The sequence below is a fragment of the Bartonella florencae genome (assembly GCF_000312525.1).
Classification (GTDB): Bacteria; Pseudomonadota; Alphaproteobacteria; order Rhizobiales; family Rhizobiaceae; genus Bartonella; species Bartonella florencae.
In genome coordinates this window covers 402,178-459,848 of the sequence record NZ_HE997451.1, presented here as the reverse complement: position 1 = coordinate 459,848, position 57,671 = coordinate 402,178, and the positions used below count along the sequence as shown (strand labels likewise).

Genomic DNA, 57,671 nt, shown 5'->3' with positions numbered 1-57,671 from the left:
ATCATATTTGAGAGATTAGTTAATAACATTTATAAAAAAGTGAAGGCTTCTGTTGCCAGGTGCCTCCGAACCCCGCTTAAACCTGCGACGGTTTAAGAGTTAATTTGAAACATTCACACTGCTTCAAGCAGCGAGACGTGCTTCCGCATAGTTGTCATTTGCAACTACTCATTTAGTCCGATAACGGTGGTACTATGCCGAGTAAAAGAGCAATCTTTACACTCTTGTCGATCCTGTTTCGCCCCCACCAAAATATAATTTCTGTTCCTTATACTTTGGTGGAGGCGCCGGGTACCGCCCCCGGGTCCAATGAGTTTATTTCATTGTCCATTTATTACCATAGCTGATAAGTCAGCCCTTTAAGTATAGATGAAGAACGGTCTTTGGAAAAGGGGGGCTTGTTAATATTTTTAATCCTCTAATTATTTATGCAGCTATTATGATGTGGTTGTAAAATGCAGCCGCTCATTCTTGGAGAGGAGATGATGCAGAATGACAAATGATCTAGCAGATATTAAAGTATATGACTCAAACCCCGATAAAGCAGCAGTAGAACGGCTTGGGCATCGTTTAGCTTTGGTGATGAAAAAGCAAGATGCATCGCTTGTTGCTACATCAGATCCAAAAGAAGTTGAACGTGTTGAAAAATGGGTTCAGGATGTTTTAGGGGCTGATGAGAAAAGTGCTAAAATGGCTGTTGCAAAAGTTGCAGAGATGATGTCTGGAGATCGTAGAAAAAGTCGTATGACTTTTTATTATTTAATTGCTAAGCAACTCAATGCACTTCATAAAATTTAAACAATATTAAATTTGTGATAATGATAAAAAAAGCCCAATATTTTTGGGCTTTTTTATTTTATTAGAGAGAGTTAACGTTTTTCATCGTCTTGGAGGTATCCTCCTTTACGCATACTTGGTACAAAGAGAAGTGCTATAAATGCCATAATCATTACAGCGGTTATGTAAAAATAAAAGAGAGATTCATATCCAACCTTTTTTAATCCAAGTGCTACGTATTCAGCGGAACCACCAAATAAGGCATTACCAATGGCGTGAGAGAGGCTAACACCTATTGCCCTGACTGAAGCGGGAAACATTGCTGATTTTACGACACCAGAGATCGATGTATACATGCTCATAACACAGAGCATTCCAATAATAACTGATGAAGCAACCCATATACTGTCTGTGTTACCGATTATCCAGAGTCCAGGAAATGTAGAGATGACAGAGAGGATACTCCAAATGATGAGTAAAGTTTTTGTTCCAATTTTATCGGCTATGATACCAGCTATGGGTTGGAAGAGTATAAAAATAAACAATACAGCAGTCATGATCGTTGTTGCAATTTGTTTATCAAAACCAGTAGTTGTTATCAGATATTTCTGCATATAAGTCGTACAGGTGTAAAATGTGAGAGATCCTCCCGATGCAAAGCAAGCAATTACCACAAAAGCTTTTGTGTGTTTGGTGAGAAGTTCCTTAAGGCTACCAGCCTGTTTTTGAGAGCGACTTTCTTTTGTGGTTGTTTCATGGAGTGAACGGCGCAGATAAATCGCAACTAATGCTCCACATCCACCAATCACAAAAGGAATACGCCATCCCCACGCTTTTAACTGATCTTCAGTGAGATAAATTGCTAAAATAAATATAGTAAAACTGGCAAGAAGTTGACCTGTGATAAGGGTACCAGATTGAAAAGAAGCAAAAAGCCCACGATGCTTTTTGAGGGAAACTTCGCTTATATAAGTGGCTGCTGTACCATATTCACCACCAGCTGAAAGTCCTTGCACCATTCGGGCTAAAAGTAGAAGGATTGCTGATGTCACTCCCAAAGTTTCATAAGTAGGAAGTATGGCGATGAAAAAAGAGCCACCGCACATCATAAAAATGGATACCAGCATCGAGCGTTTACGTCCATAACGGTCGGCAACAAAACCGAGCAACCATGCTCCAATAGGGCGCATAAGAAAGCCAATAAAAAAGACTCCCGCAGTTTTTAAGAGTGGCGTAATAGTGTCGCCATCTGAAGGAAAAAATTGTGAGGCAAAGTAAATCGAGGCAAATGAGTAAATGTAAAAATCATACCATTCTACGAGGTTTCCTGTTGCACTCGCTATAATAGCAAAAATACGTTTTCTTGCATCCTGTGATGCTGAATCTGTTTCATTTTTCATGAAGTGTTCCCCTTTTAGAACTATAATTTTTTTCTTTTTTAATTTTTACGGTGTGTTTCATTAAAATTCAATTGCATAATGGCAATTTTTATGAAAATTGTGTTTTAAGATCTTTGTTTTGCTTTTCTAGTAAGATAAAAGTTATTGCATTGGATCTAGAGGGGGGGAAAGTATGTTAAGAAATAGGTTCTCAATTACTCGTAAAAGAAGCACTAAAATAGTTCTTTTGGCGATGATAAATACGATATCTAGAGAGCTTACAATCTGTTATAGGATTTCATGCTGTCGGTTGATTAAATAATTGAATATAGTGCATAAAGCTAAAAAATATCAAAAGGATATTTTTGTATCTCCCTTACAAAAAGCCCAATTTCTTGGGCTTTTTGCTCTTTGTGGGAAATTTAATAAGCTTTATCGTCTTTATCGAGATATCCTCCTTTATTGATATCTGGCATAAGAAGAATAGAGATGAGTGCAATGATCATCATACCAACGATGTAAAAAGCAAAGACAGATTCATATCCCATATTTTTTAATCCAAGCGCTATATATTCAGCAGAACCGCCAAACAGTGCATTGCCAATGGCAAAGGCAAATCCGACTCCGATTGCTCGGATTGAAGCGGGGAACAATTCTGCTTTTATGATACCAGCGATGGATGTATAAAAACTCATAATACAGAGCATTCCAATAATGATTAATAGTGCATTCCATGCATTATGGGTATTCCCAATCATTTTAAGAACAGGAATTGTGCAGATAATAGATAAGCCTGCCCAACTGATAAGCGAAGCTCTTGATCCAATTTTATCGGCAAGCGAACCAAAGAGTGGTTGGAGTAAAACAAAAATAAAGAGTGCAGCAGTCATGATCGTTGTCGCGGTGGGCTTATCAAAACCGGTTGTTGTGATCAGGTACTTTTGCATATAAGTGGTATAGGTATAAAATGTGAGGGATCCTCCCGCTGTAAAGCCAATAATGAGAAAGAAAGCTTTTTTGTGATTGCGTAAAAGCTCTTTAATACTCCCAGCGTGTTGTGTAGAGCGGCTTTCTTTAGTGGTTGTTTCATGGAGTGAACTGCGCAGGTAAATTGCAATTATTGCTCCAAAACCACCAATTATAAAAGGAATACGCCAGCCCCATGCTTTTAACTGGTCTTCAGAGAGATAAATTGCTAAAATGAATATAGTAAAACTAGCGAGAAGCTGACCTGAGATCGTTGTAGCATATTGAAAAGAAGCAAAAAGCCCGCGCTTATTTTTGAGAGCTACTTCACTCATATAAGTTGCTGCTGTACCATATTCACCGCCAACTGAGAGACCTTGAAACATACGGACTAATAGGAGAAGGAATGCTGCTGTTATTCCCAAAGTTTCATAGGTGGGAAGTATGGCGATGAGGAATGAACCACCACACATCATAAAAACAGAAATAAGCATGGAGCGTTTGCGTCCATAACGGTCGGCAATGTATCCAAATAGCCATGCACCAATTGGACGCATAAGAAAGCCAATAAAAAAGATCCCTGCGGTTTTTAACAGTTGTGTAACCGTATCATCATCTGAGGGAAAAAATTGCGAAGCAAAATAAATTGACGTAAATGAATAGGCGTAAAAATCATACCATTCTACGAGATTTCCTGATGCACTAGATATGATGGCAAAGATACGTTTTCTTGTATCATGTGGTTCTAAAGTGGTTGCACTTTTCATGAATTTTCCCCTTTTAGATTTATTGTTTATTTTTTTATTGAAAGTTGATTAAGGTTTTTATCATCAAAATTCAATTCTCCAATAGTTATTTTTTATGAAAACTCTTTGAGAAGGTTTACTGAAATTATGTTTTCTTGTTTTTAAAAAGCCCTTATTTATGTCGTAAGGCAGAAAACTATAATACTATAATATTGATCTGTCTTTTGATTTTGTAATTTATTTAGAGGCAACAAATTTTTATGATTCAGTAAAGAATCTTTTTTCACTATGAAGTCTTCAATATCAAGGCCTATAGAGTATATTACTGCCAAGCTGATATAATTGCTGTTATTATATAAAATGGTATCATTGAGTATATTGAGTGCTCGTTCTCATATCTAAATTTGTAATATTTAAACGCATTGATTTGTAATGTTTTTATTAGAGGAAACGATTTTTTTGTTTTTGGGGTGTTGTTTGCTATGTGTTTCCATGTTGTAATCATTTGAAATCCACGCATTTATAGCTGAAAGCGCTGTTGTTGTTTATTTTTTACGCTTACACTGTTGCAAAAAAGATTTTTTCAAAATGGGGTAAATGTAGTTTTTGTCATGGAAAGAAGTTATTTTCAATAGTATTTGATGTTATCAATAAAACCTTTTTTTCTTTGCTTTTGGTAAAAAGTAGACTCTTGTTAAAATAAATCAAAGACTTTTTGATCTTAAATAAACTGAATTTAGTAGAAAAAAGAACATAATAATATGGTAAGAAAATTTACCTCCCACAGTTTATCTTCAAGAAGAATATATTATACCAATTATAGTAAGAGAGATGGGTATATATAAAAAATTAAAAATATTGAATTTATATGATTTCCACAATCAAAAGCCCTCTAAGGGCTTTTGATTTCGCATAGTAAAGTTTTTAATGGATGCCATCACCTTGAAGATATCCCTTTTTCCGAGCATCTGGCAGTAAGATAGCTGAGATAAATGCAATGATCATCATGCCGGTTATATAAAAATAGAAGAGTGATTCATATCCATAATCTTTTAATCCAAGTGCGACAGCTTCGGCTGATCCTCCAAAGATCGCATTGGCAATAGCGTAAGAGAGCCCCACGCCCATTGCGCGCACTGAAGCGGGGAACATTTCCGCTTTTACAATGCCAGAAATGGACGTATAAAAGCTCATAATGCATAGCATTCCGATAATGATGCATAGAGCAGTCCACACATTATCCGTATTAGCAATCATTCTAAGTCCAGGAATCGTGAAGATAATAGATAAAGTGCTCCACATGAGGAGTGAAACTTTTGTGCCAATTTTATCAGCTAGAAAGCCAAAAGCAGGTTGGAGTAACATGAAAACAAAAAGTGCAGCCGTCATTATAGTTGTGGCTGTATGTTTATCAAATCCGGTGGTTGTGATCAGATATTTTTGCATATAAGTGGTGCATGTATAAAATGTGAGCGATCCTCCTGCTGTAAAGCCTATAACGAGAAAGAAAGCCTTTCTGTGAGTGTAGAGAAGTTCCCTAAGGCTCCCAGCCTGTTTTTGAGAGCGACTTTCTTTTGTTGTTGTCTCATGAAGCGAACGACGCAAATAAATCGCAACTATTGCTCCTAATCCACCAATTGCAAAAGGAATACGCCAGCCCCATGCTTTTAACTGATCTTCAGTGAGATAAAGTGCTAGAATGAATATAACAAGGCTGGCTAAAAGTTGCCCTCCAATGAGCGTCGTGTATTGGAAAGAGCTAAAGAATCCACGATGATTTTTAAGAGCAATTTCACTCATATAAGTTGCTGTAGTGCCGTATTCACCGCCAACAGAAAGTCCTTGGAGCATTCGAAGTAAAAGTAAAAGAACTGCTGCAGCCATTCCAATCGTTTCATAGGTAGGAAGTAGAGCAATGAGGAACGAACCACCACACATCATAAAAACAGAAATAAGCATGGAGCGTTTACGTCCATAACGGTCTGCAATGTATCCAAAGAGCCATCCACCAATTGGGCGCATAAGAAAACCAATAAAAAAGATCCCTGCGGTTTTTAACAGTTGTGTAACCGTATCATCATCTGAGGGAAAAAATTGTGATGCAAAGTAAATCGATGTAAAGGAATAAACATAAAAGTCGTACCATTCCACTAGATTACCTGATGCACTGGATACTATAGCAAAGATACGTTTTCTTGTATCATGCGGTGCTAGAGTTGTTTCATTCTCCATGAAGTCTATCCCTTTATTGTTTGTGTTTGTTGATTTATTCCCCCTATAGTTATTCCCCTTAAAACCTGTCTACAGTATTTTATCTTTTGCGTCAAAAACTTAATCAAATCATACTTATTTCTTGTTCAAGATCGTTAGAGGAGAGAAGTTTAAATTATATTTTTATTAATTCTAAAGTTTCTATTTTCTATAATTAATAGAATCGGCCATAATATCCATATGAAAGCCTATCTCGATCTTTTATCTCATGTTTTAAATCATGGCGTTGATCGCACAGACCGAACCGGTGTTGGCACGCGGTCGGTTTTTGGTTATCAAATGCGGTTTGATTTACAGGCTGGATTCCCATTGTTGACAACGAAAAAACTGCACTTACGTTCAATCATCTATGAGCTTTTGTGGTTTCTTAAAGGTGATACGAATATTGCATGGTTGAAAGAACGTGGTGTATCAATTTGGGATGAATGGGTTGATAAAAATGGAGATCTTGGTCCTATCTATGGTTATCAGTGGCGTTCTTGGCCAGCTCCTGATGGGCAACATATTGATCAAATCAGTAATCTGTTGACTATGATTAGGGAAAAGCCAGATTCTCGTCGCTTGATTGTATCAGCTTGGAACCCCGCATTAATAGAAGAAATGGCTTTGCCTCCGTGTCATTGTCTTTTTCAATTTTACATTGCTGATGGAAAGTTGTCTTGCCAACTTTATCAACGTTCAGCGGATATTTTCTTAGGTGTTCCATTTAATATTGCGTCCTATGCATTGCTAACAATGATGATTGCGCAGGTGAGTGGGCTTAAGGTGGGTGATTTTATTCATACGTTGGGTGATGCGCATCTTTATTCTAATCATTTTGAACAGGCAAAATGTCAATTGTCTCGTGTCCCTAATGCTTTGCCATTTATGCGTATAAATCCAACCGTAACGGATCTTTTTTCTTTTCAATTTGAGGATTTTGAATTGCTTAATTATGAAGCACAGCCACATATCAAGGCACCGGTAGCAGTATGACTTTGCCCATTTGTTTAATTGCAGCGGTTGCAGAAAATGGTGTTATTGGTCATGAAGGTGACATGCCTTGGCGTTTGTCGACAGATTTGCAACGCTTTAAAGCTTTGACTTTCGGTAAGCCGGTTATTATGGGAAGAAAAACTTGGGATTCTCTTGAGAAACCTTTACTAGGGCGTACAAATATTGTCATTACCCGTAATTGTAAATTTAAAGCTGAAGGCGCTATTATTGTTTATTCTGTGTCTCAAGCTTGTTCTGTTGCAAAAAGAGTGGCATCTCAGAATGATGCAGATGCGATTTTTATTATTGGTGGTGGTGAAATTTTTCAACAAGGGTTGTGTATTGCTGATAAGATATTCCTTACAGAAGTTCTCGCTTCTATAGAAGGTGATAGTTTTTTTCCTGTTTTCGATAAAGAAAAGTGGACTATTGTGCAAACACAATATATTCCAGAAGGGGATAAAGACAATTATCCAACACGTTTTGTAGTTTATGAACGGAAATAATCTTTTGTAATGGAGTGGAAAGAGCCTGTCAGTTACATTGTAATCAGGTAAGAGCTGCTCTATAAGATTAAGTGAATGGTTGGTATTTGATTAATGGTAGTCAGTTGAAGAGGTGATGATGCCCTGGACAAATCAAAATGGTGGCGGCCCGTGGAGCAGCGATAAAAATAAACTCGGTGGTGATAACAAACCACCTGCTAAGAACATCTTTGGTTCTGGTGGTGGTAATGGTGGTGATAATGGTCCCAATTTTGATGATCTGTTACGTAAAGGACATGATCAGTTTCAACAAGTTGGTGGAAGTGGGTTTTTGGCTCTTTTGTTTCTTCTTGGCGTATTTTTTTGTTTGTATCAGTCGGTTTATATTGTTCAACAAAATGAACAAGCAGTGGAGTTGCGTTTTGGTGTGCCTAAGGCAGAAATTATTGGTGATGGTTTGCATTTTCACTTTTGGCCAATCGAAACTTATATGAAAGTCCCTTTAACGGAAAAAACAATTGCAATTGGTGGATATTCCGGTCAGGCACAACAAAGTGAAGGTTTAATGCTTTCGAGTGATCAGAATATTGTTAATGTCAATTTTTCTATTTACTATCGAATTTCACACCCAGGGCAGTTTTTATTCAATGTGAGTGATCAAGAAGGGACAGTTCGTCAAGTTGCTGAGAGTGCAATGCGTGAGGTTATTGGTTCCAGACCCGTTGATGATGTTTTGCGCGACAAGAAAGAAGAAGTTGCCAGTGACGTTAGAAAAATTATTCAGTTGACTGTAGATAAATATCAACTTGGTGTTGAAATAAGCCGTGTGTCGATTAGTGAGGCTGCTCCTCCTACCAAGGTTGCTGCTGCGTTTAATTCTGTCCAGCAGGCTGAACAAGAACGTGGGCGGATGATTGAAGAAGGAAATCGTGTGCGTTTTACTAAAATTGGTTTAGCAAATGGTGAAGCTTCACGCACACGGGAAATCGCAAAGGGTGAAAAAGCACAAATGGTTGAAGAGGCAAGAGGACGTGCTGAACGTTTTCAGGCTATAGCACGTGAGGCTGCAATTTCACCAGAGGCTACACGTTATCGTCTTTATATGGAGACGGTAGGGCGTATTCTTTCTTCACCTAATAAGCTAGTTCTTGATCAAATAAATTCTCCGGCGGTGCCTTATCTTCCTCTGAATGAATTGCTACGCAGCAATTCATCGGAAAACGCGAAAAAAACATCGGCGCGTTCTGCACCACTTTTAGATGCTCGTATTTCTGGAGGTCGCTAATTATGCCGCAGTCTCGTTTCTTGTTTATATGTAGTGCTATAGTTCTTCTTTTGATGGTTTCGTGGATGTCACTTTTTGTTGTTTATCCTCGTCAACAGGTGGCAATTAAGCGTTTTGGGCAAATTGTTAAGGTAGAGTCTCATCCTGGTATTTATTTTAAAGTGCCCTTTGTGGATAAGATGGTTGTTGTTGATAATCGGTTATTGCGTTACGATGTTCCTACACAATCTGTGCAGGTTCGTGGTGGTGCCTATTATGAAGTGGATGCGTTCTTTATTTATCGCATTACAGATCCTAAATTGTTTTTACAGCGTATTGCTTCTGGGCGTCCACAAATTGCTGCGCGTGAAAATCTTGCACCGCGTTTTATTGACGCTTTGCGCGCTGTTTATGGTAAACGGGAATTTAAGGCGGCTTTATCCGATGAACGGGGAGCCATGATGGCCGAAGTGCAGAGGCAATTTTCTGTAGATGCAGGCTCGTTGGGAATTACTATTGTCGATGTGCGTATTCGTAAAACTGATTTAACCGATGCTGTTTCAGAAGATGTTTATCGGCAAATGGCAGCTGAACGTGAGGCGGTAGCAGAGAATATTCGTGCGCGGGGACAGCAGGAGAGAGATCGTATTGTGGCGGAGGCTAATCGTGAATATGAAGAAATTGTAGCAGCTGCAAGGCGTGATGCTGAAATTACTCGCGGTGAAGGGCAGGCGGAAAGTATTCGCCTTTTATTGAATGCGAGAGAGGCGAATGCGTCCTTTTATGATTTTTGGTTGGCTATGGAACAATACAAAAATTTGGAGCGTGTTCCGATGGTGATTTCACCAAATGAGAGTTTCTTTTTCTATTTCCACAATCCACTACAGGAAAAGAAAAAATTACCATCAACGATGAATACTGGTTTTAGTAAAATTGAACAGAAAATCGGCGGAGAGTAAAAGCAACAATGAATTGTGAACATCACTTTTGCATGAGAGACGGTATCTGTTGTTGCTTTCTTTTATGATGCAAATGGTAAAGTGATTGCACAATCATGGTTTTGCGTAGATAAATTTAATGGAAGCTCTTTGCAGTATTTTGTTAAAGGCATGTTATGGGTAGAAATGTCGTAGGTAAAAATACGTCTTTGATGTTTTTTGTTATAAGAGTTGTTTGTGCAGTTTTGTTTTTAACTGGATCAATGAGCTTTTCTTGGGGGGAAGAAACAAAAAACACGCTCCTTTCTGTTCCTGATTTGGCTTCTGAGCTTTTGGAAACCGTTGTAAATATTTCTACAGCACAGACTGTTGATGGGACTGAACAAGATGATAATTTTTCGGTTCCAATTATTCCTCCAGATTCATTGTTGCAAGAGTATTTTAGTGATTTTTTCACACCTAAAGATGGTCAAAAAGATAGTCAGTTTCAAAAGGTGCGTTCTTTGGGGTCTGGTTTTGTGATTGATGCGCAAAAAGGGCTTATTGTTACAAATTATCACGTTATTGTTGATGCTGATGATATTGAAGTGAATTTTACCGATGGTACAAAGTTAAAAGCAAAATTGCTTGGAAAAGATAGCAAGACTGATTTGGCGCTGCTTCAGGTTGATACGGGAAGTAAAAAATTAAAAGCGGTACGTTTTGGTGACTCAGAAAAAGCACGTATTGGTGATTGGGTTATGGCTATCGGTAACCCATACGGGTTTGGTGGAAGTGTAACGGTTGGTATTATTTCTGCACGCAACCGTGATCTTAATGCTGGTCCTTATGATAATTTTATTCAGACAGATGCAGCGATTAATCGAGGCAATTCTGGTGGGCCGTTATTTGATAGAAATGGTGAGGTCATTGGTATCAATACAGCAATTATTTCGCCTTCTGGAGGATCTATTGGTATTGGTTTTGCTATACCATCAGATATGGCTCTTTCGGTGATTAATCAGTTGCGTGATTTTGGAGAAGTAAGGCGCGGTTGGTTAGCGATTCGTATTCAGCCGGTAACAGAAGATATTGCAAAAAAATTAAAACTCGGCAAAGCTATGGGGGCGTTGGTCGCTGGTAAAATAGAACAGGAGGATGTGGATAATAGCCAGTTACAGACTGGGGATGTTATTCTTTCCCTTGGAGATACAAAAATTAAGCATGCGCGTGATTTGCCACGTTTGGTAGCCGAAAGTTCTCAAGGAAAAGTGATTGATGTTATTGTTTTGCGAAACGGGCAGGAAAAAACAGTACAAGTTAAGCTTGGGCGTTTGATTGAGACAGATGTAAATGAAAATTCTGAAGATACAAATGTAAAAGAAGATACAGCAGAAAAGCCTGATGATGAAAAAAATAGTGCGCTATCAAAAAGTGTGACAATGGAATTTATGGGAATGACGTTGTCTGAGCTTGCAGAAGATTTGCGTCATCGTTACTCCATTACGGATAAACTTCACGGATTGGTAGTGATATCTGTTGCACAAAATAGTGCAGCAGATAAAAAGCGTATTCGTGTTGGTGAAGTGATTGTTGATATTAATCAAAGTTCTGTCACAACAATTCATGCAGCAAAAAAACGTATTTATAAATTACGCGAAGCGGGACGCAAAAACGCTCTTTTCATTGTAGCGCGTCCAGATGGAGAGTTACGGTTGGTAACAATTCCAATGGATTGATATTCTTTAATACCTGTTAAGTTTTTATTTTTTGAAGGTGCTGGAACCATCATAGGTGCCTTCTTTGTGCTCGCTGTGAAAGTTCTAGGTGTATTTTGGTTTGAAATGTTCAGTTTATGTCAATGGAGATGAAATACAGTTGTGGGGGTTGCTATGCGTGTTACAATAAGTTGTTGATTGATGGTGTAGGAATTTCCATTCATGGCACAAAGGACAATTACATTAATAGCAGGGCCAACTGCAAGTGGGAAATCTGCACTTGCCTTACAAATGGCTCAAGAAAAAAATGCTCTGATTATTAATACGGATTCAATGCAGGTTTATGATGTTTTAAATATCTTAACGGCTCGGCCGACGGAGGCTGATACTGCGATTGTTCCACACTATCTTTATGCTCATGTGAGTCCTAGCGTGAATTATTCTGTGGGGAAATGGTTGTGTGATGTTGAAAAACTATTGGATATTTTTACGTCGAAATCACTGATTTTTGTGGGTGGAACAGGACTTTATTTTCGTGCTCTTTTAGAAGGGATATCAAAAATCCCTTATATTCCACAAGTCGTGCGACAAAAATGGCGATTTCGGCTTGAGAAAGAGGGAGTTGAGAGTCTTTATTGTCAGTTGTTACAGGTTGATGCTGTTCTTGCTGAAAAAATCTCTTCCCAAGATGGACAGCGTATTGTCCGTGCTTTGGAAGTTTATGATGCAACAGGTAAGAGGCTAAGTTGGTGGCAGAAGCAAAAAACCATACCTCTTATTGCAGCACATTGTGCAGAAAAAATTCTTCTCATTCCACCACGTCAATTGCTTTATGAACGCATTCATAAGCGTTTGGATATCATGATTGAAAGAGGCGCGCTAGAAGAGGTGGTTGCTATGAAGAAGCTTGGGCTTTCTCCTTTGTTACCGGCGATGAAGGCTATTGGTATTGCTGAATTTATAGCTTATTTGAATGGAGACAGAAGTTTTGAGAACGCTCTTGAAATGGTGAAAACACAAACGAGACAGTATGCAAAAAGGCAAATAACATGGTTTCGTAACCAATTTGATGAAGAATGGATGCTTATGTCTTGATAAAAGAGCTGAAAAGCAGTTGAAAAAAGTCAATTGCCAATGAATTTTTTTAGCAAGTATAATTTTTTATTGACGGATGCTCTCAATGTTATTAAAAATCTCTTTATAGGAAGGCTTTTCCTTGTAGATTTTGTGCGCTGGAATAAGGGGGGTAATCATACAATATATGTTTTTTGTGTGTAGTAGGCTCTCTCAGAGCCTTCTTTGTAGGCTCCTTCGGGAGCTTTTTTATTGTGCTATCAAATAGGCGAGTGGGAAAATGATACATCATCCAAGAATGCTAGAGAATGCAGACGGAAAAAGAATGTCGGGTGCTGAAATCGTGGTTCAAGCTCTTATTGATCAAGGCGTTAAACATCTCTTCGGTTATCCTGGTGGGGCTGTTCTTCCTATTTTTGATGTACTTTATCAACAAAATTCACTGCAGCATATTTTGGTGCGTCATGAACAGGCAGCAGGTCATGCTGCTGAAGGTTATGCACGCAGCACAGGAAAGGTAGGTGTGATGCTTGTGACTTCTGGTCCAGGGGCAACGAATGCTGTCACACCTTTGCAAGATGCATTCATGGATTCTATACCTCTTGTTTGTTTTTCTGGGCAGGTGTCTACAACGGTGATTGGAACAAATGCTTTTCAAGAGGCCGATACAGTTGGGATTACAAAGCCCTGTACAAAACAGAATTGGTTGGTTAAAAATGTCAATGATCTTGCTGTCATTATTCATGAAGCTTTCGCTTTTGCTCAATCAGGGCGTCCAGGACCGGTTTTGATTGATATTCCTAAGGATATCCAATTTGCTTCAGGATTTTATAGAACGCCTCAAGTTTTGGCATCTCAACATTCTTCTCCACAAGCAAAAGTGGATATTAAGGCACTTGAATATGCTGTTTCTTTGTTAGCAGAAGCAAAACGTCCCATTATTTATTCTGGTGGTGGTGTTATTTCATCGGGGACACAAGCCGTACAGCTGTTGCGTGACTTGGTTCAATGGGGAGACTTTCCCATTACTTCAACACTGATGGGACTTGGTGCTTATCCAGCTTCTTATAAAAATTGGCTTGGAATGCTTGGAATGCATGGCACCTATGAGGCTAATATGGCCATGCATGATTGTGACGTTATGTTGGCTGTTGGGGCACGGTTTGATGATCGTATCACTGGGCGGCTTGATGCATTTGCACCTCATGCACGCATTATTCATATTGATATTGATCCTTCTTCTATCAATAAGATCGTAAAAGCAGAAGTTTCTCTTATTGGCGATGTGGCTGATATTTTAGGAGATATCAATCAACATCTACAGATGCGACAAGCAATATTCGATAGAGAATCTCGTGATGCGTGGTGGAGGCAAATCAATCTTTGGAAATCGCGTAATTCATTGGCATATATGGAGAAAAAAGATGTCATTATGCCACAATATGCTCTTGAACGGCTTTATGCACTTACCAAAGATGCGAATGCTTATATCACAACAGATGTTGGACAGCATCAGATGTGGGCGGCACAGTATTATCGTTTTGATGAGCCAAAACATTGGATGACTTCTGGTGGTCTTGGAACGATGGGATATGGTCTTCCTGCGGCGATCGGTGCTCAAATAGCACATCCTGATGCACTTGTTGTGTGTATTTCTGGTGATGCTTCAATTCAGATGAATATTCAGGAGCTTGCAACGGCAATTCAGCATAATACGCCAGTGAAAATTTTTGTTTTAAATAATCAATATATGGGAATGGTTCGACAGTGGCAGCAATTGTTGCATGATAATCGCCTTTCGCATTCTTATACGGAATCAATGCCTGACTTTGTAAAATTGGCAGAAGCTTACGGCGCAGTTGGTATTCGTTGCTCACAACCGGATGAACTTGATGGTAAAATTCAGCAAATGCTTGATTCTGACAAACCAGTTCTCTTCGATTGTCGTGTTGATAATTTAGAAAATTGTTTTCCCATGATCCCATCGGGTTGTGCCCATAATGAAATGTTATTACCCGATGAGGCAAGCGAGGAAGCTGTTGCAAATGCTGTTTCTTCCGAGGGAAAGATTCTTGTATAAAATGAATATATTAACCAAATAGTGAAGGATGGTGATGATGAAGTCTTTTTGGAGTCTTCATCTCTGTCTCTTCTTTGTAGAGGAGTTCCTATTATCCTTAGAGCCCAAGTGAGAAAGCCATGCAGGGTTCCTGAGGATTTCAGCAAAACACCTAGCCACAAAGCCTCCCAAAGCAAGATTTATCAATATAAAGACATGAGGTGTATTATTATTTGTTCATTTAAAAAATGTTATAAGTCGTGTGCCCAATTATGTTTGAATTCATTTGTATGCGATGTTTGTTTTTTAATTCATATGTTCACATTAATAGCTATTTCGTTGCATTTTTTAGATAATACATTGAATTATCTATTATAAATTAATTATATTATCTCATATATGAAAGATTCCATCGTGTAAGAAAAAAGCCACTGTGCTTGAAGGGTGCAACCATGAAAACTGGCATACTTGGGAAAACAATAGAAAAGTTTGTCACTCTGTTTTGGTTTCGCATTATGAAATTAATCCAAATCGCTTTTTCAAGGGCTTGATAGGAGAATCTTCCTAGCGGCTTGAAAGGAAGGGAAAAAATAACAAAGATCAAATGCAGCCATAGAAAATCAATAGGCCACCATAGCTTATAATCAGGTAGTAATCTCACTTGATTATGCGGGAGAAAGCTATACATATGAGATGGGTAGTCAATCTATATAAACCAGAATAATACTCAATATCATATCATTATCAGGACATTAACATTGAAAATCAAATACTCTTTCTTTTATTTGCTTTACATATCTATGGTTCCATAAATCTGCAGATACAAACACTCTTTGAATCCACCACATTGGATTTTTATAACGATCAAATGATCCAGAAAATTTATCTCTAGAGTGTAGAGCCATTCTGTTATCAATGTATAATAATCTTCTTGGTTGTACATCAATTCCAAAAGATACAGCTTTAATAGCTTCATAAAAATGATCTAAAGCGTCCTTGGCTTTTTTTGACTGCGGTTCTAACATGCCCAGATAAAAAACAGCGCTGATATCTGGGAATTCACCGTCCCCTTGAACGAGGGGCACTTTACTTGTAGAGATTACCCCATTTTTTCTCCATCTATAGGGAACATTAATTATATATAAATTATCCCTTAAGCTCCTCAAATTCTCCTCGTTTAAACGTTTTAAAGCTAGACGTGCATCAGATATTCTCGTTAACGGGCCATTAACATCATTGCGAACACCATTAAAAGTATCCCTTTAGGAGATAAATTTAAACCAGTTATAAATTTTAGGGCAGCATTTTCTATATGAAAATCTAACTCAACTTCAGATCCTAATCCTGTATAATCTTTTTTATTATCTTTTAAAGGAACCAAGTTATTATGTTCGCCTTCAAACTTAATTGAATAAGACTCTCCAATTAATAAAGAAAACATCATAATTAAATTTTCGCTTATATAGCCACTTTTACAAGACGCATCTAAATTATAAGGATTTGGTGACGTATTAATTTGTCTATCAATTGGAAGGTTTTCAAAGATTAAATATGCTCTAGGGGTAATAGACCTCTTTTGCTTCATAAGAATTGTCAATATTCTGTGGGGTAGCAGCGAAAATGCTATTTTTTTAGCTCAACCGAATATTCAATACCACCGTATGGATCATAAATAATATGGTCTAAAGCCTCCCAAAGATTGTCTCTTTCGACATTGCTCAACTCAAAAGTATTTTCATTTATCATTATAATTTCCTCCCCAATTATATTCCCCTACTTTTTTATTAAGAAAAGTGAAAAAACAATCATTAAAATTAAAATCAGCCATGTTAGTAAATAAGTGTCTGTAAAATCTTGGATTAAGCCAAATAATGGTGGAGCAGCAATAATTGCGATTTGATTGACAGACATTGCTAACCCCAGAGAAAAGCCAACGCTTTCTTTCGGCGAGGAGTCTACAATATAAGCAACCCAAGGGCCATACCATCCTAATCCAAAAAAACCTAACCAAGCAGATAAAAGAGTTAAATAAATTATGGATCCACTCAAGCTCAAAATTAATATTAAAAATCCAAAAACTAATGCAATCATGCAAAACAAGACAGGAAAAAATCGTCCTTTTTTACAATGATCACTCCACGCTGCTAAAATAATTCTTCCTAAGGCACCAGAAGTTTGGGAAACAAAAAACAAATAAGCACTTTTATCTAGAGAAAGGTGATAGATTCTATAAAAATAAACAGTTATAAAAATGGTTAAAACATATTGAACGATCACAAGTGAAACGCCTGAAAAAATAATATTCTTCATATGCGGCGCAGCTAACATCGCAAGACGAGACCTTACATTTGCATAGAACGAAACTTTTGCCTTGCTTTTTGGAACGATAGCGACAACTTTTGCTGGTGCGTGATAAAAAATAATAAAGATACATCCACCTAAAAAAGAAACGATGGCACCGACCAAAAATGCACCTTGTATGCCATAGACAAGCGCACTAGCAGGAAGAACCATCCCAGCTAATGCTCCACCTAATGGTAGTCCCGCCTGCCTTATTCCCATTGCAAATCCGCGCTGTGATTGTGGAAACCATGAAGAAACAGATTTAGCACCACCGGGTTGAGCAGAGCTATAAAATCCCCCTACAATGAGCAAACAAACCAAAAGGGAAATATAGTTATCTGCGATTGCTCCCAACAAAAGAGCGACAGAAACGCCGAGTGCGCCAACGCCAACAATATAGCGCTCGTTAAACTTGTCTAGTAATTCGCCAGCTACAAGTAAGCCAATAATAGGTAGGAATTGCGCTGCTGAAGACAGCAAACCTATTTGAGTGTCACTCAGCGAGAAATCCCTCTTAAAAAATTCAGCTAAAGGACCAATCCCTTGAACAAAGAAGCAAGCTGATGCTTGAGCGATAGTAGCAACAAACAACACAATCCATCGATAATAATTTTTTGCTATAAATTGATGATTGTTCACTCAGCCCCCTCCAATGAAAGTGTGCTTGTAGCCTTTTTTAATAATAATTCCAACTTTAATAATAATGGCAACAATAAATGAGGTATTTTATGTGGATGACATAAAAATCTGTCAATACGATTGGTATTAATATGCAAGCCAAGGAATATGCTTCATTTAAGGAAATAAGCTATTATGTGTCGTGCAAATTTGATACGCTAGCGATATAAGATAAATTTTACAAACATTGGTTCATCCGGCATTAAGCGCTCTTGATAAAAGACGCTATATTTTGGTAAACTTTTTAAATATAATCCTCAAAGCTTTCTCCAGTCACATAGCTCATATACTGGCTCGCTGTCATAAACATCCAGTGCAAAGTAAGTTGATTTTCAAACTTAGCAACCAAAGCTGAACGTGCTGTGTTGACAAAAATAGCATGAGGTTTCATGCTTAATAGATTATCTCATTGAATGATTTTTCTGGTTTTATCGCTTAAACGTAAATGTACGGATATAATTTCAGGACGTATAAAAATTGATCTTTTGAATGCGTAAAATGATAACCTAAATTTTTTGCTTCTTGCGTTGAGTGTTCGCTCCCATAAACCAAAATGGACATGCCAAAAGCTTGAGCATATTGAGCAACCATTTTACCAATACGCCCAAATCCGAATATTCCAAGAGTAGCCCCTTTCATTTGGTTGCTAAATGTCGTTTGCCATCGTCCTTTTTTCATATCAGACACAGATTGACAGAGTTTTCTACGCGCAAACATAATTAAGAGCCACGTGAATTCAGCAGCAGAAGTTGGATCTCCACCACCGTTTAAGATTTTAATTCCTAAGTCTCTACAAGCGTCTATATCAATATGTGAACCTATAGGGCCTGTTTGGCAGATTCATTTTAAATTTGGCAGTTTCAGGAGAAGATTTCTATCAATTATAGTCCGCTCTCTGATTAAGATAAGAATATCTATCTCTTTGAGCTTATCTTCTCAATCACATTCTTTCGCTAAATTATTTATAACCAGCACTTCATGCGATTTCATTAATTTTAACATAGACTATAATGTTAGAGTGGCTTTTTTTATAGTCATCTGGAATTAATATTTTCAATTTAAACCTCCTCTACATATTTGTGCGAGATAAAGCGTGCTTCATATAAGCGTGATGTCTCTCTTTATTCGTTGAGGTATAACTTATTTGTAGCATGAAGAGTAAATTTATTAAAATCATAATAAGAGGGAGATAGGAATTTAATAGGTGTATCATCATAGGATTAAGTCGTTTTGTTGAGAGCTATTTCTATTTCTGCCAAAAGGTTTTTGTTATATTTCATTATTATTTTGTAATAGTGGATTTGCTTTATTTTTATGTGCAAGAAAGCTGATTGATTGTGTAAAATAGTATTCATAAAATTACATTATTCTTAATCCTATTAAGGACATTTTTTTAGCGAAGGTTTTGCAATTGCAATGCTCTTTTTCTCATTCTAAATGTTGGTTAGAAAAAGTGTATATAAGTGTTATTTTAAATTTAAGATATGCATATTCCATTGTTGGTGTTACTGTTGTGAAAAATGATATTTTATTTGATAAGTATAAGGTGTTACCAAGAAGATCGATGTATAGATAAAATTTAGATTTTTACAATATCTTGAAAAAGCAATAGGTAAATAATTGATGATTGTGCTACGAAAGTTGTTAGATGGGCGTGTGTCAGCAATTCTTCATAAAAAAGTTTTTCTTGATAGCCGTTTTTTTCAAAATACTGTTTTTTTTATGCAAATCTTATGTTGGTAAGCTATGCAGTTTTCACGGGAACAGGATAATGCATTGAAGGCTGTTGCCGCGTGGTTGAGGGAAGGGCGTTCTCCTCTTTTTCGCCTTTTTGGCTATGCGGGGACGGGCAAGACGACGCTTGCGCGCTATTTTGCAGAAACAGTTGATGGCTCTGTCCAGTTTGCTGCTTTTACAGGAAAGGCGGCGCAGGTTTTGCGTTCTAAAGGTGCAAGCAATGCTTGTACGATTCATTCATTGATTTATTGTCCGCGTGGAGAAGAGGAAATTTCCGATGAAGTTACGGGAAAAAAGTCTATTGCTCCAACATTTGCACTCAATCGAAGAAGTGCTGCAGCACAAGCCGCGCTTATCATTGTTGATGAATGTTCAATGGTAGATGAACAGTTGGCGCGTGATTTAATGAGTTTTCGAACACCTATTCTTGTTCTTGGTGATCCAGGTCAATTGCCTCCCATATCAGGGGGTGGTTTTTTTTCCAATGAGAAACCTGATTTTCTTCTTTCAGAAATTCATCGGCAAGCACGTGATAATCCGATTGTTCGTTTGGCTATGGATGTGCGTGAAGGACGCGATATTGCTTATGGTGATTATGGTGCAGCGCGTGTTATTACACGCAAAGAGGTCGATCAGCAATTGGTTTTAGATGCCGATCAGGTCTTGGTAGGAATCAATCGAACACGGCATCTTTATAATAGACGTTTGCGTGCTTTGAAGGGGTTTACAGCAAATTATCCACAAGCAGGGGATAAGCTTGTATGTTTGCGTAATGATCCTTCTAAAGGCTTGTTAAACGGTTCGTTATGGAAAGTGATGACTTCACAGAAGGAAACTGTCAAGCCAAGTATTAATCTTCTTGTTAAACCAGAAGAAAGCGAGCGCGGGGTAGCAAAGATTAAGCTTTTAAAAGCAGTGTTTGAAAATCCTGATAATGAGATATCTTGGGCATTAAAAAAGAGATATGATGACTTTGATTATGGCTATGCGTTAACTGTTCATAAAGCGCAAGGTTCTCAATGGGATGATGTCGTTTTATTTGATGAAAGTTTTGCATTTCGTGATATGTCTGCGCGGTGGCTTTATACGGGAATTACGCGTGCGGCAGAGCGTTTGACAATTGTTCGATAGAGAAAATTTATTCTCTGGGTATTGGTGGATATATTTTTCTGATTTTGGAATTGTATGTGAAAATGGGAGTAGATATGGCGATAAAACTTTCGGTTAATCTTAATGCTATTGCTGTTTTGCGCAATCGGCGTAATCTACCTTGGCCAAATGTCAAAACTATTGGGCATATAGCACTTACAGCTGGAGCAGCGGGGTTGACGGTTCATCCACGCCCTGATGAAAGACATATTCGTTTTACGGATTTGCCAGATATCAATAATTTAATGAACAGCACATTTCCTAGTGCTGAATTTAATATTGAAGGTTATCCAAGCAATGCATTTTTGGATATAGCAGAAAAATATGCTGATCAGATTACTCTTGTTCCTGATGATCCAGCTCAGTCAACTTCTGATCATGGTTGGGATTTTTCTCGTCAGGCAGAATTTTTGGCACCTATTGTGCAACGCTTGAAAGCAAAAAAAATTCGCGTGTCGTTATTTGCTGATCCTGTTGTTGAAGGGCTTGATATTGCTAAAGCGATAGGGGCTGATCGTGTGGAATTTTACACAGGACCTTATGGGGGGGCATTTAACGATAAGACTAAGCAAGATGAGGAGCTCAATAAACTTGTTCTAGCAGCAAAAAGAGCTCAAGAGTTACTACTGGGTGTTAACGCAGGGCATGATCTGACCATTACAAATCTTCCCGCTCTTGTTCATCATATTCCTTGGCTTGAGGAAGTTTCTATTGGTCATGGGCTCATTGCGGATGCATTAGAATATGGAATGCGTAACACTGTTCAGCGTTTTATACAGTTATTGGTATAATATTTTCTCTGTACAAAGAGGCAAGATGAATTTTTCTAAAAAAACTCTGTTAGTTTGTTGCGAAGAAATAATTTTGCTTCTGTTTCAATAAATAAAACTATTTGCGGCACGTATAGTGATAACAACAGAGGCGCTGTATTTATTGAAACGATAGGTGTGATTTCCATTATAATTAAGTTTATAGGAGAGGGTGACTAACAAAGGATGAAATATAAAAACGATACTCCTTATTTATAATTTTTCTTGCTATCTATTTTAATTTGGTTCATGTTAAGAACTGTATGCTGTGTCTTTAATTTTAAGGTACAATACTTCATTATGCAGAAGAATAGAATCTAAGTACATGCTTTTCTTTGCAGAAGTATTTTTTGTATAATATGTCGTTTTTGTAAAGCGGCAGTCAAGGTCTCTTGGGGAGTTGGATATGTTTTTGAAGGGGGTTGGGGGCCGTAATTTTTGTATGCTATGTATAAATTTGAAAAGATTGCCCAATTACCTTGTTATTATAAGCGGTGTTTTTGTTATTTATAGTGTGTAAAATACTTAATCGTTTTTAACTTATTTATTCAATAAAAATAATCTGAAATTCAATTTAAAGCTAGAGAAAAGGAAGTATTTTTATGCGTGTTTATTATGATCGTGATGCAAATATTGATTTGATTAAAGAGAAGAAAGTAGCCATTATTGGTTATGGTTCACAAGGGCGTGCACATGCTTTAAATTTAAAAGATTCCGGTGTTCAAAATGTGCGAATTGCGTTGCGTTCAGGATCAGTGACAGCTAAAAAAGCTACAGTGGACGGTTTTGAGGTTATTCGTGTTGCTGAAGCGGCAAAATGGGCAGATCTTATTATGATGGCAACACCAGATGAATTGCAAGCTGATATTTATAAAGAGCATATTCATGATCATTTGCGTGATGGTGCTGTGATTGCTTTTGCGCATGGTTTGAGTATTCATTTTGGTCTCATTGAACCTAAAAAAACAGTTGATATTGTGATGATTGCTCCTAAAGGTCCAGGTCATACAGTGCGCAATGAATACCAACTTGGTCGGGGTGTTCCTTGCTTAATTGCGGTTGCACAAGATGCGTCAGGGCATGCACATGATGTTGCATTGTCTTATGCATGTGGTCTTGGTGCTGGGCGTGCTGGAGTGATTGAGACAACATTTAAAGAAGAGTGTGAAACTGATCTCTTTGGTGAACAAGCTGTTCTTTGTGGTGGTCTTGTTGAGCTTATTCGAGCAGGCTATGAAACACTAACGCAAGCAGGTTATGCACCGGAAATGGCTTATTTTGAATGTTTGCATGAAGTTAAATTGATTGTTGATCTCATGTATGAAGGTGGTATTGCAAATATGAATTATTCTATTTCCAATACAGCGGAATGGGGCGAATATATGTCTGGTCCACGTGTGATTACTGATGAAACAAGAGCAGAGATGAAACGCATTTTGAAAGATATTCAAACGGGTAAATTTACATCGAATTGGATTCAAGAATATAAAGCTGGTGCTGCTCATTTTAAAAGTATGCGGCGTTTAAATGATAGTCACCCTATTGAAGAAGTTGGCAAAAAACTCCGTTCTATGATGCCTTGGATAAAGTCTAATGCTTTAGTTGACAAAGAACGCAATTAAAGTTTGGTGTAAAACACCAGATAAATTTTTTATACTTTATGTACAAAAAGGGTAACTTTAGTTACCCTTTTTAATATGTCTATTATGTGTAGATTTTATTTGTTATCTTGAGCAATTTTTTTCTTTATAAACATAAAATACGTTATGCCCAAGAAAATAAACCAGAATATGCTATATTTTAACGCCGTTAGAGTATCGGATTCTAATGTTAATAAGTAGAGCATAAAAGCAAAGAAAACTAGAATTATCCCACACATGATAATACCACCCGGCATTTTGTAGACAGACTCAACATGTAGATGAGGATGATTGCGACGATACACAATATAGCTAATTAAAATTATAGACCATACGAATAAAAAAGCAATAGCTGAAATGCTGGTTACAATTGTGAAAGCACTTATGAGGCTTGGAGATAGTGATGCAATTGTGTATCCTAATAAAATACATAAGCAGGAAAAGAATAAAGCATTGGCTGGCACATGATATTTTGACAGTTTTCCAAACATGCGAGGAGCGCCTTTTTGTGTTGCTAACCCATATATCATGCGGCTGGTAGAAAAAATACCACTATTTGCTGAAGAAGCAGCCGATGTAAGAACAACAAAATTTACCAAACCTGCAGCTATCGGAATGCCAGCAAGCCAAAACATCGAGACAAAAGGACTTTGATCTGGAACAATTTGATCCCAAGGTGTGACTGACATAATTACAACGAGAGAAAAAATATAAAAAAGTACAATACGAACCGGTATTGCATTGATTGCTTTTGGTAGAACTTTTTTAGGATTTTTCACTTCAGCTGCAGTTGTCCCAGCAATCTCTATACCAACAAAAGAAAAAATAGCAATTTGAAATCCAGCAAAAAAACCGATGATTCCCCGTGGGAATATATCTCCGTCGTTCCATACATGACTCAGAGAGGCAACAGTACCATTTGGAGAGGTAAAGCCAGTAGCGATCATATAAAAACCAACAATAATTAATGCTATAATTGCTACGACTTTTATAAGACCAAACCAAAATTCAAGTTCACCAAATAGTTTTACGGCAAGGAGATTAAAGGTTAAAAAGAAACCAACGCAAGAAAACACAACAATCCATGGGTTGAGCGTTGGCCACCAAAAATGCATATAAGTGATTATAGCAATAATATCTGCGGCTCCGGTTACAACCCAACTCAGCCAATAGCTCCAACCAACAAAAAAAGCAATTCCTGGACCTAGCATATCAGTTGAAAAATCAATAAGAGATCGATATTGAGAATTAGAGAGCAATAATTCTCCCATAGCACGCATTACAAAATATAGAGCAAATCCGATAATACCATAAACGAGTATGATAGAAGGGCCTGCTACGCTAATTGTTTTTCCTGATCCCATGAAGAGTCCTGTCCCAATAGCACCACCTAGGGCTATAAGTTGTACGTGGCGGTTATCTAGTCCACGTTGTAGTTTCTTCTGAGGATCATCTTTTAAATTTTGTTTATAATTCATTTTTTGGGGGTTCCCTTTATTATTTAAGATTCAAAATTACACTGAAAAAAGTAATCCAACCTATCGAAGCATGATATAAATAAGGAGTAAAGGGGAAAAATTTTTTTTATGATCTTATGTGGATAAAGAAAAAGAATATGAGAATGACAGGGACATATAACTTTACTCTAAAATAATGCAACAGACATTTGCGCACGGAATGTTCAGCTGTCATGAGAGATGACTGATAAATGATTGATCAGAAAACTTAAGATTATTATAGAAGCCATTTTTAAGTTCTTCCCAAAAGAAGAAACTGTAATACGTTCTTATTAATCATTTGGTCGGAAGGTTTTGGCTATTTATGAGAGTTTTTGAGAGCTTTTCAAAAGGGCTTTAGAAAAATTTATAAAAATAAAGAAAAAAATTGTAGAGGTAAATGTGAAGTCCCCTTTATGGGTGTATTATAATAGAAAATTTTATGCGAAGTAGGACAAAGATGCGGTTGGATAAAAATATGTAATAGCTCATTTTTCCTACCAGCGAGCAAACGCTCTTTTTATCAAAGGGTGGCAGAGAGCATAAAGCAAATGAAAAGTGCAATTACAAAAACCAAATATTGTTACAAAAACCAATATTGGCTGGAAAAAAGGAAAAGAGTTTTAAATTCCTTTGAGAAAATGAGATTGCTACAAAATCCGTTGTCAAAATATACAGAATCTGTTGACAAGTTACATTGGAGAAAGTTGACAGAACAAGATGTGCTCTGTAAAGGCATGTTGAAAAACCTTATTCCCTTGCTTTTATTTACGCATCCCGTATCTTGAAAAGAATATGATAACTCAATAACTTATTTATGGTATAATGCCTGATGGTGGGTGATGAGGGGATCGAACCCACGACCCGCTGATTAAGAGTCAGCTGCTCTACCGACTGAGCTAATCACCCGCCTTCTCAAAAAATGAGAACTTAGCGGTTCTATAACGTTCCTATGGAAGGATGTCTAGATAGTTTTGTTGTTTTTTATAGAAAAGTGATCAAACCTATAGATAAATTCGCTGTACGGTTAAAAATATGATACTATACCCCTTGATCTTATATAAAAATAAACCCATTATAAGTGACTCTATAAATGAATGTCCTGATTATTATGCAGAACTGGAGTTGGAGGATCGTCGAGCGTAATGCCCGAGAAAAATTCAGAAGAACCTTCCTGTGGTTGTAAGCCGTGTAGGCTGTTGTTCTGTTTTATAAATTTTATCAATAACCATATGTGTTTAAGGAACACTTTGCCATTGATTACTTTGAACAAAGTTTTTTTGTGTTCAATGTTTTTCATCAATTGTGCGAATGAAGGCTCATGAATTTGTTTTGTCAATCGCGTGTTTTAAAGCTTTTAAAGATGTTTTTAAAGGGTGAACTATGATGGAATGGATCACTGATCCCCATGCGTGGTTTGGTTTGGTCACGTTGGTTTTTCTCGAAATTGTTTTAGGAATAGATAACCTTGTCTTTATCGCAATTTTAGCTGAAAAATTGCCGATACATTTGCGTGATCGCGCGCGCTTGATAGGTCTTACTTTGGCATTGGTTATGCGGATTTTTCTGCTCTCCGTTATTGGATGGGTGATGAGTCTTGATACAATAATCTTTTCATTCTCATCTTTTATCTTTAGTTGGCATAGTTTGGTTCTCATTGGTGGTGGGGCTTTTCTATTGGCAAAAGGAACGTTAGAATTACATGAAAGGCTAGAAGGAATACCACATGAAAGAAAAACAAACGGTGCTTATGCTGTTTTTTGGCAGGTTATTGTGCAAATTGTGGTGTTGGATGCTGTCTTTTCCTTAGATAGTATTATTACTGCAACAGGTATGATTGCAAAAGAGCAGGCAGCGGTTATGTACATAGCAGTTATTGCTGCTATGGGAGTGATGATGTGTGGTTCTGGTGCTCTTATGCGTTTTATTAATCGTCATTCTACTATTGTAATCCTTTGTCTTGGCTTTTTGATGATGATTGGTTTTACTCTCATTGTTGAAGGATTTGGTTTTCATATTCCAAAAGGGTATTTGTACGTTGCTATTGGTTTTTCTGTTCTTATTGAAGTTTTTAATCAAATTGGACGTCGTAATCGTGAAAAGATGATTACAACAAATGATCTACGTGGTCGAACTGCTGATGCTGTTTTGAGACTTTTGGGAGGGGGCAATAAAGACGGACATCTTGGTGAGACTGTGGATGTTATTGCTGAACAGGCTGCGGCCTCTGAATTGTTTCGGCCTGAAGAAAAAGAGATGATACGCGGTGTTCTCGATTTGGCAGAACGTCCTGTTCGTTCTATCATGTCACCACGCAATGAGATTGAATGGTTGGATTTAAATGGTGATGAGAGTGAAATGCGTGAAGAATTACAACAGGTTAAGCATAGTCGCTTAATTCTTGCTCGTGAAAAAGTAGACGAATTTGTTGGCGTTGCTCTAACAAAAGATCTGCTTTTGAATTTGGCTGAAGGAAAAAAGATTAATTGGAAAAAGGCTATGCGAGAACCTCTCGTTGTTCATGAAAATACAAGTGTTTTGCGATTAATGGAGCAATTGCGCCGTTCTTCGATTCAGCTGGCAATTATTGTCGATGAGCATGGATCTTTTGAAGGAATTGCAACACCAACCGATATTCTCGAAGCTATTGCAGGTGATTTTCCTGATGATGATGAGGAACCCATGATTGCCGAACAATTTGAAAATGGCAGCCTTCTTGTTGAAGGATATGCTGATATCCGCCGTTTAAGTGGTTATCTTGGACGTAATCTTGTTGATGAGGCTGATCGTTATACTACTTTGGCTGGGTTTATGCTTTGGCGGTTTGGTCATTTGCCAAATGAAGGGGAAAGCTTTGAGGTTGACGGTTTATGCTTCAAAGTTATCGAAATGGATCGCCGTAATGTATCCAAAATCCTTATTTCTCCACTTATGTAGCTAGAAAAAATGCGTTATTTGAGAAGCAAGGGCTAGAAGAACAGTTTGTTTTTATAGAGAATAGAAAATATGAAGATTGTTGAATCGATTGTATTGTCATGACGCTTTAACAGTTTTTCGCGTATAGGTTATAGAGTGAACAGGGATTAAACTGTTAATGCCTTTTTATTTTAAAACAGGCAAGAATTTATACAAGAAAAGGGATTTTATCAATGATTTATGGGGAAGAAAATGTGGCAGAATTATTTGTAAACGGCTATTCAGCAAAGAAATTCATTTCGTAGGCTAGTGGATGATTTTATCTGGGAAAATTGAAATATTGTATATTTTATATCATCGGATTGTTATGGAAAGAAACTGCAATATTCAATTAAAAAAGATAAATGAGAATAATGGTTGCATTGATTTCTATATCAGATACAGTTCAATGTCTTTAGTGTTTTAAAGGAAAATCTCTTAGGGTTTCTAAGCCGTTTCACGGCAGTTCTTATGAAATCTATAGTGCAAAATTCATGGGACAGCGTTATTTTGATGCTGATGAAGATGTAAAATGGATATTTGCGAGTTTTTGATGCTCTATAGCTCCTGTCTTGGGGAGCTCTATGAGAAACAGTTTTGTTCCTTTCTCCATAGTTTTTATTGATATGTCAACTTCGTGTGCCATGGGAAAGAGAGTTGTTTTGATTGTTCTAGTGAGAGGATTTGAAATAACAGAAGCTTAAAATGTGATAAACTATCATTGAAAAACAATATCTTGTAGTTTTTTATACATGTATTAAATAAAGAAAAAATTGTTTTCTTTTTTGTTATTTAAGGGGTGTTTTGGGGGAACGTTTCCAGTATTGTTGGGCTTCAAAAATTGCGACAACAAATAATGAAATGATGAGTGGTATAATCAAGTAAAGTATTCTAAAAACAATAAGGGCTGCAATGATATCAGTTGGATTTACATTTGGCATTCCTGTGATAAATAAAGCTTCCAGAACACCAATTCCTCCCGCTGGAGCATTGGATAGGAGAGTTATGGTGAAAGATGCTAGGAAAACGCCAAGCACAGAAATAAAGTGGATATCTGTGCTGTGTGGAAGAACAGCATATATAATCCCTGCTGCGCCTAAAAGTTCTAGGGGGCTAATGAGAAGCTGTTGGATGACAATTTTTAACCGTGGGTAGGAAAGTTGAATTTTTTTGCCCAAGTGTAAAGGCTTTAATTGAAGCCAGCTGCCAAAGGTATAGAGTGCTATACAGCCAAGAAGAGCTGCGCCAACAGTCGTTCCAAGCCATTCAGGGAGATCATCATGAATGAGCGTGATAATTTCAGGTTGTAGAAGTAAAACCATCCCAAAAAGTAAGATTGTGCCTATTATAAAAGTAAAAGAGCAAAAGCCTACCAATATCGCGATTTCTGTTCCATTCAATCCCTTCATTTTATAGGCACGATAACGCACAACTGCACCAGAAAAAACTGAAGCACCAATATTGTGTGAAAGGGCATAGGTGGTAAAGGAACATATAGCTATAAAAACCCAAGAAATTTTATGTCCGAGATGCTGTAAGGCAATTCTGTCGTAGCCAGCAAGAGCAGCGTAAGCTAAGAAAGAGCATAAACAGGCCAATAACCAGTGTTGTGCATCCAAATTATTCAAGCGCTCTAATACATCACCAAAAGAAATGGTAGAGAGCTTTATATACAAGATGCGGATAGAAATCAGCATTGCTAAAATACCAATACATGGCCATATAAATTTCTTTATTTTCACGCTTCTTTACCCACTTTATGTTTTTTGTAAATTTGATTCACAATTGTGCATATTTTTTACAGATCTTTCTCCCATGATATGTTCTATAACACCATTGGCAATTTCTTCGTCATCAGTTACTACAACATCTGCACCTAAATCAATAAGATAAGTTGTTTCTACATCAGAGAGTGCGTGCGTGATTATCTGGATATCCTTTTTCATATCACGTATATTCACTATACATTCTCCTACTTCAATGGTGTTTCGCATTGTAATAACAATTTTATGTGCACCGCTTATATTTGCTGCGTTCATTATTTCTTGTTGAATGATGTTACCGCAAATGACTTCCAATCCGTCTGAAATCGCTTGATCAGCAAGACGTTTTGATTCTTCTACTATCACTATAGATTCATTTTTTTCTGTTAAAGATAATGCAACACATTTACCAATACGACCATAACCAATAATCACAATATGGTTGGCTTTTAAGGTCATTTGTAAAGATTCTTGGTCGGGATCTCGGGGATCAATGTCAATGATTGTTTCTGTATTTTGCAAATTTGCAGGAATCTTTTCCAGACGTTTTTTGATTTTGTTACAGGCTATGAAAACAAGGGGATTGAGCAAAATAGAAAGAATCGCACCTCCAAGAATTAAATCATGGGCATCGTTGTTTAAAAGTCCCAAGCTCAAACTTAAACCTGCAAGAATAAAAGAAAACTCTCCGATTTGGGCAAGGCTTGCAGAAATAGTCAAAGCTGTTGCATTAGAATAGCGAAAAGCTTTAACGATAAAAAAGGTAACGACAGATTTTCCTACTATAATAATAGTTAATGTTGCGAGAAGAGGAAAAAAATGTGTTAACAGCTTTCCTGGATCAAATAACATGCCTACAGAAACAAAAAACAGAACAGAAAAAGCATCTCGTAGCGGTAAAGATTCTTCCGCTGCACGATGACTTAATTCTGATTCACTCATAACCATGCCGGCAAAAAAGGCTCCCAGAGAAAGAGAAACACCAAATAAATGGGCTGCTCCGAAAGCTACTCCTAGTGCAATAGCAAAGACGCTAAGACGAAATAATTCACGTGATCCCGATTGTGCGCTCATTTTGAGTAACCACGGAATAACGCGTCGTCCGATCACGAGCATAAGGGCAATAAACAGGATGACTTTCAGGATGGTGAGACCAAAAATTCCCCAAATACTTAAGTCTAACCATTGAACAAGAGGATCAAAAGCTTCCTTTTTTGTATTGCTCAGAACATTTGCTAGTGATGGTATGAGGACAAGTATAAGAACCATTGCTAAATCTTCAATGATCAGCCATCCAACAGCAATACGGCCTTTTTCTGTTTCAATAAGATGACGTTCTTGCAAAGCGCGCAGTAAAATGACGGTACTTGCTATGGATAAAGCGAGACCGAAGACTAAACTCCCGCTAAAACCCCATCCCATGATAAGACCAAGGCACAAACCTAGAACAGTAGAAAATGCCATCTGTCCAATGGCAGCAGGGATAGCAATAGCTTTTACAGACAAAAGATCCTTTAATGAAAAATGGAGTCCAACTCCAAACATTAGCAAAATGACACCAATTTCAGCGAGTTGGTTGATAATGACATAATCTATTCTAAAGCCACCTGTATTGGGGCCTACAATAACACCGGCTAATAAGTATCCTACCAGTGGTGAGATGCGCAAACGGCTTGCTATCATTCCCAAAAGAAATGCTAAACATAAGCCTGAAACAATAGTTGTAATGAGTGGTGTATCATGAAGCATAGATTATTGACAACTTTTTAGTAAAAAATGATTTGGTTAAAATGACTGTATTTTTAAAAGAAAAGAGGAGTATATCATATGAAAAAACATGTTATTCTCATTTTCGTTCAGTGTTTGTACGATTAATTCGTCCACGCCACCAATTCCCTAACAGGAGTAAAATAGGAGCAGCAATAAAGATAGAGGATGAAGTTGCAATAATAATTCCAAACACCATGGGAAGTGCAAAATTATGGACAGCACTGCCACCCCATATCGCCATGGGTAACATAGCGAAGACTGTTGTTGCTGATGTAAAGAGACAACGTATAAAAACTTGGTTAATGGAGAGATCAATGAGTTCACGCAAAGGCATGCTCTTATAAAGGCGCATATTTTCGCGCATGCGATCATAAACAACGACCTTATCATTTATAGAATAACCAACAATGGTTAGAAGGGCAGCGATCGCGGTTAAATTGAAATCAAATTGAAATAAGGCAAAAAAACCAATCATTTTGGTGGTGTCTAAAATAAGCGTTACAATTGCACCAACTGCAAAGAACCATTCGAAGCGCAACCATATATAGAGGGTCATAGCAATTGATGCGAGAAGAACAGCAGTAAAAGCAGCTGTGGCAAGCTCATCTGAAATTTTGGGACCAACAACCTCTATTTGGTCGAATGTCGCATCTGGATAGATGGATTGTACGGCTGTTTTAACCTTATCAATGGCGATGGCTTGTTGTGCTTCACTGCCACTTTGTTTTTGCATACGAATGAGCACAGTGTTTGCATTATCAATATTTTGCAATGTAATTTCACCGATGTTAAGGGTGGCAAGCTTAGAACGTAAGGTTGCTAAGTTTGTTGGTGTTTTTGTGGTAATGCTCATTTGGCTACCACCAATAAAATCAATTCCAAAATTCAAGCCCAGTTTAAAAAACAGAAAAACCGAAGCAAGTGATAAAATAATTGAGACGCCAATACCAATAAAACGTGCTTTCATAAAACGGAAATTTGTATTTTGTGGGATGATCTTGAAAATAGAATGCAGATGGAGAGTTTTAATTTTCCATTTACGGATTACCCAAATCATCATGATACGCACAATAGTGATATTTGTGAACATGGAGATGATAATACCAAGCAGCATTGTTACGGCAAAACCACGAACAGGACCTGTGCCAAACCAAAATAGTAAAACGGTCGCAATAATTGCCGTCACATTGGCATCAACAATGGTCGCAAAAGCGTGTTTGAATCCTCGGTCTAAGGCTGCAAAGGCGCTGACACCTTTCCGGCTTTCTTCACGGATACGCTCATTGATAAGAATATTGGCATCAACGGCAATTCCAATGCCTAAAATAATACCAGCGATCCCTGGGAGTGTGAGTGTTGCACCAAGGAGGCTTAGCGCAGCAAATGTTAAAATAGTGTGGAGTGCTAGTGCTATATTTGTAATGAGCCCCCAAACTCTGTAGAGAAGAAAAATAAAAACTGTAACAAGAATAAAGCCGATTATACCAGTGTAAAGTCCCATTTGGATGGCATCTGCACCAAGGTTTGGACCTACAGTTCTCTCTTCAATCACAGTGAGTGGTGCTGGCAGGGAACCAGCGCGCAGGAGAGCAGCTAGAGTTGAGGCTTCTTTAGGATCAAAGTTTCCTGTAATTTGACCTTGTCCATTGGGAATGACACTGTTGATAGTAGGGGCAGTCAAGACTTTGTTGTCAAGAACGATGGCAAAAGGACGGTTAATATTTTCTCGTGTTATATCGGCAAATATTTTTGCACCAGAGGAATTCAGAGTGAATGAAATTACAGAACGTCCTGGAATTTGCGGATCGAAACCTGCACGCGCATCTTTTAGGACATTTCCATCTAAGGCGATTTGGTCATAAATGGCATAACGTTGTGTCTCATCTGTATATCCTGGGAGTATTGAAACACCTACAGATGGGTTATTTATATCCACATTAGAGGGGACAAGATGAAACGTCATCTTAGCAGTCGTCCCTAAAAGATCACGTAGTTGCTTTGGATCTTGCAGGCCCGGCAATTGAACCATAATACGATCACTTCCTACCTTTTGAATGGCTGGTTCTGTAACACCAACTTGATCTATACGGCGGCGGATGATTTCCAAACTTTGTTCAATAGCATTACTAATACGATTTTTTATACCAGCTTCCGTTAATATGACACGGATAGTTCCATTTTGAGCACTTATCGTCATGTCATTGGCTGTAGTGCCAAAGCTACTATGTATGGGGGTTATCAATGTTTTCAGAGCAGAGAGTGCTTTTTCAGTTTGTAATGGATCAGAAATAACTGCGACAACACTCTCTTCTATAATACGGATACTTGATGTACGGATTTGTTTTTCGCGCAGTGTATTACGTACATTACTTAAAGTTATGTGTAATTGATCACGCTTTAACGTTTTGCTATCAACTTCGAGAAGGAGAGAAGAACCTCCTTGAAGGTCAAGCCCGAGTGTCACGCGTGTGTCAGTTAAGAATTGTGAGTTCTGAACCTGTTCTTTTGAAAATAAATTAGGCAAGGCAACGTAAATGCTGCTTAAAAGAATCAAACAATAAAAAGTAGTCAACCAACGAGGTGTACGCATGATATATTCCGCTAATAGGCAATCTAAGAGTTATTAAAATAAAAAGCAGTGCTGATTATAGAGAGTTGTTTCATAATTTAAGCAAGAGGAGGAGCACGTTTATTTGCAAAATATTGCGTTTGAAGGCTCTCAAGCCGTGGGCCAATAATGATGCGCGCCTTTGAAAAGAGATGCAACGCGAGGATATCTTGAAAAATAATGATAGGTAGAACAGGATCTGTATGGAGTGTTATAATTTTTTTGTTTCCTGCCATTATAACATTCCATTGATCACATTTATTTTTTTGGACAAATGTATTTGTTTTAACTCTATTACTTTCTTGTGGTTGTTTGATTAAACAAGCATGTGTGTTAGAGTTGCTCGTCAAAAGCATGCCAAGGCTGGACAGAAGAAGCCAAGCCGTAAAAGGAAGAAAATTTTCTTTTTTGCAATAGAGGTGCAAAAAAAGCATGCTAAAGTGCCTTCTGTAATTTATTGAGTTTACCAAGTCTATTTTATCTTCTTTCTTATTATCAGCATTATGGGATAAGGGAAAGCTTTTATAAGATTATTTATAAAAGTTGAAAATATTTATCCTATACCATATTTTAAAGAGAAGGGGGATTCCTCTTTAATACATCTAAGGCAGATATGTATTCATTTTTTAGAAAAAAATAGGCATAGTTTTCGTTGTTTTGGGCATTATCGTTGTCTTCAGTTGTTGTGCGTGGGGGCATCTTGGATTACAAAATACTACACGTATCAGACAAGTGGGGACTGCTTATTCAATTGATGAAATTATTAAACAACAACAAAGCATTATTGAAACTCTTGAACAAAATACAGAAACTTTAGAAAAAAACTTTGAAAATAAATCAGAAGATGAACAGGCTTTGGTGGAACTGCGGTTACAGGCACAAAATATCAGTAAACGTGCCTTGGAAGCTGCATTTGTTTTGCGTTCTCCTCTTAATGATATTAATGTGCTTCTTGATCAATTAACAGAGCTCCATGATGACTTGAAAAAAATAAGTGATGAGCGTTCTTTGTTGCTAGAGCAAAAAGCTAAGCTTAATAGTATCGTATTACGGTTTGAAGCAATCTTTTCGGCTACAAATAGAATAGACGAACTTGCTATTTCTCAATCTCGAGAACTTTTTAAACGTACACTCATGCACAGGCTTGAGTTTTCCATGCCAATGGTTAAGCATCTTGTTCAAAAAACGAAAGAGGCTTCAGCTGATTTTCTTTTATTGTTGAGTTCTTGGTGGGATTTTATATTTTATTTCAAACTGTTAGAGCTTTTTCTTTGTTTTTTGATTCCACTTTTTATTGCTTTAGGACTTTCTTATTTTTCTCGTAAAATTCTAGCACATGTGCGTGGACATTTTACCGAAGAGAATGAAGAAATATCGTATTTACAACGTTTATTTGTTGCTTTTATTTCAGTTCTTCTTCCTTCACTTATATGTACTGTTTGTATTTATCTTATATTCTTTTTGTTTGATAGTTTTGGTTTGGATCCAAGAAAGCTCACAACAGTATTTGAGATGGTGGGGCGTCAAATTATCTTGGTGTTTTTAATAAATCGTTTGGCTGTTGTTCTCTTAGCATCGAATATGACCCGTGTACATCTTCTCAATATTGCACCGTCTGCAGCGCATCAATTGGTGATATTAATTACTTTTTTAGGTGTTGTCTTAGCATTTGATGCTGTTCTTGATAGTATTTATCAAATCGTTTCAGCTTCTCTTTCTTTGACAATTGCCAAAAGCTTTATTGCTGTTTTTCTTGTCGCAATAATATTGTTTATTATCTCATTTATACCTGTACGCTTTAGACGTGGGATTTCTCAAAGTGAAGAGAAAAAACTCCGTTTTTGGCCAATCTATATACGTATTCCTCTCATTATATTGGGAATGTTGCTGATTGTGATGAATTGTTTCGGCTATGTTGGTTTAGCGCGTTTTATTATACAGCAAACTGTGATTGGTGGAGCATTTCTAGTTCTCATGTATTTAGGGATAAAAAGCGCTCAAGTCATTGGAAATAAAGGCCAATTTATGAAAACAACAGTTGGCCATATTTTAATGCAATGGATGCATTTAGAAGAAAAAACAATGAATAAATTAGGGGGTATTTTAAGTGTTTTCCTTAATTTGCTTGTGATTGTGTTTTGTGCAATGCCAATTGCCGTACAATTTGGATTTTCGTATTCTGATTTAAACACAGTATTGTGGCAGTTTATGACCGGTTTTCAAATTGGGAATGTGTTCATTTCTTTAATTTCTATTGTTACTGGAATTATTGCTTTCTTTATTTGCTGGTTTCTTATGCGCCGACTTATTGGTTGGCTAGATGAAACTTTGTTAGAGCATGGGGAATTTGATTCTGGGGTCCGTAATTCTATCAAAACTGTTATAGGATATGGTGGTATTGTGATGTCGGCCTTGATAGGACTGTCAATGGCAGGTTTGGATCTTAGAAACTTTGCGCTTATTGCTGGTGGGCTTTCTCTTGGTATAGGCTTTGGATTGCAAAATATTGTGCAAAATTTTGTGTCTGGGCTTATTATTTTGATTGGTAGGCCCTTTAAGCTTGGAGATTATGTGGAATCTGGATCTGTGAGTGGTATTGTTAAACGTATCAGTGTGCGTGCAACAGAACTTGAGACATTTCAACGTAAGACGATTATTATTCCTAATTCAAGTCTCATTAATAATAATGTTAGTAATTGGACTAGACGTAGTAAAATGGGGCGTATTGATATTCCTGTTGCCGTTTCTTCTCATATTGCGCCAGAGCGTGTTGTTGAAATTTTGTTAGAGATTGCTTCTGAAACCGAGGGAGTTTTGAAAAGTCCTGCACCACAGGTAAGTTTTACTGCTTTTGATAGTAAGAAACTTTCATTTAATTTGGCTATTTATGTTCCTAACATTACTTCACCTTCTAAAGTGACCAATGCTGTTCGCTTTGTATTGTATAAGCGTTTTGTTGAAGAAGGAATCGTAGAATGCTAAGATATATTTCTGTTGTTATAGCGGCTACAATATTGGATATTTTTTCCATGACAGTTTTTGCCGCAACTGTGAAAAATACTGATTTAAAGGTACAGTCTCTTGTCATCGTTGAAGGGAGTATCCCTTTAAATATCTCATTGAATACGCATCAAACCGTTACAATTTGTATGAAGGGGTGTTTTATTACTTTTCCTAATAAAGATCGTTTTGCGATAAAAGCAGAAGATAATATAGAAATCAGTGAGGGTAGAGCAGTTTTTAAATAAAATGGTTTAAGTTTTTGATAATGCAAAGTGGTTTAGATAAACCATGATATCATTTTTGTACGCGTTAATAAGGATCAAATGAAAAGATGTAATTTTAGTGTAAAATAGGTCAAGATTTTTATATATGCAGAATTTGCAATTTGTATCTTCAGTATAATAATTTTAGATGAAACTGTAATCTTTTCAATATTTTATGTATTATATTGCAAGAAAAAGATAAACTGTGTTTATTTATTGTTTGTATGATATGAGAATATAAAAATATAATCTGTATTGTTTTAAACACTTGTTTCAAGCCTTCAATTTATTGAGTGGTTGATTTTTAAAATTTTGATACAAAATTTTCTTTGCAAATAGCTCGTAGTTTGCTTCCTTTATAAGAAAATACAACAGTTATTTTAGAGATTTTTTTAAGATTTTAAGCATTGATTTTTACTCATATCTTAAAAATCAAAATTTAATTGCTAATATTAAATTTTTCTGTAATGATAAATTTAAGTGTAACTATAAAGGAGTGCATGTAATTAATTTTACAGTATAATATTTTATAACACTTTGTTTTTCTAAATGTGATTTTTTATTATATTTGATTTTAGCAATGGGGTATAATTTTATGAATACAAAATTTATAACAGCATCCGTTTTTGCTTTTCCTTTTGTTTTATCTTCTATGGTGCAAGCAGCAGATGTAGTGGTTCCTGAAGAGTCAGAGCATGTTGTTTCATCCGTTGTTGTTTCTCCACCTTTTTCTTGGGCAGGTTTTTATTTTGGGGGCCAAGTTGGTGGTTTTTCGAGTACAATTTCTGCAATGGTGCCTGATGTTGATGTTCCTCTTCTTCCTCATGTAGAAAGTAATAAAAAGTGGATTTCGCTTGATAAAGAGTATTTGCCTAAACTTTCAGGTTTTATAGGTGGTATTTATATTGGTGCTAATTTTGCTCTCAGTCATAATTTTATTTTGGGGATTGAGACGGACATACTTTTCACGAATCGAAAGGATACAATAACTAAGGCTATAAAAGTTGATAGTGATGATTCTGGTAAGAAGAATAGAAGTGTAGAGGAATCGGGGGCAAAAAAAGACAGTGTCATTTTGAGCCACACTTTAGAAAAAAAGTGGACTGGTGCTACACGAATGCGTGTTGGTTTGCCTTTTGATCGTATTATGCCTTATGTTTCTGCTGGTGTCGCTTATGGCCAGTTTCATGATATTTTGTCTATATCAATTGCCGGAGAAAATGATTTTAAGGGCAGATCAGATGTTACAGAAACGATGATTGGTTATACTCTGGGTGGTGGTGTTGAGTTCGCAATGACGGATAATATCATTATGCGTGCGGAATATCGTTATTCAGATTTTGGTAAAAAGAAATTCAAGGACGAGATTGAGCTTAAGTATAAGACGAATGATTTTCGTGCTGGAGTGTCCTACAAATTTTGATTTTTGTAAAATTATTAAAGCAGTGTAAAGGGTCCTATCTCTGATAGGGCCTTTGTTTTTTTATATAGTGCATTGTAAAGAATATTTTATGGTGAAAAGTTATCGATAACTTTAAATGATCATAAGGTAAGGAAAAGTTGCTTAAATTTTTCTTGTTAAGAATGACATATCTAAAAAGATGTGATTCGCTTTTTGAATCCTCACAGTTTTAGCCAATAATACTGTCATAACATTAAATACAAAGTCATAGTGTTATTGCTTTAACGAACTATTCTATTGGAAAATGAGAAAAATTTTATATTGGTGCGGACGGCGGGACTTGAACCCGCAAGGTCTTAGACCGGCAGATTTTAAGTCTGCTATGTTTACCGTTTTCATCACGTCCGCGATAAGAGCTCTCTCATAAGCTATATCTTTTATTGAATCAAGAATTAATGATAAAAGAGAAACTTTTCATTTGGGGATAAATTTTGACTGACAAGAGTTATCTTTATAGCTAGAAGAATTTTTAGGAATATTAACAAGCATGAAATGACGGGTGTTATGAGTAAATTTATTCAAGACGTAACGAAAGCTATGAAAGCTTTGCATCATGTGTTTGCTGAAACACCACTGCAAAGAAATGACTTTCTTAGTCAAAAATATGACGCAGAAATTTATTTGAAGCGTGAAGATTTAACACCGGTGCGATCTTATAAAATTCGTGGTGCTTTCAATTTTGTTTCAGAAATGCTTGATAAGATATCTCCAGATGCGGCATTTGTTTGTGCTTCAGCGGGAAATCATGCGCAAGGGGTTTCTTTTGTTTGTCGCTATTTTAAACGCAAAGGCGTTATTTTTATGCCTGTAACGACTCCACAACAAAAAATTGATAAGACACGTATTTTTGGCAAAGAATTTGTTGATATCCGTCTCGTTGGTGAAACCTTTGATCAATGTTATACGGCCGCACAATCTTTTGCTGCGGAGAGCGGGGGGCTAATGGCTCCACCCTTTGACGATATTCGCATTATTACGGGACAAGCGACAGTCCTTTGTGAAGCTGTGTTACAATGGAAAAAACTCAATGGGGAGAGCAGTGAGCCAGATTTGATGATTGTACCTGTGGGCGGAGGTGGTTTGGCCAGTGGTGTGAGCAAATTTTTGAGCGAATATGGTTGGAAGACGGAACTTCGTTTTGTTGAACCACAAAGAGCAGCAAGTTTACTTGCTTGTTTAAAGAGTGGAAAACGTGTCAAGCTTGAAAATATCGATACATTTGTAGATGGGGCTGCTGTTGCTGAAATTGGTGCGTTAAATTACAAGATGTTGAAGATATTTTCGCCAGATTCTGTCATTATAGTCCCTGAGAATCGTGTTTGTTCTGCAATGGTTGAAATGCTTAATGTTGAAGGTATTGTTCTTGAACCAGCAGGTGCTTTATCGATAGATGCTTTGAACAGTATTCCTCTTCAAGAGTTGAAAGGAAAAAAAATTCTTCTCGTTATTTCAGGTGGTAATTTGGATTTTGAACGTTTGCCAGATATTAAAGAGCGTTCTTTGCGTTTCCAAGGCTTGAGAAAATATTTTATTTTTAGTTTCCCGCAACAGCCTGGTGCATTGCGCGATTTTCTTAAACAGCTTTCTCCAGATGATGATATTGTGCGTTTTGAATATCTTAAAAAATCAGCGAGAAGTTTTGGTTCTGTATTGGTTGCAATTGAAACAAAGGAATATGATAATTTTTGTCTCTTAGAGAAAAAATTTAGAACATTGGGTTGGCGCTATCGTGACATTACTGATGATCAAACGTTGTTTGATTTTGTTATCTGAAGGGATAATTTTTTTAAATAGGAAATATAAAAATGAGATTTAGTTTTTATTTTATTCTAATTCTCTTTTTGTTTTTCAGCGTTGGTAAACAGAGTTTCGCATCTGAGCCCACAACGATACGAAAAGCAGAACTTTTAAGGTTGATTGTTGATGTTAATCATGCTGTAAAAAATGGAAATTTTGCATCTACTTCTGCTTATATGCCTGATAAGCTTTATGAAAAAATAATGAGTCATTCAAATATGACAGTGGATAATTCACATCTTAGTTTTCTTAAAGAGTTGCGTGTTCAATTTGAGAATTTATCTCCTGATGCTTATCACTTAAATGCGACGGGTATAGATTATTTGCAAACGGATAATGGTACTTTTTATGCTTTGATTCCGACAGAGCAATTGTTTGATGACAGAGCTCTTTTTGTCGAGTATAAAACTTTAGCAATTTTTAATGAAAAACAATGGTACTTGATTTATGGTGGTCATAAAACTGTAAAAAATCCAGTTTTTTGGAAATTTATCCTGCTTTCGATAAGGTAAATTTTTCAGAGGAAAGAATGACAAAGACATATACAGAGTAAGGATGTTTTGTAAAACTCTTGCTTTTTTGTTATAATCTGACAATAGTGTAGGTGAGGGTGTTTAAGTCAGTTCTCTGGCTTCTTTATTAAAGTAAAATTTGCGCCTTTGCCTGATTAAGGCACTCATGGAGTGCGCAGATCGCTTTATTTAAGCGTTGCTTCACAAATTAGAAATATCAAGATCTCTTTTGCGCGGATTCTTGAAAAAAAGTCAGTTTATAACGCGTTGAAAGTTGTGAAACTGAGGAAAGTTTTTGTTTTGATTGTAAATAAAGAAAATGTTTTTGCAGAATTAGGGTTACATGCCCGTTTGATTAAAAATTTGCTTACTGCTGGTATGAGTAAACCTAAACCTATTCAAGAACAAGCGATTCCAGTAATGCTTAATGGGCATGACATGTTCGGTATTGCACAGACCGGATCTGGAAAAACTTTGGCATTTGGTTTGCCTATTTTAAGTCAGATTTCAGCTTTGGGCAATAAGCGTTCTCCTAAAACTGCGCGCGCTTTGATTTTGGCTCCTACACGTGAACTCGCTATTCAAATTGATGAAACAATCCGTGCTGTTTCGAAAGGAATGCATCTTTCGACATGTGTTATTTTTGGTGGGGTATCACGTTTAAAACAAATTAAACGCATGGCAACAGGTGTGGATGTTTTGATAGCAACGCCAGGGCGTTTAATGGATCTTGTTCGTGAAAAATGCATTGATCTTTCTCAATCTCGTTTTTTGGTTTTGGATGAAGCAGATCGTATGTTAGATATGGGTTTCATTAATGATGTACAGTACATTGCAAAGCTTTTGCATCAAGAGCGTCAGACAGCACTTTTTTCTGCGACGATGTCGAAAGAGATTATTGTACTTGCAAAGAGATTGCTCAATGATCCAGTAAAAATAGAGGTTGCTCCTCAAGGGAGCGCTGCTGTGGACATTACTCAAAAGGTATATTGTGTTTCTACGCCTGAAAAAAAGAAAGTTTTAGGTAAACTTTTAACGAATCCCGCTTTTTCTTCGGTTATTATCTTTACCCGAACAAAGCACGGTGCTGATGCTGTCACACGTAGTTTAGCAAAGATAGGGTATTCTGTTGTAGCAATTCATGGAAATAAATCACAAAGCGCTCGCCAAGCTGCTTTAAAAACTTTTCGTGAAGGAGTGGTACGGGTCCTTGTTGCTACAGATATTGCTGCACGCGGTATTGATATACCAGGAATAAGTCACGTTATTAATTATGACTTACCAGATGAAGCTGAAAGTTATGTGCATCGTATTGGTCGTACTGGCCGCAATGGTGCATGTGGTGAAGCTCTCACACTTTTTGATGAAGGAGTAGAGGGGGCGCGGATGCGTGCTGTAGAGCGCTTAATGCGTATACGATTAGCGCGTGAAACTGTACCAGAACAGTTTTCTGCATTTCCTGAAAAGCAGAGTGTGCCAGAAGGTAAAGGAAAAGAAAAGAGTAAAGAACTTCATTCTAGAAAATCTAAACCTCGGACGCAATTTTTAAATTGTAAAGATAATGTTGAGCAGTCACAGGGTAAAAATTTTTCATCTTCGAACGAAAGACACAAAAAGGCAAAAGCAGCAGCAAAACGTGCAAAGTCTTTTCGTTTCCGCAAATCAGTGAAGAAGGCGGCTTGAAGTAAAATATTGAGAAAAGCTTGTATGGGAGGGATATTTTTTTCAGTTTCCTTTAAGTTTAAATGAGAACAATAGAAATACAAAGCAATGTTTATGCTAAAAGTATGAGAGGTTTTTAAATTCTTTTGTTTTTTAGAAGTAGAAAGAGTTTGAATGTTTGTTCATATTTAAAAAAGATGCGTTCTTTCAGAATAAATTGTGGCCTTTCATGCATACATCATCTTTTAAAATGTAAAAATATCTACATTTTATCTCTCTATACTAATTTACAATGAAGAGAAGTTGATGGTTGATGAAAATTTCTTCCTATACTTCTTTTTTCTATAACTCTATTTTAATAAGCTTTAAGCATGATATCGATGGATTTTTATTTGATACGCATTACAATTTAAAGAATAGAATGCTTTCTGGTGTCATTTATCTTTTAAGGATGGTATTTAGACTAGGATAAGATCTATTTATTGTATAATTTTTCCGCTAAAGAAGTTTTTTATTATGCTTGTTGTGAGAGGAATAGTATCTGATAACACGACTTTAGCTATTGTTTTTTAACTGATTCGTTCGGATATAAGGTTTTAGCCCGTTTGTTAGATTACATAGTTCTCTACGACAGAAGTTAGCAGAATCAAAAACTTTTGTAAAAAATTGACAAAAAAACGCACTTTAATAGATGATTTAGACTAGAAAACCCTATTCCCTTACTTTTATTCGGGCATGGCTCATAGCAAAAAAATTCTAGTAAAACAATAGGTTATATAGGATAAAAAATGGCTCCCCGGGCCGGATTCGAACCAGCGACCAACCGGTTAACAGCCGGTTGCTCTACCGCTGAGCTACCGGGGAACACGATGCTCAATTACTTAACTGGAAGGGCTATAGCAAAGCAATACTGATTTGCAAAGGATAAAATTACCTTTTTTTGAAAAAAATGTTATAAATTGTAGAACAAGAGGAAAAAAGAACAGAGAAGATTTCTCTCTCTTGACGGATGCATCGCCTTCCCTTATTGACACTTGTATATTTAATGAGGCCTCGTGGCGGAATGGTTACGCAGAGGACTGCAAATCCTTGTATCCCGGTTCGATTCCGGGCGAGGCCTCCAGCGGGGTAGCCGGTTAAAAGCAGAACGGCTTTTTAAGGATAATATGTGGAGATAAAAAGCTTCCTTTTAGGATGAAACGCTTTATCATGAAAAGTGGTGCGAATAGAATCTAATTGTTGACTATAGTGTGCTTTTTTGTAACACCCACAGTAAGATATTTTAAATTCTCATTATTGCCATTTTATTATAGTTCTTATGTGTGTGGGAGAAAAGAGTCGTGATGGTTGCAGATTTTGCAGAGCTTCGCCGCAAAATGGTTGACAATCAAATTCGTACAGTAGATGTAACGGATTTATCAGTTCTTGAGGCATTTTTAACGGTACCACGTGAAGATTTTGTATCAGAAGATATGAAAGCTTTGAGTTATGTTGATACCGATATTGTTGTATATTCAACGCAAAATGGATTTCCTGACTGCTATTCGATGGGGCCCGCTTCTTTGGCAAAATTGCTACAGCTTGCTGCTGTGAAATCATCGGATGTTGTTTTAGATGTTGGTGCCAATAGTGGTTATTGTGCAGCATTACTTTCAAGACTTGCAGGGACTGTGATTGCATTAGAAAGTCATAAAGCTCTCTCAACGCAAGCTACTGAAACTTTAAAGCGTCTTCAGTGTGACAATGTGGTGGTCATTCATGGAGCTTTAGAGAAAGGATATGCCGTTGGGGGGCCTTATGATCTGGTTTTTATCGAGGGGGCTGTTGATTTTGTTCCAGAGATTCTCTTTGATCAAATGAAAGATGGTGGGCGTCTTGTCGTGGTTGAAGGATGTGGCAATTCTGGTGTGGCACGGATCTATGTGAAAGAGGATGGAATTATTGCGGCGCGTCGTGCTTTTAATCTTGCTGTAAAACCTCTTACCGGTTTTTTAAAAACACCTGATTTCATATTTTAGTGTTTGTTTTGTTTGTAAATAAAAGATAGTTTTAATGAGTTTGGGGTTTGTGTTGTGTGTGTTGTATTTAAAATAAACAAAAAAATTCATGTGTGTGCGTTGCTGATTTTCAGTATTTTACTCTCAGGGTCGGTTTGTGCTGAAACTCTGATGGATGCTTTTGCTAAAGCTTATATGCACAATGCTAAGTTAAATAGTGAGCGTGCTGCTGTGCGTATATCAAGTGATGATGTGGTTATTGCACGCTCTGGTTTTTTTCCACAAATTGAAGGGGTTGGAAGCTATGGGCGGAGTAAGCTCATGGTGGGTCCTTATACGACTTCTGGATCTTTAGGGATAAGGTTAAATCAAAGATTATTTGATGGTTTTGTCACACAAAATATATTTTCTTCAGCACAGGTTAAGCTGCAGGCACAACGTGAATATCTTCGCAATGTTGAGCAAAATACATTTCTCGATACTGTCACAGCCTATGCGAATGTCTATCAAGCACGCCGTATTGCTGATCTTCGTAGAGAAAATTTAGCCGCTCTTGAAGAGCAAGTTCGTTCGAATAAAGCAAAGTTTGATGTAGGAGAGGGAGGACGTGTTGATCTTTCTCAAGCACAGGCTGCGCGTTCTGTTGCTCTTTCAGAACTAAGTCTTGCACGTGCTGATGTAAAATCAGCAGAGGCAGTTTATCGACAAGTTATAGGTTCTGATCCTGAAAAATTAATACGTCCTCCCGTGGCAAACAATTTGCCGGTCAATCTTGATGCTGCTTATCAAATGAGCGTTGCAATGCATCCTGCAATTCTTTATGCCAAACATTTGGTTGATGCTAGCCTTTACAATGTAAAGGCAAAAGAGGGAACATTACTTCCTAAAATTGATCTTTCTGCAACCGCATCTTATAATCGGATTTATACTGGAGCTGGGGAAGATGGAGTTTCTAAATCAATAGCAATATCGCTTAGTGTGCCAATTTTTGAAGGAGGGCGCACTTCTGCTCAGATTCGTCAATCTCGGGAACAACTTGGGCAAGCTCACCTTCAGCTTGATTTAGCTTATAGTAATATAAGACAGGCTCTTACTTCTGCTTGGTTTCAGTTAGAGGGTGCACGTGCATCTGTTATTGCTTATCGTGAGAGTGTGCGTGCTGCCGAGATTGCTCTTAAAGGGCGTGTTCAAGAAAATCGTGTGGGGCAAGCAACAACATTAGATGTTTTAAATTCTCGAACCCAGTTAATTAATGCTCAAATTGCACTTGCGACAGCAGAACGTAATGCTATCGTTGCTGGTTATAGCGTACAATCTTCTATTGGTAAGTTGACTGCAGATTATTTAGGGCTAAAAATCATTCAATATGTTCAATAATTCGTAGAAAGCGCTTTTTAATCTGCAATAAATTTGATTTTTAAAAGATCATGTAAAACTAGATTTGGGAAGGTGGGGACAAGAGTGGTTTATTAAGTCAAAGAAAGTTGTGTGTAGTATCCTCTTCGTGAGCATTGCTTTTGAAAATATAAAAGGAGACATGTTGATCTTATGATTCTTTTGCTTACACTATAAAATGTGATTCTGTTTGTTGTTGCGTCTTTGAAAGGTTTTAAAGTATGGTACAGAGTTCAAGCGTATTACGTGAGCCGAGTATGGATGAAATTTTGACATCTATTCGTGAAATAATTGAAGAAAATACGGTTCAACCTGAACACTTTTTAAATGACGGTGTTGCAATGAATGCTTCTACAGATCGTGTAGCAGTGGCATCGGAGGGTGTTTATGACACAACTTTATCGGTTGATGATGCAATGAAAGCTTTGGCTGATCGTATCGGCCTTTCTTCTGAAAACCAAAATTTTTCTTTAACGCAAGAGAAAGAGAATATAGAAACAGAAAATAATGCGGTTGGCGTGGATATGCAAAAGGTAAAGTTTTCTTCTGAAGAGCAGCGCTCTGTTCATAAAACAAAAGTATATGGTGATGAGGCACAGGTCACACCGTTAGAAAATGTGGCAGCTGGTCATGTCGAATTATCTGAGTATTGTATTTCTTCTGCTGAGAAGATTGCAAAAGATGTCTTGCGTCCGGCTATAGCAGAATGGTTACAGAGTAAATTGCCTGTTTTGCTTGAGAATATTTTACGTGAAGAGATTGTTAAGGCAATTAAGAAGTCGTCTTAATTGTTTATTTTCTTATTATTTTTGTGATTTCCATTTTATTTTATGAGAGCTCTTGCAGCTTTGCAGGCGCAATATAAGTCAGTGAAGCTTGTAGATAATATGATCACATTTGAGAGCATATATTGCATTTTTCAGCGGCGTTATGGGTGAGTAAAATGTTAGAAAAAAACTATGATGCTGCTTCTATAGAGCGACGGGTTGCAAAGAGATGGGAGGCTCGTGGTGCTTTTGAAGCGGGAGTAGAGTCAAAAAGTGATGCGGAGCCTTTTTGCGTGATGCTTCCACCTCCCAATGTTACAGGCTCACTTCATATGGGACATGCACTGAATACAACAATTCAGGATATTGTGGTCAGATTCCAGCGTATGCGCGGTAAAAATGTCTTATGGCAACCTGGTATGGATCATGCAGGGATTGCTACGCAAATGGTTGTTGAGCGTCAACTTGCAGAGCATGGAGAACCAACCCGTCAAGAAATGGGTAGAGAAAAATTTGTTGAGCGTATTTGGGAGTGGCGTCACAAAACTGGAGGAGTTATTGCCAATCAACTACGCCGTCTTGGTGTTTCATGTGATTGGTCGCGTGAACGGTTCACAATGGATGAAGGTTTGTCTCAAGCTGTTCGTGAAGTTTTTGTCACGCTTTATAAGGAAGGATTGATATATAAGGATAAACGCCTTGTTAATTGGGATCCTAAATTGTTAACGGCTATTTCAGATCTTGAAGTTGAACAAAAAGAAGTCAAAGGCTATTTGTGGCATTTTAGATATCCGCTTGAAGGTAAAGTTTTTAACCCAAATGATGCGACAACTTTTATAACAGTGGCAACAACACGGCCAGAGACAATGCTTGGTGATACCGGAATTGCGGTTAATCCCGAAGATGATCGTTATAAAAATCTTATAGGTCAACATGCGCTTTTGCCGCTTGTTGGTCGTAGGTTATTGATTGTTGGTGATGCTTATGCAGATCCAGAGGCAGGCAGTGGTGCTGTTAAAATTACACCTGCACATGACTTTAACGATTTTGAAGTAGGACAACGCCACCAACTGCGCTTAATCAATATTTTTACCAAAACAGCGGAGGTTTCTCTCCGCGAGAATGAAGCATTCTTTGATGGTTTAACTTTATCTGACGAATTAGAGCAGTTGGTGGAAAACTTAAATCAATCGGATCGTTTTATTGCGCGAAATCGGATTGTTGCTTTAATGGAAGAGAGAGGATATCTAGCAGCAGTCGATGATCATCCACACACGGTTCCTCATGGTGATCGCAGTGGGGTGCCTATTGAACCATTCCTGACAGATCAATGGTATGTTCATGCTGCTGAATTAGCAAAGCCAGCGATAGAGGCTGTTCATCAAGGAAAAACGCAATTTGTTCCTGATAATTGGAAGAAAACCTATTTCAATTGGATGAAAAATATTCAACCTTGGTGCATTTCGCGTCAATTATGGTGGGGGCATCAGATACCGGCTTGGTATGGCCCTGATGGCAAGGTTTTTGTTGAAAGAACTGAAGAAGAAGCTTTCGCTTCAGCTTTTTCTCATTATGGTGAAGTGGTCGAATTAATTCGTGATCAAGATGTTTTAGATACATGGTTTTCATCTGCTCTTTGGCCTTTTTCAACATTAGGCTGGCCAAATAAAACAACTGAATTAGCAACATTTTATCCAACATCTCTATCGGTAACAGGGTTTGATATTATCTTTTTCTGGGTTGCGCGTATGATGATGATGGGACTGCACTTTTTGGGTGAGGTTCCTTTTCCAACGGTCTATGTGCATGCTCTCGTTCGAGATCAGAAGGGGGCAAAAATGTCAAAATCGAAGGGGAATATCATTGATCCATTGGAACTCATTGATCAATATAGTGCAGATGCTCTTCGTTTTACTTTGGCTATTATGGCAGCCCAGGGGCGTGATGTTAAACTTGATCCTTCCCGTATTGCAGGTTATCGTAATTTTGCTACTAAATTGTGGAATGCTACCCGATTTGCGCAGATGAACGGTGTTAAGCATGATCCAACCTTTAGACCTGAGAAAGCAAAACTTGCGCTTAATCGTTGGATTTTAACAGAGCTCTCTAAAACTGTTTCAGCAGTGACCACTGGTATTGAAAACTATAAGTTTAATGAGTCTGCTAGCGCACTTTATCGCTTTATTTGGAATACATTATGTGATTGGTATCTTGAACTTCTTAAACCGGTATTTCAAGGCTCCAATGAGGATGCTAAAAGTGAGGCTCAGGCGTGTACTGCTTGGGTTTTGGATGAAGTTTATAAGCTTCTTCACCCTTTTATGCCTCATATGACAGAGGAGTTGTGGGCTCTTACAGAAACTCCAAGTATGAAGCGTAAAGATATGTTGGCATTGGTATCATGGCCAAAAGAGATGTTTGTAGATGAAGAAGCCGCTGCTGATATTAATTGGCTTATTGATGTTGTTAGTGAGATTCGTTCTGTGCGTTTTGAAATGAACGTTCCAGCTGCTACGTTCGCACCCCTTGTTATTGTAGAGGGGGGAGAATTGACGCAAAAGCGTGTGCAACGTTATGATGCTCTGCTTAAAAAATTAGCACGTATTGAAATAATTGATTTTTCTGATAAAGTTCCAGCTACCTCGGCACAAATGATTTTTGGAGAGGCAATTCTTTGTTTACCGTTGGGACAATTGATTGATTTGCAGGCTGAACGTGCTCGTTTAATGAAAGATGTTCACAAAATCGAACAGGATATTGAAAAAATATCAATTAAGTTAGACAATCCTAAATTTATAGCAAATGCAAGATCGGAAATTATTGAGGCTGAGCGTAATAGGGTTATGGAATTGCGTGCTGCACAAAAGAAAATATCTGTTGCTTTAGAACGATTGGCGTGATTGCTATTTTTATTCTGTTTCTTTTGTGAATATTTCATATTCTTGTTTTGCTTACCGAAAAAAATTTAAGATCCATATTAAAAAAATTCTGATAGCTCCCACAATGAAACTAAAACAAAGGGGAGATTTTTTGATAATGAATGGGCTTTAAATTATGGGAAAGACTGCTCATCTTTGTACGGTGTGAATAATGATCTTCCAAAACCGCAGTATATGCAACAAATAACATTTTTAAATGCAGAAGAGAAAAAGACTTGTACAAAAGTAGTATGGTAATTTTAGCTTTTAGCAAGAAAAGGAAATTCTTCCACCCAAAAAATATTTGGAAATATACTAGTTTAGGAAGGAGAAATCATTGGCGGTACAACCATGCTAATTGTAGCCTATAAAAAGTGAAGGTGAAAGACAGAAATTGGATTGGTCCTAAAGAATACATTTCCGACATTTGCAATGAATCTAAAAGATGTGTTGCAATATCTCTACTTCCTAATATTATAAAATAATAATTTTGGGGATCTTTTTCTATAGCGTTTTTTAAGTGATTCAAGAACAGAGCTTCAATTCTTATGTCTAGGTGCTATAAAAATAGATTTTTTTTGTAATATGATGATTAATGGTTAAGGATTTTGGACAAAAAGTCTTGTGCACGTGGTGTTCTGGATTGCGGATTAGAAAAGAACTCTTTAGATGAACAGTCTTCAAGAATTTTTCCTTGATCCATAAAAATAACACGTTCGGATACTTTTTGGGCGAACCCCATTTCATGCGTTACACACATCATTGTCATACCTTCCTCTGCTAAGCTGATCATAACATCTAACACTTCACCTACCATTTCAGGATCTAGAGCAGATGTTGGTTCATCAAAGAGCATAACGAGTGGATCCATGGTTAAGGCGCGGGCAATAGCAACACGTTGTTGTTGTCCCCCAGAAAGTTGTCCCGGATATTTATTTTTATGTTCGATGAGTCCAACACGCTCAAGATACAACAAACCACGCTCGAGCGCTTCTTTTTTGCTGCGCTTTAAGACTTTAATTTGTGCAATTGTTAAATTTTCCGTGACGGATAAATGTGGGAAAAGCTCAAAGTGTTGAAATACCATTCCTACATGGCTGCGCAATTTAGGCAGATTCGTTTTTTTTGAATGAACCGGTGTTCCATCAATCCAGATTTCACCTTTTTGAAAAGGAACAAGAGCATTAATTGTTTTAATCAGGGTTGATTTTCCTGAGCCTGATGGTCCACAAACTACAACAACTTCCCCTTTGTTTATACTGGTTGTGCAATCTTTAAGAACGTTAATTTCACCATACCAATTAGAAACATTTTTTATTTCGATCATATGCGTAGACATTTTTTTTCCTGTTAGCGGATAATAGATATTTTTTTCTGTAGATACAAGACTATCTGCGACAGTGTAAAACAGATCACAAAATAGAAAATAGCTGCTAACACATAAGCTTCTTGCTTCACGCCAAAGTTGTTAGCAACAATATCAAAACCATTCAAGAGGCTATTGCCACTAATTGCATAAACAAGTGTTGTATCCTGAAAGAGAATAATAACTTGTGTTAAAAAAACTGGCAGCATGTCTCTGAAGGCTTGAGGAAGAATGACAATGTACATATTTTGCCAATATGTCATCCCAAGGGCTTGTCCTGCGTGTTTTTGCCCTTGTGAAACAGAATTTATACCGGCACGCATAATTTCAGCAAAATAAGCGGTTTCAAATGCAGTAAAGGTAATGAGTGCTGATTTATTTGCACCGATTGATGTTCCTGTTAGGAAAGGTAAAAGCACAAAAAACCATAAGATAACCATAACAAGTGGTATCGAACGCATGGCCGTTATGTAAATTATTGCAAGCCAAGAAAGCAGACTTATAGAAGAGACCCGCATTATTGCTAAGAGTGTGCCAAAAATAAGTCCTAATATCGTTGCAAAGAGGGTTAGGAAAACACTAAAAAGTAAACCTGATAGAATATAAGAGTAGAATATATCAAAAGTAAAAAACGAAAAATCAAAATCTGAAAAATTGAAAGGAGAAGAAAATCCAAACTGGGAAGTTATGAAATTTATCATATTCAATGTTCCTTTGTTTGAAAATTGGGAATTTTGAGCATTTGTTCAATTATCGTCATAATGATAAATACAAATAAAGCTATAAGAATATAAAGAATCGTGATGATCAGATAGTTTTCATAAACATGACTTACTTCTTCAATCGTTTGATATTGAAATTGCATCAATTCATTTATTGAAACAGCAAATGCTACAGATGAATTTTTTACAATTCCCATTGCTTCTGAAGTAAGTGGGGGCATGATTGTACGTATAGCACGGGGTAATACGATATAGCGGTAAACTTGATAGGTGGTAAATCCCATTGCCATAGCTGCGTAACGCTGCCCAGAAGGAATCGCCTCAATACCTGAGCGAACCTGTTCTGCAATACGAGCGGATGTAAAAAATCCTAAGGCACATGTTATTAAAAGAATAGGTGAAAAGTTCATCACTGGTGGATAAATTTTAGGTACAACAAAGTACCATAAAAATATTTGTACAAGCAAAGGAATGTTACGCATGATTTCTACCCATATTCCTCCAATAACTCGCAATAAGCGACGGATCATGGAAGTGCTGGGGAGAGTGCGCATTGTCCCTATAATGATGCCAAAAAATATCGCTAAGATCAATGAAGAGAAGGATAATATAATTGTATTTTTAAAGCCATCAAGTAGTGTATCTAAATAGGTATGACTCACACCGGGAGTTCCCAGACATCCAGCCACAAATGTTTGATTAAGATCATCTGTACAAAGGAAAGAAAAGTCCATTAATTGATATTTCCTAAATTTCGTTATCTTTAAAACAGAAAAATAAATCGTTCGTATTTACATATAATAAATTATTAAAAAACGAACTAAAACAGAACCACACTCAATTTTCAAAGAGTGTGGTTATTTTTTAAAACTCTACAAATTACCTTTTGTGTAGTCTTCGCGAGGCTTATTATTTGGATGTTCCCAAGCATATTTTGTTGCTTTAGATAAGGGAAGATTAATAATAGTATTGGCAGGGGGAGTTGGTTTCATAAACCATTTATCATAAAGCTTTTCAAGTGATTCGTCCTTGATTTGGCGCACGATACTATCGTTGATGGCTTGTTCAAGGTTTTTGTCATCTAATCGCAGCATACAAGCGATGGGTTCGACTGAAAGTACGGCATCAAGGATAACGTAATCGGATGGATTCTTCGATTTGGCGATATGCCCAGCAATAATCGAAGCATCCATAACAAATGCATCTGCGCGACCAGATTCTAATAATAAGAAACTGTCTCCGTGATCTTTACCTTTCACAACATTAAAGTGAATGTTTTTGGCGCGTTTATTTTTACGAATAAGCTGAACAGACGTTGTACCGGTGGTAGTAGCCACTGTTTTGCCATTTAAATCGGCAAGAGATTTAATGTTAGAGTTTTTCTTTACGGCAATTCGGACTTCTTCTACATAAGTGGTATAAGCAAATGCAGCTTCTTTACTACGGGCAACATTATTTGTTGTTGAGCCACACTCAAAATCATAAGTACTATTTTTCAATAAAGGAATTCTATTTTGTGAGGTGATGGGGAGATAATGAATTTTGATTGGCTTACCAATTTTTTTTGAAATATCGTCAATAATACGCTCTGCCATTTCTGTGTGGAAACCTACATATTTGTCATTACCAAGGGCATAGGCTAAACCTGATGATTCACGGACACCTAAGGTGATTTCTCCCGTTCTTTTTATTTTTTCAAGTGTATCATTCTCAGCATAGGCAATATTTGTTAGCCCAAGGGTTATTGCTGCAATAAACATTAATAGTGATTTTTTCATTAGGTCCTCCATTCAAATACGATTTCTCGCTTTTTTATTACTTAAGATATATTGTTTTGTGAATCGTGTAGCATATTTATATTCTAGGTGGGATATTTTTTTATTTTAATAAAATTTAAGTATTTTCTTTCTTAACTGAAGTTAAAGTGAGCCCAAACAGGAGTATGATCCGATGGTTTTTGATATCCTCTTACCTCTATTTGGCTATAAGCGCAAATAAGTTGATCGACAGCTTCTGGTGATAAGAGTAAGTGATCAATACGAATCCCGTTATTTTTTTGCCATGCACCAGCTTGAAAATCCCAGAAGCTGAATGAGGGGGTATCTGTAACATTACGAATAGCGTCATAAAGGCCTAAATGAAGAATGCGCTGAAATGCTTGTCTTGTTTGGGGGAGAAATAAGGCATCATGATCCCACTCTTGAGGATTCTTTGCATCCAGAGGGGTAGGTATGACATTATAATCACCAGCTAAGACAAGAGGTTCTTCATAGGAAAGCAATGATTTTGTATGGGCATATAATCTCTCCATCCATTCTATTTTATAAGGATATTTTTCGCTTTTTACAGGATTTCCATTTGGCAGATAAAGTGAGGCAACACGAATAACGCCTTTATTTGTTGAATAAATAGCTTCAATATAACGTGTTTGTTCATCATTATCATTACCAGGTAATCGTCGGATAACTTCATCAGGCGTTTTTTTAGAAAGAATCGCAACACCATTAAAACTTTTTTGTCCATGCGTTTCTATGTGATAGCCTAATCCTTCAATTGCACTACGTGGAAAATTTTCATCAGTGCTTTTTACTTCTTGTAAACAGACTATATCGGGTTGGTTTTTTTGTAGCCATTGATATAATGTTTCATGTCGTGCTTTTATTCCAGCAATATTCCATGTTACTATTTTCATAGTGTTCACCTTAAATAACACCTGTGCAATTGGTTAAAGTGCTTCGTTTAAGTGTTTTATCTATACCTATAGTCGTTATCCTTTATTTATAGAGAGCGATATTGCTATGAGGATTTCCTTACCAATAATTCCTATAAAAGCCAAATTTGAAATCTTAAAATTTAATTTATTTTCATTTTTAAAAACTTTCTGATGTTTAGTTCTTGACGAATGCATATGTTCTCGCTATTAGAAGCTCATGAACGGTGTGAGAGTGATGAACGGTTTTGGATTTATCCAAAAGTCATTTAAACAGGTTTTAAAGATTAAAAGCAAATACTAACGCAAAAGGCCGTTGCCTTCTCTGCTTGTAGTCGGGTGAGCTGTTTGTTGCAGTCATGCCCGATTTTGTGTGTAGGTTTTGGGTGTTTGCTCCGATTTTATCGGAAAAGATGAAAATAGAAAAAACCCAAATGGGTAAAAATATAGATTGAAACAAAGAGGAAGGTTGCATGCCTACCGTAAACCAGTTGATTCGAAAGCCACGTGTTGTGCCTGTTAAGCGCAATAAGGTTCCTGCTCTTCAGTCGAATCCCCAGAAACGTGGTGTTTGTACGCGTGTGTATACGACGACACCGAAGAAGCCAAATTCTGCGCTTCGAAAAGTTGCTAAAGTCCGTTTGACAAATGGATTTGAGGTGATTGGTTATATTCCTGGAGAGGGGCATAACCTTCAAGAGCACTCCGTTGTTGTGATTCGAGGTGGTCGTGTGAAGGATTTGCCGGGGGTTCGTTATCACATTATTCGTGGTTTGCTTGATACGCAGGGTGTCAAGAATCGTAAACAGCGTCGTTCAAAGTATGGCGCAAAGCGTCCAAAATAATTATTGAGAGACAAAGCCGATGTCCCGTCGCCATAGAGCAGAAAAGCGTGAAATTAATCCAGATCCTAAATTTGGTGATTTGGTTGTTACGAAGTTTATGAATGCCATTATGTTTGATGGTAAAAAGTCAGTTGCTGAGCGTATTGTTTATGGTGCGCTTGATGTTGTGGAAAAGAAGGTGAAAACAGATCCTGTAGCTTTGTTTCATCAGGCGTTAGAGAATGTTGCTCCTCATATTGAGGTTCGTTCCCGTCGTGTTGGTGGTGCTACTTATCAGGTTCCGATTGATGTGCGTCCTGATCGTCGTCAGGCTCTTGCTATTCGTTGGTTGATTACGGCAGCGCGTGGGCGTAATGAGACAACAATGATTGATCGTCTTTCTGGTGAGTTGATGGATGCGGCCAATAATCGTGGTTCTGCAGTAAAGAAGCGTGAGGATGTTCACCGTATGGCTGAGGCTAATCGTGCGTTCTCGCATTATCGCTGGTAGGCGTATTTAAAACTTAAGGCAAGTATAATGGCTCGCGAATATAAAATTGAAGATTATCGTAATTTTGGTATTATGGCGCATATTGACGCTGGTAAGACCACTATGACTGAGCGTATTTTGTTCTATACGGGTAAGAATCATAAAATTGGTGAAACCCATGACGGTGCTTCTACAATGGATTGGATGGAGCAAGAACAAGAACGTGGTATTACGATTACATCTGCTGCGACAACGACTTTTTGGGAAGGGCGTGATGGTCGCAAGCGGCGCTTTAATATCATTGATACGCCAGGTCACGTTGATTTTACCATTGAGGTTGAGCGTTCTTTGCGTGTTCTTGATGGAGCGATAGCGTTGCTAGATGCTAATGCTGGTGTGGAGCCTCAGACGGAAACTGTCTGGCGGCAGGCTGAGAAGTATCGTGTACCGCGCATGGTTTTTGTTAATAAGATGGACAAGATAGGTGCTGATTTCTATCGTAGTGTAGAAATGGTTGGTTCGCGATTGGGGGCTAAGGCGCTTGTTTTGCAGTTGCCTATTGGCGCTGAGAATGATTTTGAAGGTGTTGTCGATCTTGTTGAAATGAAGGCGTTGAAGTGGGATGGTTCCATTGGTGCTGCGGCGGTGGAGAGTGAAATTCCTTCCGATTTGAAAGAAAAGGCGGAAGAGTATCGTGAAAAACTCATTGAGATGGCGGTTGAGGTTGATGAAGCTGCAACAGAGGCTTATTTGGAAGGTGTTATGCCAACCGATGAGCAGCTTGTTGCTCTTATTCGTAAGGGAACGATAGAGGTTCAATTTCATCCGGTTCTTTGTGGTACGGCTTTTAAAAATAAGGGTGTGCAGCCGCTTTTGGATGCTGTTGTTTCTTATCTCCCTTCTCCGGTTGATATTCCGGCGATTAAGGGTGTTGATGTGAAAACTGAGTCTGAAGCAGTACGTGAATCTTCGGATGATGCACCGCTTTCTATGCTTGCTTTTAAAATTATGAATGATCCTTTTGTTGGATCTTTGACTTTTTGTCGTGTTTATTCTGGTAAGGTTCAGAAGGGTGTTTCTCTTGAAAATACTGTAAAAAGAAAGAAAGAGCGTTTGGGGCGCATGTTGCAAATGCACTCAAATTCTCGTGAAGATATTGAAGAAGCCTTTGCCGGTGATATTGTTGCTCTTGCGGGGCTTAAGGAGACGACAACGGGCGATACTCTTTGTGATCCGTTAAAGCCAATTATTTTGGAGCGGATGGATTTTCCTGAGCCTGTTATTGAGATTGCGATTGAGCCAAAGACAAAGGCAGACCAGGAAAAAATGGGTATTGCACTTAATCGTTTGGCTGCTGAAGATCCTTCATTTCGCGTGAAATCTGATGAAGAGTCTGGTCAGACCATTATAGCTGGAATGGGCGAGCTTCATCTTGATATCATTGTTGATCGTATGCGGCGTGAGTTTAAGGTTGAGGCAAATATTGGGCAGCCTCAAGTTGCTTACCGTGAGTCAATTACCAAAATGGCGGAAATTGATTATACGCATAAAAAGCAATCTGGTGGTGCTGGACAGTTCGCTCGTGTAAAAATTATTTTTGAGCCTCATGATGGTGATGATTTCGTTTTTGAGTCGAAAGTTGTTGGTGGTGCTGTTCCCAAGGAATATATTCCTGGCGTTCAGAAGGGGATTGAGAGTGTTATGGGTTCCGGTCCTCTTGCAGGGTTCCCTATGCTTGGTGTAAAGGCTACCCTTATCGATGGTGGTTATCACGATGTTGATTCTTCCGTGTTGGCTTTTGAGATTGCCGCTCGTGCAGCTTTTCGTGATGGAGCAAAGAAGGCTGGTGCACAGCTTCTTGAGCCTATTATGAAGGTGGAGGTTGTGACTCCAGAAGATTATGTTGGTGATGTCATTGGTGATCTAAATTCGCGTCGTGGTCAAATTTCAGGAACTGAGGCGCGTGGTATTGCTACAGTTGTGAATGCAATGGTTCCTTTGGCGAATATGTTTGGTTATGTGAATACTCTTCGTTCGATGAGTCAGGGGCGTGCGCAGTATACAATGCAATTTGATCATTATGAGCCTGTCCCTTCGGCTGTAGCTTTGGAGATTCAGAAGAAATACGCGTGATTTTTTAAGTCATTAATTTTAACTTAGTCCTTTATTTGGATGGAAAATGGAGAGCTCAAATGGCAAAGAGC

Annotated in this window: 43 protein-coding genes, 4 tRNA genes, 1 other RNA gene and 1 pseudogene; 26 read left to right on the top strand and 23 right to left on the bottom strand. The window is 37.5% G+C overall.

Translation table 11 applies throughout. The annotated features are described in order from the left end of the window. Positions 1 to 38: 38 nt before the first annotated feature. Positions 39 to 395, bottom strand: a transfer-messenger RNA (tmRNA) gene (gene ssrA, locus BN202_RS09395). Positions 396 to 492: 97 nt separating this feature from the next. On the opposite strand from ssrA, the gene BN202_RS02100 reads away from it, so the two are divergent. After that, positions 493 to 798: a DUF2853 family protein gene (locus BN202_RS02100; RefSeq protein WP_019218865.1), complete on the top strand. Its 306-nt coding sequence runs from the start codon at positions 493 to 495 to the stop codon at positions 796 to 798. 71 nt (positions 799 to 869) lie between these two features. On the opposite strand, the gene BN202_RS02095 is transcribed toward BN202_RS02100, so the two are convergent. The 3 genes from BN202_RS02095 to BN202_RS02085 all read right to left on the bottom strand — a co-directional run bounded on the left by BN202_RS02095 (position 870) and on the right by BN202_RS02085 (position 6,100). Then, positions 870 to 2,177 (bottom strand): MFS transporter, encoded by a 1,308-nt coding sequence (locus BN202_RS02095; protein WP_019218864.1) that lies wholly within the window; start codon positions 2,175 to 2,177, stop codon positions 870 to 872. 401 nt (positions 2,178 to 2,578) lie between these two features. Next, positions 2,579 to 3,889, bottom strand: a complete 1,311-nt coding sequence (locus tag BN202_RS02090; protein ID WP_019218863.1) for an MFS family transporter — start codon at positions 3,887 to 3,889, stop codon at positions 2,579 to 2,581. A 903-nt stretch (positions 3,890 to 4,792) separates the two neighbouring features. Further along, positions 4,793 to 6,100, bottom strand: a complete 1,308-nt coding sequence (locus BN202_RS02085) for an MFS family transporter (protein ID WP_019218862.1) — start codon at positions 6,098 to 6,100, stop codon at positions 4,793 to 4,795. 219 nt (positions 6,101 to 6,319) lie between these two features. On the opposite strand from BN202_RS02085, the gene BN202_RS02080 reads away from it, so the two are divergent. The 7 genes from BN202_RS02080 to BN202_RS02050 all read left to right on the top strand — a co-directional run bounded on the left by BN202_RS02080 (position 6,320) and on the right by BN202_RS02050 (position 14,652). Next, complete coding sequence (locus tag BN202_RS02080) at positions 6,320 to 7,114, top strand: thymidylate synthase (protein ID WP_019218861.1); 795 nt, start codon at positions 6,320 to 6,322, stop codon at positions 7,112 to 7,114. Further along, a complete protein-coding gene (locus BN202_RS02075; RefSeq protein WP_019218860.1) occupies positions 7,111 to 7,620 on the top strand; it encodes a dihydrofolate reductase in 510 nt (169 codons plus the stop codon). Before BN202_RS02080 ends, BN202_RS02075 begins: the two co-directional genes overlap by 4 nt. A 118-nt stretch (positions 7,621 to 7,738) precedes the next feature. Beyond that, the gene (gene hflK, locus BN202_RS02070) at positions 7,739 to 8,884 is read left to right on the top strand and encodes an FtsH protease activity modulator HflK (protein ID WP_019218859.1); all 1,146 of its coding nucleotides are present in this window, start codon (positions 7,739 to 7,741) and stop codon (positions 8,882 to 8,884) included. A 2-nt stretch (positions 8,885 to 8,886) separates the two neighbouring features. Next, positions 8,887 to 9,822 carry a protease modulator HflC gene (gene hflC, locus BN202_RS02065; RefSeq protein WP_019218858.1) on the top strand — a complete coding sequence of 312 codons (936 nt, stop codon included), beginning with the start codon at positions 8,887 to 8,889 and terminating at the stop codon, positions 9,820 to 9,822. Between the two features lie 155 nt (positions 9,823 to 9,977). Then, entirely contained in the window at positions 9,978 to 11,519 is a 1,542-nt protein-coding gene (locus BN202_RS02060) for a Do family serine endopeptidase (RefSeq protein WP_019218857.1), read from the top strand. A 201-nt stretch (positions 11,520 to 11,720) separates the two neighbouring features. After that, positions 11,721 to 12,593, top strand: coding sequence for a tRNA (adenosine(37)-N6)-dimethylallyltransferase MiaA (gene miaA, locus BN202_RS02055; RefSeq protein WP_019218856.1), 873 nt, complete (start codon positions 11,721 to 11,723; stop codon positions 12,591 to 12,593). A gap of 259 nt (positions 12,594 to 12,852) precedes the next feature. Next, positions 12,853 to 14,652: an acetolactate synthase 3 large subunit gene (locus tag BN202_RS02050; protein ID WP_034986944.1), complete on the top strand. Its 1,800-nt coding sequence runs from the start codon at positions 12,853 to 12,855 to the stop codon at positions 14,650 to 14,652. A gap of 731 nt (positions 14,653 to 15,383) precedes the next feature. Here BN202_RS02050 and BN202_RS10225 read toward each other — a convergent pair. From BN202_RS10225 to BN202_RS10210, 6 genes are all read right to left on the bottom strand, one after another. Continuing rightward, complete coding sequence (locus BN202_RS10225) at positions 15,384 to 15,842, bottom strand: Fe(II)-2OG oxygenase family protein (protein WP_244426399.1); 459 nt, start codon at positions 15,840 to 15,842, stop codon at positions 15,384 to 15,386. A 5-nt stretch (positions 15,843 to 15,847) separates the two neighbouring features. Continuing rightward, positions 15,848 to 16,216 carry a hypothetical protein gene (locus BN202_RS10220; RefSeq protein WP_244426384.1) on the bottom strand — a complete coding sequence of 123 codons (369 nt, stop codon included), beginning with the start codon at positions 16,214 to 16,216 and terminating at the stop codon, positions 15,848 to 15,850. A gap of 38 nt (positions 16,217 to 16,254) precedes the next feature. Then, a complete protein-coding gene (locus BN202_RS10405) occupies positions 16,255 to 16,377 on the bottom strand; it encodes a hypothetical protein (protein ID WP_019218854.1) in 123 nt (40 codons plus the stop codon). 27 nt (positions 16,378 to 16,404) lie between these two features. Continuing rightward, a complete protein-coding gene (locus BN202_RS02040) occupies positions 16,405 to 17,613 on the bottom strand; it encodes an MFS transporter (protein ID WP_019218853.1) in 1,209 nt (402 codons plus the stop codon). Between the two features lie 283 nt (positions 17,614 to 17,896). Next, on the bottom strand, positions 17,897 to 18,043 hold the full coding sequence (locus tag BN202_RS10215; protein ID WP_019218852.1) for a hypothetical protein: 147 nt from the start codon (positions 18,041 to 18,043) through the stop codon (positions 17,897 to 17,899). 44 nt (positions 18,044 to 18,087) lie between these two features. After that, complete coding sequence (locus BN202_RS10210) at positions 18,088 to 18,369, bottom strand: NAD(P)-dependent oxidoreductase (RefSeq protein WP_244426383.1); 282 nt, start codon at positions 18,367 to 18,369, stop codon at positions 18,088 to 18,090. A 1,029-nt stretch (positions 18,370 to 19,398) separates the two neighbouring features. Between BN202_RS10210 and BN202_RS02030 the strand changes: the two genes are divergently transcribed. The 3 genes from BN202_RS02030 to ilvC all read left to right on the top strand — a co-directional run bounded on the left by BN202_RS02030 (position 19,399) and on the right by ilvC (position 22,969). Then, the gene (locus tag BN202_RS02030; RefSeq protein WP_019218850.1) at positions 19,399 to 20,520 is read left to right on the top strand and encodes an ATP-dependent DNA helicase; all 1,122 of its coding nucleotides are present in this window, start codon (positions 19,399 to 19,401) and stop codon (positions 20,518 to 20,520) included. A 74-nt stretch (positions 20,521 to 20,594) separates the two neighbouring features. Beyond that, positions 20,595 to 21,329 (top strand): pyridoxine 5'-phosphate synthase, encoded by a 735-nt coding sequence (locus BN202_RS02025; protein ID WP_019218849.1) that lies wholly within the window; start codon positions 20,595 to 20,597, stop codon positions 21,327 to 21,329. A gap of 620 nt (positions 21,330 to 21,949) precedes the next feature. Then, positions 21,950 to 22,969: a ketol-acid reductoisomerase gene (ilvC, locus tag BN202_RS02020; RefSeq protein ID WP_019218848.1), complete on the top strand. Its 1,020-nt coding sequence runs from the start codon at positions 21,950 to 21,952 to the stop codon at positions 22,967 to 22,969. A gap of 95 nt (positions 22,970 to 23,064) precedes the next feature. On the opposite strand, the gene BN202_RS02015 is transcribed toward ilvC, so the two are convergent. Together BN202_RS02015 and BN202_RS02005 are read right to left on the bottom strand one after the other, a co-directional pair. Beyond that, positions 23,065 to 24,465: an amino acid permease gene (locus BN202_RS02015; protein WP_019218847.1), complete on the bottom strand. Its 1,401-nt coding sequence runs from the start codon at positions 24,463 to 24,465 to the stop codon at positions 23,065 to 23,067. Positions 24,466 to 25,316: 851 nt separating this feature from the next. Further along, positions 25,317 to 25,392, bottom strand: a tRNA-Lys gene (locus BN202_RS02005). Positions 25,393 to 25,866: 474 nt separating this feature from the next. On the opposite strand from BN202_RS02005, the gene BN202_RS01995 reads away from it, so the two are divergent. Beyond that, a complete protein-coding gene (locus BN202_RS01995; RefSeq protein WP_019218844.1) occupies positions 25,867 to 27,420 on the top strand; it encodes a TerC family protein in 1,554 nt (517 codons plus the stop codon). An 806-nt stretch (positions 27,421 to 28,226) separates the two neighbouring features. On the opposite strand, the gene BN202_RS01990 is transcribed toward BN202_RS01995, so the two are convergent. The 4 genes from BN202_RS01990 to BN202_RS10485 form a co-directional block, all read right to left on the bottom strand. Beyond that, positions 28,227 to 29,180, bottom strand: a complete 954-nt coding sequence (locus BN202_RS01990) for a lysylphosphatidylglycerol synthase transmembrane domain-containing protein (protein WP_019218843.1) — start codon at positions 29,178 to 29,180, stop codon at positions 28,227 to 28,229. Between the two features lie 15 nt (positions 29,181 to 29,195). Continuing rightward, entirely contained in the window at positions 29,196 to 30,950 is a 1,755-nt protein-coding gene (locus tag BN202_RS01985) for a cation:proton antiporter domain-containing protein (RefSeq protein WP_019218842.1), read from the bottom strand. A 97-nt stretch (positions 30,951 to 31,047) separates the two neighbouring features. Then, positions 31,048 to 33,561: a protein translocase subunit SecD gene (gene secD / locus BN202_RS01980; RefSeq protein WP_019218841.1), complete on the bottom strand. Its 2,514-nt coding sequence runs from the start codon at positions 33,559 to 33,561 to the stop codon at positions 31,048 to 31,050. 77 nt (positions 33,562 to 33,638) lie between these two features. Then, positions 33,639 to 33,815 (bottom strand): hypothetical protein, encoded by a 177-nt coding sequence (locus tag BN202_RS10485; RefSeq protein WP_341871758.1) that lies wholly within the window; start codon positions 33,813 to 33,815, stop codon positions 33,639 to 33,641. Positions 33,816 to 34,192: 377 nt separating this feature from the next. On the opposite strand from BN202_RS10485, the pseudogene BN202_RS01970 reads away from it, so the two are divergent. The 3 genes and pseudogenes from BN202_RS01970 (at position 34,193) to BN202_RS01960 (ending at position 38,268) form a co-directional block, all read left to right on the top strand. Beyond that, positions 34,193 to 36,561, top strand: a pseudogene (locus BN202_RS01970) (mechanosensitive ion channel domain-containing protein). After that, positions 36,555 to 36,827: a hypothetical protein gene (locus tag BN202_RS01965; protein ID WP_019218838.1), complete on the top strand. Its 273-nt coding sequence runs from the start codon at positions 36,555 to 36,557 to the stop codon at positions 36,825 to 36,827. The pseudogene BN202_RS01970 and the gene BN202_RS01965 overlap by 7 nt, the downstream one beginning before the upstream one ends. A gap of 613 nt (positions 36,828 to 37,440) precedes the next feature. Beyond that, positions 37,441 to 38,268: an outer membrane protein gene (locus BN202_RS01960; RefSeq protein WP_019218837.1), complete on the top strand. Its 828-nt coding sequence runs from the start codon at positions 37,441 to 37,443 to the stop codon at positions 38,266 to 38,268. Positions 38,269 to 38,569: 301 nt separating this feature from the next. Here the strand turns inward: BN202_RS01960 and BN202_RS01955 are convergent. Further along, positions 38,570 to 38,655: transfer RNA gene (locus BN202_RS01955), tRNA-Leu, on the bottom strand. A 144-nt stretch (positions 38,656 to 38,799) separates the two neighbouring features. On the opposite strand from BN202_RS01955, the gene ilvA reads away from it, so the two are divergent. From ilvA to BN202_RS01940, 3 genes are all read left to right on the top strand, one after another. Continuing rightward, the gene (gene ilvA, locus BN202_RS01950) at positions 38,800 to 40,080 is read left to right on the top strand and encodes a threonine ammonia-lyase IlvA (protein WP_019218836.1); all 1,281 of its coding nucleotides are present in this window, start codon (positions 38,800 to 38,802) and stop codon (positions 40,078 to 40,080) included. A 32-nt stretch (positions 40,081 to 40,112) separates the two neighbouring features. After that, a complete protein-coding gene (locus BN202_RS01945; protein ID WP_341871757.1) occupies positions 40,113 to 40,616 on the top strand; it encodes a hypothetical protein in 504 nt (167 codons plus the stop codon). A 300-nt stretch (positions 40,617 to 40,916) separates the two neighbouring features. After that, positions 40,917 to 42,299 carry a DEAD/DEAH box helicase gene (locus BN202_RS01940; RefSeq protein WP_034987070.1) on the top strand — a complete coding sequence of 461 codons (1,383 nt, stop codon included), beginning with the start codon at positions 40,917 to 40,919 and terminating at the stop codon, positions 42,297 to 42,299. A gap of 768 nt (positions 42,300 to 43,067) precedes the next feature. Here the strand turns inward: BN202_RS01940 and BN202_RS01935 are convergent. Next, positions 43,068 to 43,142, bottom strand: a tRNA-Asn gene (locus BN202_RS01935). A 185-nt stretch (positions 43,143 to 43,327) separates the two neighbouring features. Here BN202_RS01935 and BN202_RS01930 point away from each other — a divergent pair. The 5 genes from BN202_RS01930 to BN202_RS01910 all read left to right on the top strand — a co-directional run bounded on the left by BN202_RS01930 (position 43,328) and on the right by BN202_RS01910 (position 49,337). Then, positions 43,328 to 43,401, top strand: a tRNA-Cys gene (locus BN202_RS01930). 220 nt (positions 43,402 to 43,621) lie between these two features. Further along, complete coding sequence (locus BN202_RS01925; RefSeq protein WP_019218834.1) at positions 43,622 to 44,296, top strand: protein-L-isoaspartate O-methyltransferase family protein; 675 nt, start codon at positions 43,622 to 43,624, stop codon at positions 44,294 to 44,296. A 54-nt stretch (positions 44,297 to 44,350) separates the two neighbouring features. Next, the gene (locus BN202_RS01920; protein ID WP_019218833.1) at positions 44,351 to 45,652 is read left to right on the top strand and encodes a TolC family outer membrane protein; all 1,302 of its coding nucleotides are present in this window, start codon (positions 44,351 to 44,353) and stop codon (positions 45,650 to 45,652) included. 239 nt (positions 45,653 to 45,891) lie between these two features. Then, a complete protein-coding gene (locus BN202_RS01915) occupies positions 45,892 to 46,458 on the top strand; it encodes a DUF2497 domain-containing protein (protein ID WP_019218832.1) in 567 nt (188 codons plus the stop codon). 155 nt (positions 46,459 to 46,613) lie between these two features. Continuing rightward, complete coding sequence (locus tag BN202_RS01910; RefSeq protein ID WP_019218831.1) at positions 46,614 to 49,337, top strand: valine--tRNA ligase; 2,724 nt, start codon at positions 46,614 to 46,616, stop codon at positions 49,335 to 49,337. A 610-nt stretch (positions 49,338 to 49,947) separates the two neighbouring features. On the opposite strand, the gene BN202_RS01905 is transcribed toward BN202_RS01910, so the two are convergent. The 5 genes from BN202_RS01905 to xth all read right to left on the bottom strand — a co-directional run bounded on the left by BN202_RS01905 (position 49,948) and on the right by xth (position 54,135). Continuing rightward, entirely contained in the window at positions 49,948 to 50,694 is a 747-nt protein-coding gene (locus BN202_RS01905) for an amino acid ABC transporter ATP-binding protein (RefSeq protein ID WP_019218830.1), read from the bottom strand. A gap of 11 nt (positions 50,695 to 50,705) precedes the next feature. Next, positions 50,706 to 51,422 (bottom strand): amino acid ABC transporter permease, encoded by a 717-nt coding sequence (locus tag BN202_RS01900; RefSeq protein ID WP_019218829.1) that lies wholly within the window; start codon positions 51,420 to 51,422, stop codon positions 50,706 to 50,708. Positions 51,423 to 51,424: 2 nt separating this feature from the next. Continuing rightward, positions 51,425 to 52,177 (bottom strand): amino acid ABC transporter permease, encoded by a 753-nt coding sequence (locus BN202_RS01895; RefSeq protein ID WP_019218828.1) that lies wholly within the window; start codon positions 52,175 to 52,177, stop codon positions 51,425 to 51,427. A gap of 138 nt (positions 52,178 to 52,315) precedes the next feature. Next, the gene (locus tag BN202_RS01890) at positions 52,316 to 53,221 is read right to left on the bottom strand and encodes a transporter substrate-binding domain-containing protein (RefSeq protein WP_019218827.1); all 906 of its coding nucleotides are present in this window, start codon (positions 53,219 to 53,221) and stop codon (positions 52,316 to 52,318) included. 131 nt (positions 53,222 to 53,352) lie between these two features. Further along, positions 53,353 to 54,135 (bottom strand): exodeoxyribonuclease III, encoded by a 783-nt coding sequence (xth, locus tag BN202_RS01885; protein ID WP_019218826.1) that lies wholly within the window; start codon positions 54,133 to 54,135, stop codon positions 53,353 to 53,355. Between the two features lie 491 nt (positions 54,136 to 54,626). On the opposite strand from xth, the gene rpsL reads away from it, so the two are divergent. Genes rpsL through fusA form a run of 3 tightly spaced genes read left to right on the top strand, consistent with a single transcriptional unit; the run spans position 54,627 to position 57,600 of the window. Further along, complete coding sequence (rpsL, locus tag BN202_RS01880; RefSeq protein ID WP_019218825.1) at positions 54,627 to 54,998, top strand: 30S ribosomal protein S12; 372 nt, start codon at positions 54,627 to 54,629, stop codon at positions 54,996 to 54,998. Positions 54,999 to 55,017: 19 nt separating this feature from the next. Continuing rightward, entirely contained in the window at positions 55,018 to 55,488 is a 471-nt protein-coding gene (gene rpsG / locus BN202_RS01875) for a 30S ribosomal protein S7 (RefSeq protein WP_019218824.1), read from the top strand. A 27-nt stretch (positions 55,489 to 55,515) separates the two neighbouring features. Further along, on the top strand, positions 55,516 to 57,600 hold the full coding sequence (gene fusA / locus BN202_RS01870) for an elongation factor G (protein WP_019218823.1): 2,085 nt from the start codon (positions 55,516 to 55,518) through the stop codon (positions 57,598 to 57,600). Positions 57,601 to 57,671 lie beyond the last annotated feature (71 nt).

Excerpts from the sequence above, each read along its gene's own strand:
- ilvC (WP_019218848.1), top strand. The coding sequence starts at position 21,950 with ATGCGTGTTTATTATGATCGTGATGCAAATATTGATTTGATTAAAGAG.
- BN202_RS10220 (WP_244426384.1), bottom strand. The coding sequence starts at position 16,216 with ATGAAGCAAAAGAGGTCTATTACCCCTAGAGCATATTTAATCTTTGAA.
- BN202_RS01910 (WP_019218831.1), top strand. The coding sequence starts at position 46,614 with ATGTTAGAAAAAAACTATGATGCTGCTTCTATAGAGCGACGGGTTGCA.
- BN202_RS02015 (WP_019218847.1), bottom strand. The coding sequence starts at position 24,465 with ATGAATTATAAACAAAATTTAAAAGATGATCCTCAGAAGAAACTACAA.
- xth (WP_019218826.1), bottom strand. The coding sequence starts at position 54,135 with ATGAAAATAGTAACATGGAATATTGCTGGAATAAAAGCACGACATGAA.
- BN202_RS01925 (WP_019218834.1), top strand. The coding sequence starts at position 43,622 with ATGGTTGCAGATTTTGCAGAGCTTCGCCGCAAAATGGTTGACAATCAA.
- BN202_RS02085 (WP_019218862.1), bottom strand. The coding sequence starts at position 6,100 with ATGGAGAATGAAACAACTCTAGCACCGCATGATACAAGAAAACGTATC.
- BN202_RS02030 (WP_019218850.1), top strand. The coding sequence starts at position 19,399 with ATGCAGTTTTCACGGGAACAGGATAATGCATTGAAGGCTGTTGCCGCG.
- BN202_RS01890 (WP_019218827.1), bottom strand. The coding sequence starts at position 53,221 with ATGAAAAAATCACTATTAATGTTTATTGCAGCAATAACCCTTGGGCTA.
- BN202_RS10215 (WP_019218852.1), bottom strand. The coding sequence starts at position 18,043 with ATGAAACCTCATGCTATTTTTGTCAACACAGCACGTTCAGCTTTGGTT.
- rpsL (WP_019218825.1), top strand. The coding sequence starts at position 54,627 with ATGCCTACCGTAAACCAGTTGATTCGAAAGCCACGTGTTGTGCCTGTT.
- BN202_RS01945 (WP_341871757.1), top strand. The coding sequence starts at position 40,113 with ATGAGATTTAGTTTTTATTTTATTCTAATTCTCTTTTTGTTTTTCAGC.
- BN202_RS02050 (WP_034986944.1), top strand. The coding sequence starts at position 12,853 with ATGATACATCATCCAAGAATGCTAGAGAATGCAGACGGAAAAAGAATG.
- BN202_RS10210 (WP_244426383.1), bottom strand. The coding sequence starts at position 18,369 with ATGTTTGCGCGTAGAAAACTCTGTCAATCTGTGTCTGATATGAAAAAA.
- BN202_RS02090 (WP_019218863.1), bottom strand. The coding sequence starts at position 3,889 with ATGAAAAGTGCAACCACTTTAGAACCACATGATACAAGAAAACGTATC.
- BN202_RS01915 (WP_019218832.1), top strand. The coding sequence starts at position 45,892 with ATGGTACAGAGTTCAAGCGTATTACGTGAGCCGAGTATGGATGAAATT.
- BN202_RS02095 (WP_019218864.1), bottom strand. The coding sequence starts at position 2,177 with ATGAAAAATGAAACAGATTCAGCATCACAGGATGCAAGAAAACGTATT.
- miaA (WP_019218856.1), top strand. The coding sequence starts at position 11,721 with ATGGCACAAAGGACAATTACATTAATAGCAGGGCCAACTGCAAGTGGG.
- BN202_RS02100 (WP_019218865.1), top strand. The coding sequence starts at position 493 with ATGACAAATGATCTAGCAGATATTAAAGTATATGACTCAAACCCCGAT.
- hflK (WP_019218859.1), top strand. The coding sequence starts at position 7,739 with ATGCCCTGGACAAATCAAAATGGTGGCGGCCCGTGGAGCAGCGATAAA.
- BN202_RS02060 (WP_019218857.1), top strand. The coding sequence starts at position 9,978 with ATGGGTAGAAATGTCGTAGGTAAAAATACGTCTTTGATGTTTTTTGTT.
- BN202_RS01900 (WP_019218829.1), bottom strand. The coding sequence starts at position 51,422 with ATGATAAATTTCATAACTTCCCAGTTTGGATTTTCTTCTCCTTTCAAT.
- hflC (WP_019218858.1), top strand. The coding sequence starts at position 8,887 with ATGCCGCAGTCTCGTTTCTTGTTTATATGTAGTGCTATAGTTCTTCTT.
- rpsG (WP_019218824.1), top strand. The coding sequence starts at position 55,018 with ATGTCCCGTCGCCATAGAGCAGAAAAGCGTGAAATTAATCCAGATCCT.
- BN202_RS01985 (WP_019218842.1), bottom strand. The coding sequence starts at position 30,950 with ATGCTTCATGATACACCACTCATTACAACTATTGTTTCAGGCTTATGT.
- BN202_RS01895 (WP_019218828.1), bottom strand. The coding sequence starts at position 52,177 with ATGGACTTTTCTTTCCTTTGTACAGATGATCTTAATCAAACATTTGTG.
- secD (WP_019218841.1), bottom strand. The coding sequence starts at position 33,561 with ATGCGTACACCTCGTTGGTTGACTACTTTTTATTGTTTGATTCTTTTA.
- BN202_RS01965 (WP_019218838.1), top strand. The coding sequence starts at position 36,555 with ATGCTAAGATATATTTCTGTTGTTATAGCGGCTACAATATTGGATATT.
- BN202_RS02080 (WP_019218861.1), top strand. The coding sequence starts at position 6,320 with ATGAAAGCCTATCTCGATCTTTTATCTCATGTTTTAAATCATGGCGTT.
- BN202_RS02075 (WP_019218860.1), top strand. The coding sequence starts at position 7,111 with ATGACTTTGCCCATTTGTTTAATTGCAGCGGTTGCAGAAAATGGTGTT.
- BN202_RS10405 (WP_019218854.1), bottom strand. The coding sequence starts at position 16,377 with ATGATAAATGAAAATACTTTTGAGTTGAGCAATGTCGAAAGAGACAAT.
- BN202_RS01905 (WP_019218830.1), bottom strand. The coding sequence starts at position 50,694 with ATGTCTACGCATATGATCGAAATAAAAAATGTTTCTAATTGGTATGGT.
- ilvA (WP_019218836.1), top strand. The coding sequence starts at position 38,800 with ATGACGGGTGTTATGAGTAAATTTATTCAAGACGTAACGAAAGCTATG.
- fusA (WP_019218823.1), top strand. The coding sequence starts at position 55,516 with ATGGCTCGCGAATATAAAATTGAAGATTATCGTAATTTTGGTATTATG.
- BN202_RS01995 (WP_019218844.1), top strand. The coding sequence starts at position 25,867 with ATGATGGAATGGATCACTGATCCCCATGCGTGGTTTGGTTTGGTCACG.
- BN202_RS10485 (WP_341871758.1), bottom strand. The coding sequence starts at position 33,815 with ATGGCAGGAAACAAAAAAATTATAACACTCCATACAGATCCTGTTCTA.
- BN202_RS01960 (WP_019218837.1), top strand. The coding sequence starts at position 37,441 with ATGAATACAAAATTTATAACAGCATCCGTTTTTGCTTTTCCTTTTGTT.
- BN202_RS02025 (WP_019218849.1), top strand. The coding sequence starts at position 20,595 with ATGGCGATAAAACTTTCGGTTAATCTTAATGCTATTGCTGTTTTGCGC.